Genomic DNA, 41,366 nt, shown 5'->3' on the forward strand with positions numbered 1-41,366 from the left:
GCACCTTTCTCGCCGGCATCACCCGCGCCCGCGTCATCGACCTGTTGCGCAAGGCCGGCTTCGACGTCGTCGAAGCAACGCTCTCCGTCGAGGATTTCCTGCAAGCCGACGAGATCTTCACGTCAGGCAACTACTCCAAGGTCGTCGGCGTCACCCGCCTCGACGACCGCGATCTCCAGGAGGGCCCCGTCACCCGCAAGGCGCTGGAGCTCTACATGAACTGGGCCCACGGCAAAAGCGAGAGCGAGGAGTGAGGAGCGGTTCGGCGCAGCCGAAGCAATCGATCCAGTGAATCGATTGCAGCTGCGAACGCCCGGAACGCAAGCGCAGGGCAGGGCGGTCCGAGCTAGCAAGATGCAAGTCTGCGCCTCATCCGCCTGCCAACACCTTGGCGTCGAGCCACAGGCATCAACTCGGCCTGCGGGCCGAGCTTCGCAGATCGCGACCGGCCATTCTCGAAAATACCATCTCAGGCCAGATCATCGGCGGCAATGTGCTGGACTTCGATAATGCGCTGCAAAGGAATTTGCGCGATCTGGTTTGCTTCCTCGACACGCTCAGCAGAGGGCGCATCGAAGAGGCAGAAAGATTTCTCTTCCGATGGCACGAAGGTCGAGCGCAGATACCGAACTGGTTTGCCTTGTGCAGTCATTTCAGCAGTGACGACCTTTGCGCGTGCCGCGGCGGCTGAAAGCTGCTGCGGAGTGATGCCGGGCAAGTGTCTTTCGACCATATACTGTGGCATGATGGGTTCCTTCCGGCGTATGGAATGAAGTTCAACCTCGATGCGCTCACTTTGAAAGATGATAGCGCCGATTGGCAGTGAACGAAATGAGTATCTACTTCGCCGCTATTTTCACCGATCTCGTCCGCCACTCCGCGGTATGGAATAATGTCTCACGGGATGCGGCGGCGGGAATCGTCACGGAATATCGCTACCTGTCGCAGTCCCTTGCAAGCCACTACGGCAGGCGGCATGAAAACTTCACTGGGGATGGTCACCTTTTTCTTTTCGAATCCGCGGACGTCGCGGTTCATTTCTCGCTGAAGCTTATTGCGTATTGGAAACAACGCCGCCGTTCTCTGGCCGCATCTCAGTACGGGCATGATCTTCCGATCCGGGTGGGCTGTCACTTCGGCGAATGCTATCGGATCGCAGACGACGACGCATGGATTGGCCGGGCCATCAATATCGCAAAGCGAATAGAAGCGAGTGCCTACCCGGACTCGTTATTTATCTCACAGACCATTCTCGAGCTTATCGACTTGCCCGTCTATAATTTCGAGGCCGTCGGAAATTTCGAACTCAAAGGCGACTTTCTGCCTTGTCGCCAGCTCTACAGGATGGTGTCCGTCGACCAGACCGCACTTGCCGCAAGGCCGGAAGACAAGATGACCGCGGAGGACTGGTTCCTGAGAGGGGCCGGGCTCGGATCGGGAACTGCTGGTGCGGTGGACGACGAACTGTTTTGCTATCGCCGGGCACTCGAACTACGTGCCACGTATCCGGAGGCCCACAACAATCTCGGAATTCTTCTGAAAAGGCTCGGTGACGCCGTCGAAGCCGCCGAGCATTATCGCGAGGCGCTCCGCCTTTGGCCGAATTATCCCGAAGGCCATTATAATTATGCGATCCTCCTGCAGGAAATGGGCGATATCGACTGTGCGGATACGCATTATCGCGACGCCATTCGCCTTCGTCCCGACTTTGTGGATGCTCGTCTGCGATATGCGGGCCTTCTCGAGGGGAATGACGATCCGGTTCAGACCGACCGGCAATACCGCGAGGTCCTTCGGCTCCGACCTGGCTTCGCCGAGGCCAATAACAACTACGGCGTCTTCTTGGAGCGGATGGGAGATACGGCAGGCGCTGAAGCCCATTATCTCCGAGCGCTGGAGCACCAACCCGATTACGCTGAGGCGCATTACAACTATGCCATGTTGCTCGAACAGGGCGACCAGCGCAGGGCGGAGGAAGAGTACCGCGCCGCCATTCGGGCGAGGCCGAACTATGTCGAGGCCCATAACAATCTCGCCGCCCTGCTTCACGAGAACGGGGATTTGCCCGCGGCAGAGCGCCACTACCTCGCCGCCCTACGCTTGAAACCGGACGACCCAGGTGCGAACTACAATCTGGCTCTGCTCGCTCAAGCCAAGGGCGACGCGGAAACGGCCAGTCGCCATTTCCGGCTTGCGGAAGAGTTGCGGGGCGGCGCCGAATGCAGATCGCCCGCAAATGTGCAGCGCCCGCAACCGAACCGCTCGCCGACATGATCCAGCGCGACGAATACAGCAATGTCATCGGAGCCAAGAGCGTTTGCCGCAGGGCCGCGCAGGTAGGCCGAACCTAACTCGCCGTTGACCTGATCGCAGCCTCGTGCTCTAGCTTAGCCTATGAGCAACGCGATCCACATCCTCAAGAGCATGATGCGCCCCTGCTGACGGGGGATGGATGACTTACGCTTTTGCTTGAGGAAACAGCCCCCGCCAACCTGGCGGGTTTTTTGTCTCCGGCGGCCCGCCTGAATTTCCAGGAAAGGACCCTGCGATGACCGATAAGTCTTTCTATCTCACGACGACCATCCCCTACGTCAATGCCAGCCCGCATATCGGCTTTGCCCTTGAACTCGTCCAGGCCGATGCGCTTGCCCGATATCGCAAGGCCGAGGGTTGGACTGTGCGGCTGCAGACCGGGTCGGACGAAAACAGCCTGAAGAATGTTCTCGCCGCCGAAAGGGCCGGATGCGAACCATCCGCGTTCGTTGCCGACAACGCCGGACGATTCCACGAGCTGCAAACGGCATTAAACATCGATGCGGACGACTTTATTCGCACCAGCAGCGACCCTCGCCATCGCCCGGCCGTAGAAAGGCTCTGGCGGGCCTGCGAAGCGTCGGGCGACCTTTACAGGAAGAGTTACACCGGCCTTTACTGTACCGGCTGCGAACAGTTCTACGCCGAGAGCGAGCTCGTCGGCGGCTGCTGCCCGGAGCATCTGACCAAGCCGGAGGAGGTGACCGAAACCAACTGGTTCTTCCGGCTCTCCCGCTATGAGCAACGGCTTCGCATCGCCATCGCGACGGATGAGTTGCGGATCAACCCGCCGTCCCGGCGCAACGAAGTCCTGGCGCTGATCAATTCCGGCTTGAACGATTTCAGCGTTTCGCGCAGCTCCGAGCGGGCGAGAGGGTGGGGCATTCCGGTGCCCGGCGACCCAAAGCAAACCATCTATGTCTGGTACGACGCCCTCGGCAATTATCTGAGCGCGCTCGGATATGGGGAAGAAGCCGAACCCGAAGCGCTGCGTAAATTCTGGCTCGACGCTCACCGACGCGAGCACCTTGTCGGAAAAGGCGTCACCCGATTCCATGCTGTCTATTGGCCTGCCATCCTGCTTTCGGCCGGATTGCCGCTGCCGACGACAATCCATGTCCACGGTTACGTCACGGTCGACGGCCGGAAAATCGGAAAGTCGAACGGCAACGCCGTCGATCCGCTGCCGCTCGCGGCAGACTATGGCGCCGATGCCCTCCGATATTTCCTGCTGAGGCACATACGCGCGCATGAGGACGGCGATTTTACCGTGGAACGTCTGGAAGCGGCTTATCACGGCGAACTGATCGCCCAGCTCGGCAACCTCTTCAACCGGATATTATCGATCGCGGCAAAGCAGAAAATCGTCGTCTGTGTGAGGCTAGACGAAACCGATGAAGGGAAAGTCTCGGCAACGAGGCTTGCGGTGAAAAGGGCGATGGACACGGCTTCGTTCCATGAAGCCCTGGCGGCCGTCTTCGATCTTGTGTCCTACGCCAATAAGCGCGTGGTCGAACTGGAACCATGGGCGCTCGTCAAGGCACTGAACGCGGCTGCCGAGGCGGAGCGGTTTGAACTGGAAACGCGCCTTCTGACCAGTTTCGCCGCACTTGGTGGCCTTCTCCGCGAGATCGTTCTTCTCCTTGCGCCGTTCCTTCCGGAGACGGCTGAGACGCTGACCAGACAAATCGACATACTTGGCGGCGCAGCGCGATCCGACGTCCAGATCGTGCCGGTTTTCCCCAAGCTGAATTAGGCGAAGAGGCAGCCCGCCCCTCATCCGGCTGCCGCCACCTTCTCCCCGCACGCGGGGCGAAGGGACATGCCGCAACGTCTCCGTCCCCTCTCCCCGTCAGAACGGGGAGAGGGTTAGGGTGACGGGCATTTTCTTGCTGCGAGGGAGCATCTTACGCACGGAACACGTACAACACAGTCACCACCTTACCCTTCCCACATCTTTCCGCCATAGTGCCGCGGATCCCAAAACAACCAGGAGAATCCCATGACTGTGCTGTCCGACGAACAAGGCGAGATCATCCGGGAACTCGGCGTTGCCGCCGAGATCAACCCGGAGCATGAGATCGAGCGGCGAACCGCCTTTCTCAAGGATTATCTCGTGGCGTCCGGCATGCGCGGCTACGTGCTCGGCATCAGTGGCGGCGTCGATTCGCTGACGGCGGCGCTGATTGCCCAGAAGGCGGTGCGCGAGCTGCGTGACGGCGGCCATGCGGCCGAATTCATTGCGGTGCGCCTTCCCTATGGGGTCCAGGCGGATGAGGCCGATGCAGCGAAGGCGCTCGCAACGATCGGCGCCGACCGCTCGATGGTGGTCAACATCAAGGAACCGGCGGATGCAATGCTGGCCGCCGCGCAAAACGGCGGTCTCGCCTTCGCCGATGCCGGCCGGCAGGATTTCATCCTCGGCAACATCAAGGCGCGCCAGCGGATGATTGCCCAATTCGCTCTGGCCGGCGCGCTCGGCGGCCTGGTGATCGGCACCGATCATGCCGCAGAAGCGGTCATGGGCTTCTTCACCAAGTTCGGCGACGGCGCCGCCGATATCCTGCCGCTCGCCGGCCTCAACAAGCGCCGCGTCCGGCTGCTGGCAAAGCGGCTCGGCGCCCCGGACGAGCTGGTCTTCAAGGTGCCCACGGCCGATCTCGAGGACCAGCGGCCGCTGCGTCCCGACGAGGAGGCCTACGGTGTCACCTATGACGAGATCGACGATTTTCTCGAAGGCAAGCCGGTCGGCGAGATTGCCCGCCGCCGCATCCTCGCCGCCTATCGGGCGACCGCGCACAAGCGTGCGCTGCCGGTCGCCGTCAACGCGCTCTGAGAGCTGGAGGCGATCGCCCGCTCAGGCGTCGAGCTGATCTGCGGAAGCATGCATGTTTGATGTCTCCGCCTCCCTCGGCCGCACCGCCCAGGCATAGGCCGCACCCCCCACAAGCAGCACCGCGGTGCCGAGGAAAACCGCCCGCATGCCGATATGGCCGCCGACGAAGCCGCCAAGGACAGGACCGGCTACCTGGCCGACATATTGCGACGAGACGGAAAGCCCGAGAATACCGCCGGCCGCACTATCCGGCACGCTGTGGCGGATGACGGCGGCGATGCAGGGCAGCAGCCCGCCGAGTGCTGCGCCCATCAGAAAACGCAGGATGATCAGCTGCCAGGGACTGGTGACGAAGGCCTGCGGGATCAATAGCAGCCCGGCGACCGCGAGCGCGCCTGCTATAACAGGCCAGTGGCCGATCCTGTCGGCGAGCCTGCCGAGCCAAGAGGCGGAAAGAATGCTGCCGAGGGCGGCGGCCGACATCACGAGCCCTGAGATCATGGTCACTTGCGCTTCGGCGGGCACGATCTCGGCGACATAGACGGTGATGATTGGCTCGATCGACATATTGGCGAACATCAGCAGCATGCCGGTAGCGAGCATGGCGATGACCGGCCGCTTGTCGGCCACGGATTTCCAGCCGCCGCTGGCTTTGGCCGCCCGGCTGCGGGCCGGCGACTTCTCCTCCTTGATCAGCAGGATGGTGGCGAGAAAGGCGAGAAAGATCATGCCGCCGGCGGCCAGAAACGTGCCGCGGATGCCGATGAGCGGCGGCAGCGCCCCGCCGATGAGCGGCCCGACGAGATTGCCGGCCATGATGCCGGAAGAGAGCACGCCGAGCGCCCAGGCCGAGCGGTCCTTCGGCGTCTGCGTCGCCACCAGCACCATCGAGCCGGAGGCATAACCGCCGGCAAGCCCGACGAAGACGCGCAGCGCCACCAGCTGCCAGACATTGCCGGCCATGCCCATCAGCGAAATCGCCAGTGTCATGCCGAGACTGGCGCGTACCAGCATCAACTTGCGGCCGTAGATGTCGCCGAGCCTGCCCCAGAGCGGCGCAACGAGGGCCGCGGCAAGAAAGGTTGCGCCATAGGCGATACCCGACCATTGCACGATCGCCGCATGCTCGGTCACGCCGAGCTCCTCGACATAAAGCGGCAGGAAGGGAAGCAGCAGCGTCATCGCCACGATCGTCGTGAAGGAACCGATCAGCGAGACGGCGAGGTTGCGCTTCCAGTAGATCGAGCCCGGCTTGGCGCTGGCCTCCCGTTGCGTGTCTGTCATTCTTGCCTCGGCATCGATCCTGCAGCGCAGTTGCGCCGCAATCTGGATCATCTCGGATAAAAGTGCTAGAACATAACCAATTGCGAGATGCAATCGGTCAATCGGAGGACTTGCCATGAACGCGATCGCTCCATCCCGCGAGCAGACCGTGCGCGAACTCTACGCCGCCTATCTCGCCGACCGCAAGGATATTGCCGGCGCCATGCTGACGGACGATTTCACCTTCTCCAGTCCGCGCGACGACCATATCGACAGGACCGCCTATTTCGAGCACTGCTGGCCGAAGGAGCCGCTCTTCCGCGGGATCCAAATCGAATTCCTGGCGATCAAGGGCGACGAGGCTGTTGTGCGTTACCGCGCCGAAAAACTGGACGGCACGAGTTTCACCAACATGGAAAGCCTTCGTTTTCGCGGCGACAGGATCGCCGCCGTGGATGTCTATTTCGGCCGAAATCTGTAGTTCCGGCGCGGGCTAAAGCCTTTCCGGGTTAGCCCGAAGCATTCTGTTGGCTCAAACGGAGGCGGATGGTCGACCGGCCGGCGCGCGTCGTAGCCCGGTTCTACGGCCAAGCCGGCCGGTCGATCAGCCGGCCCGTTTCAGCCAACCCTCTTGCAGATTTGCCAGGCAAATCTGCAAGACCATGGAATCGCCGGACGCACTTTTCGCTTCGCCACGGCGAAGCGGTGCTGCCGGAGGGCCGGGCATGTTTCCGCCAGGATCAAGGGCGATCGGCTCGGACGTACCTTGGGGTATGCCCTTCGCCAATCGCCCTTGCCCTGACGAAAACCTGCTCCGGCAGAATGCTTCAATCTAACCCGGAAAGGCTCTTAGAAGAGCCGCATCGCTGACGTTGTGATGATGACCATCGAGACCGCCACCATCAGTGCCCGCACCGGCAGCCGCTTGACGAGGATGGCGCCGAAAGGCGCGGCGACGACGCCGCCGATGATGAGGCCGACCGCCGAATTGAGCTCGGACCAACCGAGCGTCACGACGAAGGTGATCGAAATCGTCAGCGTCACCGCGAATTCGGTGAAATTCGTCGAGCCGATCACCCGTTTCAGGTCATGGCCGCGCCCGACCAGCGTGCTGGTGACGACAGGACCCCATCCGCCGCCGCCGATCGCATCGAGCAGGCCACCGAAAAAGCCAACGGGCGGCACGGCCCAGTCGCGCACCTCGCGCCTGATCTGCGGTCGGAAGGCCTTGTAGAGGATCAGGAGGCCGATTGCGATCAGATAGGCCGATACGAAGGGCTCGATCACCTTGCCGTCGATATTGGAAAGCAGAGTGGCGCCGATCGCGCCACCGATCATGCCGGCCGGAGCGAGACGCGCCACCAGCCGCCAGTCGACATTGCGATGATAGGCATGCGACAGGCCTGACGCCGCCGTCGTGAACATTTCCGTCACATGCGTCATGGCGCTGGCATTGGCCACCGGCACCCCGAAAGCCAGCAGGCTCGTCGTCGACAGCACGCCGAAGGCCATGCCGAGCGCGCCGTCGACGATCTGCGCGCAGAAGCCAATGGCGATGAAAAAGAAGATATCCGATGTCATGCAGTCCCCTCAGGCGAACGGTAGCATCAGAATCGGCGATGCGGAAAAGATTTTTGGTCTCAGGAAGAAAAGCCGCGCTGCTTCAGCCGGACGATCTTGAAAAAGCCGTGCGGAAAGACCGGCAGAATATCGGTCGTTGAAAAATCGCCGCGGCGCTCGGCCCAGGCGACGATGCGGTGGATGCGGAAGGCCGACGACCAGCCGATGTGCCGCACCAGCGGCGCCACCGCCGCCTCGATCGCGCCCTGCAGACCGGCGCCGTCGCCGAGCTTGCTTGCCAGGATGATCTCGCCGCCCGGCCGCAGCACCCGGGCGCACTCGTCCAGCGCCCGCTCCGGCTCGGGAATGAGTGTGATGACGAAGGGCAGGCAAACCACGTCGAAGGACTTGTCGGCAAAGCTCAGCGCATGCGCATCCATCACCTCGAGCGCCTGCACATGCTGCAGGTTTTCCCGCTGCACCTTTTCGCGCGCCCGTGCGATCATATGTTCGGAAATGTCGATGCCGGTTACCCGGCAACGGTTCGGATAGTGGGCGAGCGTCAGGCCAGTGCCGACCCCGATTTCCAGAATCTCGGTGCCGGCGGCAGCGGCGAGCGCGGCAAGCTTGCGGTGGCCGTCGCGCAGAATGCCGCGATAGACGCGATCATAGACCGGCGCCCAGCGCTGATAGATTTTCTGCTGATCTTCCGCCCGGTTGCGACGCTCCGACATGTCTGAACCCTCCCTGCGCATAGCCCGAGATCCGAATCGATTTTCGGAAAGGATCAGGCGTTTATCGCAAACATAGAGCGCCCAAGCGCCTCTCATAGACGCGGGGCGCTCTAAAAACCCAGAATTCAACTCCCAAGGGAGGGCCTGGGTTCCGCTCGGAATGGGACTGAAGGCCCAAACCGTACCGCGGCCGGCCACAGGCTGCTACTTTGTCGGCGTCAGCCCAAGCTCTTTAGCGTCCATAGCGCTGCCGATCTCGACCGACTTCTCCTGCTTGTCATAGACGCAGATCTGGACGACGAGCCCCTTGGCCCCCTTCGGCTTTCCAGTTACCAGGGCCAGCCCGTAATGCGAGCTGCCGAAGGGATCGACGGCGGCCTTCGGTTTCTCGATTGCAACCGCGGCCTTCCTGCACTTGGCTTCCACGTCAGCGGCCAGCTGCTTCCAGGCCTCCTCCGAAGATGCGTGCGCCGCAGTGACAAGAAACGGAAGCACGGCAATGGCGAGATGCGGGATTATATTCCTGTTCATATCGGATCTCCATTGATGTCTGTCGCTGGCGAAAACGGTTATCGCGGCGGTACGACGGGCGATTTGCACGGCCGAATCCCGCCCTGAAACTGAGGCAAATTTTCCTCCGTCCGGTCGTTTTTTGATATTTCGCCGGTTGCCTCTCCTCCTTTCCCCTCCTATGTTCCGCCTCACCTGCCGATGACGCAATCTATTGCCAAGAGGAGATCTGACATGGCTTTCGAATTGCCTGAACTTCCCTATGATTACGAAGCGCTTGCCCCCTTCATGTCGAAGGAAACGCTGCAGTTTCACCACGACAAGCACCACAAGGCCTATGTCGACAACGGCAACAAGCTCGCCGCCGAAGCCGGCCTTTCGGATCTCTCGCTCGAAGAGGTCGTGAAGAAGTCCTTCGGCACCAATGCCGGCCTCTTCAACAACGCCGCCCAGCATTACAACCACATCCATTTCTGGAAGTGGATGAAGAAGGGCGGCGGCGGCAACAAGCTGCCGGGCAAGCTCGAAGCGGCCTTCGCCTCCGATCTCGGCGGCTATGACAAGTTCAAGGCCGATTTCGCCAATGCCGGCGCTACCCAGTTCGGTTCCGGCTGGGCCTGGGTTTCCGTCAAGAACGGCAAGCTCGAAATCTCCAAGACCCCGAACGGCGAAAACCCGCTCGTCCACGGCGCCACCCCGATCCTCGGCGTCGACGTCTGGGAACACTCCTATTACATCGACTATCGGAACGCACGCCCGAAGTACCTCGAAGCCTTCGTCGATAGCCTGATCAACTGGGATTACGTCCTGGAGCGCTACGAAGAAGCCACGAAGTAAGCGGCTTCCGCCGAAAACTTCAACACCCGGTGCCTCGATGCGCCGGGTGTTTGCTTTTCATCTGAAGCCGTCACAGCCCCGTCATCGGCCGCTCCTAATTACGCCCCATGTCGTCCTCTGCTGTTCCCTTGTTCCGCTTCGGCATCATAGCCGACCCGCAATATGCGGCGGTTGCCCCGCACGCGGCGATGGATCGCTATTACGCCAACAGCCTCACCAAAGTCGCCGAGGCGATTGAGGTCTTCAATGGCGAGGAGTTGAGCTTCGTCATGACGCTCGGCGATATCATCGACCGCAGTTTCTCCAGCTTCGATGACATCCTGCCGGTCTACGGCAAGCTGAGGCACGAGGCGCTCTTCCTGCTCGGCAATCACGATTTCTCCGTTTCCGCCGGGCACCTTTCCGAAGTCGCCACCCGTCTTGGCATGCCCGCGCCCTATTACAGTTTTTCCCGTCATGGCTGGCGCTTCATCGTGCTGGACGGCAACGAGGTTAGCACCTTCGCGCCGCCGGAGAACCATCCTCATCGCGCCCTTGCCGCACGGATGCTGGCGGAGCTGCAGGCCAAAGAGGCTGCGAATGCCCATCGCTGGAACGGTGCGCTGAGCGACGCGCAATTCGCCTGGCTCGGCGATGAAGTCGCCAATGCGGCTGCCGCCGGCGAGAAGGTCATCGTCATGAACCATTATCCCGTGTATCCGCCCGGCGCGCACGGCATGTGGGACAGCGAACGCGTCGTCGCGCTGCTCGCCTCGCAAGCCCATGTCGTCGCCTATCTCAACGGCCACGACCATGTCGGCAATTACGGTAAGGCCGGTGCCTGCCACTTCGTCAACTTCAAGGGCGTCGTCGACACCGAGAAAGAAAATGCCTTCGCCCTCGTCGAGGTGCATGCAGACTGCATCGAAATCCGCGGCTTCGGCCGCGAGGAGAGCCGCAGGCTGGATTACTAGGCGGCGACCGGGGCCGGCACGTCTTTTCATCCTGCTCAGGCTTGTGCCACATTGCCGTCAGATCCGTGCCGATGGCTGCCCCTCACCCTAACCCTCTCCCCGTAAGCGGGGCGAGGGGACGTGCCATACGAGAAGTTGGCGAGGAACGGAGAGGCCGCGGCATATCCCCTTCGCCCCGTTTACGGGGAGAAGGTGCCGGCAGGCGGATGAGGGGCACCTCGACGGGCATCTGAGCGCGTTGATGATAGGCTAACGCCCACACTACGCCGGCACAGCCTTCTCGGTCCACCCGCTCGTCCACAATTCCCGCAGCCGGTCGCCGTGACCCTTGAAGAAATCGTCGCTCGCCACGCAGTCCTCCACCCGGTCGCTGCGGAAATTGCGGATCGCCTGGCGCAGCTCGCACCAGGCGACGATATTGGCGGTCTGCGAATAATAGATCAGCGCGATCGGCTGGATCGTCCGTTCGCTGGCGCGGCCGAGTTCGTCGCGGTAGGCGAGCATTAGCTTGCGTTCGTCGCGGATCGCCCGGCGCACGATCGCAAGGTCGATTGCAGCCGGCTGCGCGGTCGAGCCCCAGGCATAAAGCGCCTTGTTGTCCAGCGCCTGGCGCAACGGTGCCGGCACGGCGCCTGATATCTTCCGGTTGACCCGTCGGGCGGCCTGTTTCAGTTCCTCGTCGGCGGTGCGTTCGAGCAGCGCCAGCGACAGCACGATCGCCTCCATCTCCTCGATCGAGAACATCAAGGGCGGCAGGTCGAAGCCCGGCCGCATGATGTAACCGATGCCGCGCCCGCCCTCGATCGGCACCCGCATCGCCTGAAGTGCCGCGATATCGCGATAGATCGAGCGCACGGTCACTTCGAGCGTCTCGGCCATAACGGCCGCCGTCATCGGTTTTCTGGCGAGCCTCAGGATCTGAATGATTTCGAAAAGCCGCGAGGCCTTGCGCATTTTGCCCCTCCCATCCCCAACGCTCCTGACAATACACTGTCAGTTGGGTTTGCGTATAGAGCCGCCTATCGGATTGAAATCAATTGCGGTCTTTCGAAAATGGCCCGCGGAACTGAAGGCGGTAACTGACATGAACTACCATGAAAACCTCTGGCTCTTCTTCACCCTTCTCTTCGGCATCATCATCGTCCCTGGCATGGACATGCTCTTCGTGCTCGCCAATTCGCTGACCGGCGGTATCAGGCGCGGGCTGGCGGCAACAGGCGGCATCATGGCGGGCGGGGCGGTGCATTCGGCCTATGGCGCGGCCGGCGTCGGCGTGCTCGTCACCATGCTGCCGCAGCTCTTCAACCTGCTGCTCTTTGCCGGCGTCGGCTATATGATCTGGATCGGCGTTTCGCTGATGCGCAGTTCGATCACCGTCGAGGCGGTCGGACCGGCGACAGCGCGCTCCGGCTGGCGCGCCTTCCGCCAGGGTGCCGTCACCTGTCTCGTCAATCCCAAGGCCTACATTTTCATGTTCGCCGTCTACCCGCAGTTTCTCAGGCCGGAATACGGACCTGTCTGGATGCAGGGGCTGATCATGGGCACCATGACGATTGCAACCCAGTTCGCCATCTATGGCACGCTGGCGATGACGGCCGGCCGCAGCCGCGATTTGCTGGTCTCAAACCCGAACGCCACGGCCCTTGTCGGCCGCTGCGCCGGACTGCTGCTGGTTGCGGTCTCCGCGCTCAGCCTCTGGCAGGGCTGGAAAAGCGCCTGAGCCTCTGCTTATCACATTGTTTTTATGATGATCCGGCAAAACGTGACTGCCCGGACGCGTGGATTTTGTCATGCTCCCGGTGCAGATTGGCCTCCGGCTACCCCTGGCCGAGGAGAAATGGAGAGGAAATTATGAATTGGAAAGCAGTAGCTGCGGCCCTGGCGATGGCCGGCATGGCCGCCGGTTCGGTGACCGCCGCCGACGGCACCCATGATTCGCGCGTTGCGCTGATGAAGCAGATCGGCGGGTCGGCTGGTGCGCTGGCAGCCATCGCCAAGGGGACCAAGCCCTATGATGCCGAAGCGGTGAAGGCGGCGCTGACGACGATCGCCGCAACGGCCAAGGTTTTCCCCGACCAGTTCAAGCCCGGCACGGAGACGGGCGACGAAGCGGCGAGCCCGAAGATCTGGGAAAACATGGACGACTTCAAGCTGCGCGCCGCCAAGCTCTCCACCGACGCCGAAACTGCGCTGGCCCAGCTGCCGGCCGATCCTGCGGCCGTCGGCGCCACGGTGAATACGCTCGGCGCCAACTGCGGCGGCTGTCACAAGGCCTATCGCCTCAGCAAGTGAGCGATAGGCCGGAAAGCAACGCAAATGCTCTGATACTGCATCCGCGCCGGCCTTGTCGCCGGCGCGGGTCGCCTTATTCTCCGCCTGCGCGGATCGATCGGGGGATCGATTTGCCTGGACATCTCGCAAAAGGGGAGGCGGCGCATGGTCCGCGGGTTCATCCGGTTACTGCTCTGTCTGATCGGCCTTGCCGTGCTCGGTGGTGGCGCCTTCTATCTCGTCACCGCGCCCGATCCGCTGCCGGAAAGCCATTGGGCGGGCCTCGGCGCGCCGGACCCGGCGAACGGCGAGATGGTTTTCTGGACGGGTGGCTGCGTCAGCTGCCATGCCGCGCCCGGTTCCGAGGGCGATGCCAGGCTGACGCTTTCAGGCGGTCTGGCGCTGAAGAGCCCCTTCGGCACTTTCCACGTGCCGAACATTTCGCCGGATGAAAAGGCCGGCATCGGCGCCTGGACGCTCGCCGAGTTCGGAAATGCGATGAAGCGCGGCGTCGGCCCCGACGGCCAGCATCTTTACCCGTCTTTTCCCTATGGCTCCTATTCCCGCATGAGCGATAAGGACGTCAACGATCTCTTCGCCTTTCTGAAGACGTTGCCGAAGAGCGCCAATGTCGTTCCGCCCCATGAACTGCGCTTTCCCTATAATATCAGGCTCGCGCTCGGCGGCTGGAAATTCCTCTATCTCAACGATCAGCCGCGCGTCGCGCTCACGAAGAGCGACGACAAGATCAAGCGCGGGCAATATCTCGTCGAAGGCCCCGGCCATTGCGGCGAATGCCATACGCCGCGCGATCGGCTCGGCGGCTTCCAGGCCGGTCTATGGCTCGCCGGCGCCCCCAATCCGGAAGGCAGGGGCCGCATACCCGATATCACCCCGGCCTCCGAGAGCATCGGCAGCTGGAGCGAGGCGGATATCGTAAACTTCCTGGAAACCGGCTTCACGCCCGATTTCGATTCCGTCGGCGGCTCGATGGTCGATGTGCAGCAGAACATTGCCCGCCTGCCGGCCACCGACCGAGAGGCGATCGCCGCCTATCTGAAGGCGGTGCCGGGGCGTTAGCAACTTTGCAAAACCGACGCCTCTTCACAGGGCGGTGGGACCCGGCATGAGATCATAGGGGTGGCGCCAGCCGGGCATGTTGCTGATCCGGTCTTTCCAGGCTGCGATAGCCGGAAAAGCACTGTGATCAATCCCGGTTTCCTCCGGCATGAAGACGTAGCCTGCCAGGGAGAGGTCCGCAATCGTCAGCCGGTCGCTGACCATGAAGGCGCGGCGTTCAAGGTGTTCGTCAACAATCGCATAGGCAGCTTTGGCCCTCAGTCTCAAAAACTCGACGACCGTTGTCTCGCCGCTCTTCTGCAGGCCGTACATGAATCTCAACGTCGCGTAATAGCTCGTGAATTTGTGGTTGTCGAAAAGAATCCAGCGCATGATGTCGCGCCGTTCTTCGGCTGTCTGCGCCCCAAACTGCCCTGTCACCTCCGACAGATAGTCCAGGATGACTCCCGATTGGCTGATCTTCGTTTGCCCATGTTCGAGCACGGGCGCCTCACCTTGTTCGTTTATGGTCTTTCGCCATTCTTCGGTGCGCGTTTCACCGCCCAGATAATCCACGAAAATGCTTTCCCACTCGATGCCGGCAAGCGCAAAGAAGAGCGCGACCTTGTAAGAATTCCCCGAGAGGGCGAAGCAATGGAGTTTGAAATCAGGCATGAAAGCTCCTTATCAAAACAAAGATTTAAGCGTTGACCCAGCGAACCTGAGAGACGTGAAGCGCTTTAAACAATCGACTGCATGTAACGCATACCGGTAACGGGACGCGGGGTGAAATCCAGCTGTTCGTAGAAGCGATGGGCCAGCACGTTGCCGGTCGCGGCGCTGACGGAGAGGTAGCCGCAGCCGGCATTGCGTGCGGTCTCGCGGGCGCGATCGACGAGCAGCTGGCCGGTGCCGTGGCCGCGATGGCCATCGCGCACGAAGAGATGATGCAGGTCCATGCCGCGCTTGCCTTCCTGCGCCCTGTAAAGCGGCACGAGAATGGCGTAGCCGATCAGCCCTTCGCCGGTTTCGGCCACAAGCGCGGTGATCCAGGGCAGCGGGCCGAACAGGTCGCGCTCCAGTTGCTCGGGCGTCGTGCCTGATGGGTCGCCGTGATGGGCGGCAAGCAGGGCGATCATCTCGTTGAGCTCGGGCAGGTCGCGCGGTTTGGCGCCGCGGATCGTCACCACCGATGGGCGCATCAGTGAAATTTCGCTGTCTTCGATCTCGGTCATGGTCTTCGCGTCCTTTGATAATCTGCCGTCAGGACGCTGCCGATACAACAAAGCCGCCTGACGGCGGCTTGTTGACAATATGATCTGTCCGGCCGCCCTTTACAGGTACAGCCAAAAATACGAGCGGCTCTGGTGCGCGTTTTTGATCATGGAGCATCCATCGTCGCAAACGCCAAGTTTGTCAATGGCAGATTGCGTCGCGCATCCGTCCCCGAAATGCCGCGCGAGCAGCAACCACGCCGAAACCCGGTCGATTGCATCGCACGGCAGTGGCATGATAGGGTACCCCCCTATACTAAATGAGAGTCGGCCATGTCGCACACGACCCTGCAGAAGAAGAAGCTCATCGCCCGCATCAGCCGCTTGAAGGGGCAGATGGAGGCGGTAGAACGGGCACTGGAGGCCGAGCGCCCCTGCGGCGAAATCCTGCAGCTGCTCGCTTCTGTCCGCGGCGCATTGACCGGGTTGACCGGCGAGGTGCTGGACGATCACCTGCGCGAACATGTGCTGAATGCCGGGGACGATAGGGCCAGAGCTGAGGCGGTCGAAGAAATCTCGGAAGTGTTGAGAACTTATATCCGCTAGCCAGAAAGTGTGAGGCGGCTTCCCTGGGAAAATTTGGGAAAACAGAAATTTGGGGCGGCTGAAAGCTGAACCGCTCGAGCGTGACGAAGGAGCCTGTAATGAGTGCCGGAATCGACAAAGCTGCGATGAACCACCTGGAGCACGACCATGTGTTCCTCGGCGCCGACCACGCGCGCAACGAGCGGCGCATCTGGCTGGTGATCGCGCTGACGGCGGTGATGATGGTCGCCGAAATCGCCGCCGGCACCATCTACGGCTCCATGGCGCTCGTCGCCGACGGCTGGCACATGTCGACCCATGCCAGCGCTCTCTTGATCTCGGCGCTTGCTTATCTCTTCGCCCGCAGGCAGGCGCGCAATCCGCGCTTCACCTTCGGTACCGGCAAACTCGGCGATCTCGCGGGCTTCGCGAGCGCCATTGTCCTTGCCTTGATTGCCCTGCTGATGGCCTGGGAAAGCCTGCTGCGTCTCGCCAATCCGGTGCCGATCGGTTTTGCCCAGGCGATCGCCGTCGCCGTCATCGGCCTTGCTGTCAATCTCGCCAGCGCCTGGCTGCTGGCAGGCGACAGTCATGCCGCGCACGGCCATCACGCGCATGCCCATCATGCGCATCACAGCCATGGCAGTCATGGCGATCATGCCCACCATCATGCAGGAGCCGGCGACAACAACATCCGCGCCGCCTATCTGCATGTGATGGCCGATGCGCTCACATCCGTGCTCGCCATCGCGGCGCTGACCCTCGGCAGCCTCTATGGCTGGCTCTGGCTCGATCCCATCATGGGCATCGTCGGGGGGCTCGTCATCGCCAACTGGTCCTGGAGCCTGATGAAATCGTCCGGCGGCGTCCTTCTCGACGTTGTGCCGGAAGGTGAGACGCTGCCGGGCGAAATCCGCGAGGCGATCGAGACCGAGGAGGATCGGATCACCGATCTGCATGTCTGGCAGGTCGGCCCCGGGCATCATGCGGCGATCGTCGCCGTCGTCACCTCGCAGCCGCGCGATCCGGCCTTCTACAAGGGCAGGCTTTCGGCGCTGGAAGAATTGTCGCATGTGACGGTCGAGGTCACGCGCGCCGCCTGACCGGCTGCGGGCGGAGGGCGAAATCGCCGCTGCCGCTGACGCAAGGTTGCTGGGCGGCAACATCGTTGCCGCGGGGATAACAAGGCTGCCCGGCTGCAACAAGGCTGCCCGGCTGCAACAAGGTTGCTCGGCTGCAACAAGGTTGCAGTGGGGACGAGATGCCGCCGCAATCGGTGCTTAGCTCTGTTCTCCGAATCGCCGGAGGATTTCATGGATATCAGTCTTACTCGCCGCACGCTGATCGGCTCGGCACTCTCAATGTCTGCCTTGGGCCTATCCGCACTGACGCTTCCCGCCGATGCGCAGGAGAGTGCCGGGGAGGGCGACGACAATATCGAGCGGCGGCTTGCCGCTCTGGAAAAACGCACCGGCGGCCGTCTCGGCGTCTCGGTGCTCGACACGCAGACGAGCATTTCCTTCGGCTATCGCGGTGGCGAGGCCTTTCCGATGTGCAGCACCTTCAAGGCGCTGGCCGCCGGCTTTGTGCTCGCCCGCGTCGACAAAGGCGACGAAAAGCTCGACCGGCGGGTGACGTACGGCAGGGACAAGCTGGTCGACTATTCGCCGCTGAGTGAAAAACACGCCGGCGCCGACGGCATGACGATCGCCGAACTCTGCGAGGCGGCAGTGACCGTCAGCGACAATACGGCCGGCAACCTGCTGCTCGAAAGCTTCGGCGGCCCGCCGGCACTGACCGAGTGGCTGCGCTCGATCGGCGACGGCACGACGCGACTCGACCGAACCGAACCGACCCTGAACGAGGGCAGAAAGGGTGATCCGCGCGACACGACGACGCCGGATGCGATGCTCGACACGCTCGGCAACCTGACGCTCGGCTCGGTGCTTGCCGAGGCCTCCTGCGACAAGCTGATCGCCTGGCTGGTGGCAAGCACAACTGGCGGCGAGCGGCTCAGAGCCAGCCTGCCGGCCGATTGGAAGGTCGGCGACAAGACCGGCACCGGCCCGAACGGCTCACTCGGCGACATCGCCGTCATCTGGCCGCCGGATCGCGGCCCGATCGTTGCGGCCGTTTATATCGCCGAGGCGACCGTACCGGCCAAGGAGCTCAACCCGATCTTTGCCGAGATTGGCAAGATGATTGTCGAGATGGTTTGAAGCTGAGGCGACCGACAGCCGTCGGTTCGCCAAAGCTCCCTCTCACCCTAACCCTCTCCCCGTGAAAACGGGGCGAGGGGACGCGCCATGCGCGAAGTGACGGAACGTGAGGGACCACGAGCAATTCCGCGAGCTTGCACGAGCTTCCTCGGCCTCGGAAGAAGCCTCCCATCATGGCAGCGTATAGGCGATGACATAATCGCCGGGTTTGGTGCCGACCGAGCCGTGGCCGCCGGCGACCATGACGACATATTGCTTGTTGTCGTCGGTCGTATAGGTCATCGGCGTCGCCTGGCCACCGGCCGGAAGCCGCGCCCGCCAGAGTTCCCGTCCGTTCGTCACGTCGTAGGCGCGCAGATAATCGTCGACCGCAGCGCCGAGGAAGGCAACGCCGCCCTTGGTCAGCATCGGGCCGCCGATGCCGGGCACGCCCACCTTGAAGGGCAGCGGCAGCGGCGTCATGTCGCGGACGGTGCCGTTCTTGTGCATATAGGCGATCTTGCCGGTGCGCAGGTCGACGCCGGTGACATAGCCCCATGGCGGCGCCTGGCAGGGGATCTGCAGCGGCCCGAGGAAGGGACCCATGAAGACGCCGTAGGGGGCGCCGTCATTGCGGTTGAGCCCCTGTTCGCTGCCCTTCTCGTCCTGACCTCTCGGCGGAATATCGGCGGCCGGCACCAGGCGCGAGGTGAAGGCGAGATAGGTCGGCATGCCGAACATGATCTGCCGCTCCGGATCGACCGCAACCGAGCCCCAGTTGAAGGTGCCGAAATTTCCGGGATAGACGATTGTCCCTTCGAGCGACGGCGGCGTATAGCGGCCCTCGTAGCGGTAGCGGTAGAAATCAATGCGGCAGACGAGCTGGTCGAACAGCGACACGCCCCACATGTCCTTTTCCTTGAGCGGCTCGGGCGAGAAGGTGAGGTCGGAGATCGGCTGCGTCGGCGCGGTCCGGTCGCCCTCCACCGCTCCGCCGGGTGCCGGGATTTCCTTGACCGGGATGATCGGCTCGCCGCTGCGCCGGTCGAGCACATAGAGATCGCCCTGCTTCGTCGGGCCGACGAGGGCGGGAACCACGCTGCCATCCGGCTTGGTCAGATCGATGAGTGCCGGTTGGGCCGGAACGTCCATGTCCCAGAGATCGTGATGCACCGTCTGGCGCACCCAGCGCAGCTGGCCGGTGGCGATGTCGAGCGCGACGATCGAGGAGGAGAATTTCTCGACATTGTCGCTGCGGCTGATGCCGATCTGGTCGGGCACCTGGTTGCCGAGCGGGATATAGACCATGCCGAGCGCCTCGTCGACGCTGAAGACCGACCAGCTGTTCGGCGAGTTGGTCGTGTAGGTCTGGCCCTCGGCGATCGGCGTCGTCACATCCGGGTTGCCGGAATCCCAGTTCCAGATCAGCGCGCCGGTCTTGATGTCGAAGGCCCGGATGACGCCGGATTGTTCCTCGGTGGAATAATTGTCGTTTACCGCTCCGCCGACGATGATCTTGCCCGCCACCGCGACCGGCGGCGAGGTGGAATAATAATAGCCGGCCGGGTTGAAGCGCATGCCGGTTTCCAGATGCAGCACGCCCTGATCGGCAAAGCTGGTGCAGACCTTCCCGTCGGCGGCATCGAGCGCAATCAGCCGGGCATCCGAGGTCGGCAGGTAGACACGCTCGGCGCAGGGCTGGCCGGCGGCGGCATCGGGATCGGCATAATAGGTGACGCCGCGGCAGGTCTGATGCTGACGGTTGGGATTCATGCCCGAGTTCGAGTCGTATTTCCATTTCTCCTTGCCGGTCTTGGCGTCGAGCGCGATCGCCCAGTTATGCGGCGTGCAGAGATAGAGCGTGTCCTTCACTTTGAGCGGCGTCACCTGATAGGTCGTCTCGCTGATATCCTCCGGCCGCTTGACGTCGCCGGTCTGATATCTCCAGGCTTCCTTCAGCGTCGAGACGTTCTCGGCGGTGATCTGGTCGAGCGGCGAATAGCGCTGGCCAAACGGCGTGCGGCCGTACTGGTGCCATTCTCCATCAGGCACGCTGCCGCCGACGACGGGGCTGGCGGCGACCTGATCCTTCGGCAGATCGCCGGCGAGATCATGCGGGTCTGTCGTCATCGAATAGACGGCGACGAGGATGGCGAGAACGACAGGCACGGCGAGCGGCCAGGGATTGGCGCCGTAGGTGATGCCCGTCGGGCTGCGAAAGCCGAGCGGCCGGCGAATCCAGGGCGTCAGCAGCCAGAGGCCGAGAAGAATGATGACCCCGCCGCGCGGGCCCAGCTGCCACCAGTCGAAGCCCACCTCCCAGATCGCCCAGGCGAGTGCGGCGACGACCAGCACCGCATAGACCCAGAGCGCCACCGCCTTGCGCATCAGCAGCAGCCCGGCGGTGATGAGAAACATCAGGCCGGCGAACAGATAGAAGATGCTGCCGCCGAGCGTGACGAGCCAGAGCCCGCCGCCGCCGAGTGCAAGCCCGATGATGATGAAGAGAATCGAGGTGACGACGATCGCCATAAGGCTGTCTCCCGCTTGATTTAGCCGGGTAAAGGATCGGCGGAAGAGTGCCGCCGGTCAGGCAGATAGAGCGAGGGAGATGCCTTTCAACGGCAGCATTTGCCGCAGGCCTTTGTCACGGTAGGGTTGTATTGAACCCGCTCACGTCCCGCAGAAGGTCTGCAGCACCCGTTCTTCCGGCTTCGGCGGCTCCATATAGGCCGCGAATTCTGGCTGGTCCTCATAAGGCTTCGAAAGGACAGTCAACAGCGCCTCGAACAGCGAAAAATCGCCGTTCTCGACCGCTGCTTCGATCGCCTGTTCGACCCGGTGATTGCGGGGAATGAAGGCCGGGTTGACGCTGCGCATGGCGATGGCGCGCTCGCCAGCCGTCTGCGGATCGCGTGACAGTCTCTCGCGCCACTGCGCGAGCCAGGGGCGACAGGTCTCCGGCTCCCGGAAGCTTCCGGCAAAAGCGGGTTCCGCGTCGTCGTTGCCGGCAAGATCGGACAGCCGCCGGAACACCAGGGTAAAATCGGCACCCTGCGCCTGCATCAGCGACAGCAGCGCCTGGACCAGGTCGAGATCGCCGTCCTCTTCACCGGCAAGGCCGATCTTGTCTCGCATGCCGGCCAGCCACGCAGCCTGGAACCGCTCGCCATAAGCCCGGATCACTGCATTCGCCTTGTCGACCGCCTTGTCCGGCTCGGCGTCGATCAGCGGCAACAGCGTTTCGCCGAGCCGCGCGAGGTTCCACTGGCCGATGGCTGGCTGGTTGGCATAGGCATAACGCCCATGCTGGTCGATCGAGGAGAAGACGGTGGCGGGATTATAAGCATCCATGAAGGCGCAGGGGCCGAAATCGATCGTCTCGCCGGAGACGGTCATATTGTCCGTGTTCATCACGCCATGGATGAAGCCGATATGCAGCCAGCGGGCGATCAGCGCCGCCTGGCGCTCCGAGATCGCCGAAAACAGCGCGAGATAGGGCTCCTCCGCCTCCTTCAGCGCGGGATAGTGCCGGTCGATCACGTAATCGGCGAGCGCCCGCACGCCGTCGGTGTCGCCCCTTGCGGCGAAATACTGGAAGGTGCCGACCCGGATATGGCTTGCCGCGACGCGGGTGAAGACCGCGCCCGGCAGCACTTCTTCGCGGTAGACCGGTTCGCCCGTCGTCACGGCCGCCAGCGCCCGCGTGGCGGGAATGCCGAGCGCGAACATCGCCTCGCTGATGATATATTCTCTGAGCACCGGTCCGATTGCCGCCCGCCCGTCGCCGCGCCGCGAAAAAGGCGTCGGTCCGGCGCCTTTCAGCTGGATATCGAAGCGCTTGCCGTTGCGGTCGACTACTTCGCCGAGCAGGATCGCCCGACCGTCGCCGAGCTGCGGCGAGAAGCCGCCGAACTGATGCCCGGCATAGGCCATCGCCAGCGGCTCGGCCCCTTCGGGAACGAGATTGCCGGAAAAGATGGCGGCGCCATCGCGGCGCAACGCCTCGACGTCAAGCCCGAGCTCGGCGGCAAGCGGTTCGTTGAGCTTGATCAGCCAGGGTTCGGTCACCGGCGTCGGCGCCTGCGGCGCAAAGAAGCGCTCGGGCAGGCCGACATAGCTGTTGTCGAACGGAAAGGCCACGCCGGACCTGATTTTCTGCGAGCTTGAGGTCATCATTCATAGGTAGGGCTGGGGTGACCGCAGCGCAAGCCGATCCTGTCAAGGCAGAACTCACGCTTCGGGAACGAGACCATCAGGAGCTTTACAACATCGGTAGCTGTTGAGCGATCGCAGCGGGTCGCCGAAACCTGAAGAGGATGGCTGCTCGCAAGCCTTTCGTGAACCTCCTCCACTTACGAGACAGCCCCCGCTCATCGTTCACTATAGGCGGCAAGCTCTTCAGGCGTTCCCTGCGGAAAGACCGCTTTCAGATAGTCCAGAAATGCCGATACACGGGCGCTGAGTAACCGCCGTGTCGGATAGAGTGCCCAAAGGGTGGTCTCAAATTCTTCCACTTCGCCCCAGTTGACTAACATACCGGTGGCCAGATCGGAGCTTGCGAGGGACAGAGGAAGACGCGCCGCGCCCACACCGGCGCGAACGGCATCGCGGACCATGATAAACGAGGCGAGGCTCAGGACCGGCTTTGCCGTCAGGCGCGACTTTCCCGTGGGCGTCGTGACCTCCCACAATTCGGGCCGGAACATCGATCCCCGCACAATGGCAGGAATGGGCTCCCCACCACGTGGACGCGGCAGCTTGGGGCTTGCAACCACGACCAACCTGTCACGCAGGAAAATACGCCCGACGAGACTTTCGTCCGGCTGCGGATTCACGCGAATGACCAAGTCATAGGCCTCTTCGATCATGTCGACGGCCCTGTCTTCCGTCGTGATCTCGAGCTGAACTTCGGGATATCTCAGGACGAATCCCGCCGCGAGCTTTCCCAGGACCGTCTGGGAAAACAGCAGCGGTGCACTGATCCGTAATCGGCCCCTGGGGCTATGCCCGCCCGAGGCGATCGCCTTCGCCGTTTCGTCAAGCTCGGTCAGCAGCGCGCCCGTTCGTTCGAACAGAGCGCGTCCCTCCTCGGTGAGCTTCAGCGTGCTCGCACCTCGCTCGAACAGGCGCAAATCGAGATTTGCCTCCAGCTCGGCCACGCGTCGGGAAAGCGTCGCCTTCGGACGGCCCGCCGCCCGCGCGGCCTTACCGAATCCACCATGGCGGGCGACGAGATTGAAATCGGCAAGCGCGAGGAGATCCATGTGTTTCACCAGCGAGACAGAATGTCCAGATTCTGCGTCTATCGGTATCAATCTGGATCACTAACTTGCTTGGTGTCAACTGTACCCAACCGGAGTAACCCCGATGACCATTCTCGTTACTGGCGCCACCGGCCGCGTCGGCCGCCACCTCGTCGATCAACTCGTCCAGCGCGGCGCAAAGGTCCGGGTGCTCACCCGCGACGCTTCAAAAGTCGAAGTCCCTGACGGCGTCGAAGTCGCTGAAGGCGAAATGCTCGACATAGATGCGCTGCGTAGCGCCTTCGAGGGCGTCAGCACTCTGTTTCTACTCAATGCCGTCACCGGCGATGAATTTACGCAGTCGATCATCACGCTCAATGTCGCTCGCGAGGCGGGGATCGAGCGGGTGGTGTATCTGTCGGTGTTTGGAGCCGACCGCGCTGTGAACGTGCCCCATTTTGCCGTGAAGTTCGGCGCCGAGCGTATGCTCGCGCAGATGGGCTTCAGCGCCACTATCCTGCGTCCGACCTACTTCATAGACAACGAACTGATGATCAAGGACGTGATCCTGGGTCACGGCGTCTATCCCATGCCGATCGGCGGCAAGGGCTTGGCCATGGTCGATGCACGCGACATCGCAGAGGTCGCCGCAATCGAACTCATTCGTCGCGACCGCGCCACCGCCGCGCTCCCGATCGAAACCATCAATCTGGTCGGCCCCGAGACGCTCACTGGTATTGACGTGGCGAAGATCTGGTCGGACCTGCTGGGTCGCCCGATCGTCTATGGCGGCGATGATCCCAGCGCCTTCGAGCAGAGCATGGCCAGCTTCATGCCTAAGTGGACGGCCTATGAGATGCGGCTGATGGCCGAGCGCTACGTTACCGACGGTATGATCCCAGACGCGAGCGACGTCGAGCGGCTGACCAATATCCTAGGACGCCCGCTGCGCTCTTACCACGATTTCGCGGCCGCGATCGCGACTGCCGCCTGAGCGAGCGGCGATCCGACGACAAGGAGACGCATGAAACCTCCGGCGAAATCGCACTAAGCTTACGAGCAGGTTTGAAAGGATTGGAACAAAAGACGCGCAACCCGCGCCTTTTGCTCCATCTGCCGTCTGCACCCGATCCGATGCGGCGAGGAGAGCGCAACCGTTTCAAGGGCAGGCCACGTCGCCGGCCGGGATCTGCGTGAGATCGTCACTCTCCCGCAGCGTCCAGCTGACGCATTGCTCCGCCCTGCCGCCGTCGACTACAGGGCGTCTCGTGACCTTGCGGAAACTGATTGCCAAGCGCCCAATGTCGTCTGGCGGACATGAAGGGTGCCGTCACGAAGATCGCGCCCAAGCAATCGTGATCCGCCTTTACCCATCGTCAAAGCTGCTTTGCCATAAAGGACATAGCGCCGCGATGATCAGGGGCGTATAGCAGATCGTCTCCCCTTGGCCATGCGCCATGTCATCCCTGCGGCCTTGCTGCTTTCTCTGCTCCGCCGCGCCACCGCGAGTGATCCCGGACGATGTCGGATCAGATTTACCAGGCGCCGATGGTTCGGCGCGCCGCGCCCAATTTCCGGGTGATCGCGATGATCGTCGCGAGTGCGATGCTGATGGAAAACATCGACGCCACCGTACTGGCGACGGCACTGCCCACCATGGCGCGCGATTTCGCCGTCAGCGCCCCGGCCATGTCGATCGCCTTGACTTCCTATCTCCTGAGCCTGGCGATCTTTATTCCGGCAAGCGGCCGGATGGCCGACAGTTTCGGTTCGCGCACCGTCTTCCGCGCCGCTATCGCGGTGTTCGTGGTCGGCTCCATTCTCTCTGCGCTCGCACCGACGCTGCCCTTCCTGGTGCTGGCGCGACTGCTGCAGGGCATGGGCGGGGCGATGATGATGCCGGTCGGCCGTCTGGTGCTGATGCGCAGCGTCGATCGCAAGGATATGGTCAGCGCCATGTCCTGGCTGCTGGTGCCGGCGCTGATCGGCCCGATCGTCGGCCCGCCGCTCGGCGGCTTCATCGTCACCTATCTCGACTGGCGCTGGATCTTCTACATCAACGTGCCGATCGGCATCGTCGGCATGATCTTCGTCTCGATTTACATCGACGAGGTGAAGGGCAAGGCGGTAGGCCCCTTCGATACGTTCGGCTTCATCCTCTCCGGCATCTCGCTCGGCTCGCTGCTCTTCGGCTTCGAAATGTCGAGCCATGAAGGCGAGGGCGCTTTCTCGATCTTCCTGATCGCCGTTGGCCTGATCTTCGGCATCGGTTATTTGGGGCATGCCCGCAGGCATCCGTCGCCGATCCTGGATTTCTCGCTGATGAAGGTGCCGAGCTTCGGCACCTCGGTCATTGCCGGTTCGCTGACGCGCATCACCCAGGGCGCGCAGCCTTTCCTGCTGCCGCTGCTGTTCCAGGTGGGCTTCGGCCTGTCGGCGGCGGCGGCCGGCCAGATCGTCATATCGACCGCGCTTGGCGCTCTCGCGATGAAGCCGATGGCGCGGTTTGTCTTCAGCCGGCTCGGCTTCCGCAGAAGCCTCATCGTCAACGGCATCCTCGGCACGGCCGGCTACGCCCTCTGCGCCGCCTTCCGGCCGGACTGGCCGATGCCGCTGATCTTCGTCGTGCTGGTGCTCAGCGCCTTCTTCCTGTCGTTCCAGTTCACGGCCTACAATACCATCGCCTATGACGAGATCGAAAAGGAGCGGATGAGCTCGGCCACCAGCTTCTACACCACTTTCCAGCAGCTGATGCTGTCGCTCGGCATCTGCATCGGCGCCTTGGCGCTGCACGGCTCCATGGCCTTCAATGGTGCCGAAACGCCGGCGCTTGGCGATTTTTCCGCCGCCTTCATCGTAGTCACCCTCATCTCGATCACATCAACCGTCTGGAACCTGCGCTTCTCGCCGACATCAGGCGAGGAGATCAGCGGCCATAAGGCCCGCCGCACGAAAGGCGCCGCCGGAGCCTGACGCCGCTTTTCTTTCCTCAGAAGTCGCGCAATTCCCGCCGCTTGCTTCGCGAGGGCCGGCCCTCGCGCCGGTCCGCCACGATCCCGTAGCCCGTCGGGCTGTCGAGGCCGCCGAAGGCTGCAAGATCGATGTCTCGCAGCGCTACGTCTACGACCGCTTCGGCCTCGGTCGATCTGCGCCGTCCGGTGACCGCAAGCCACAGATCATGCCAGACTCGCTCGCGCGTCACCGCCCCCGCCATCCTCATCGTCCAGCCCTCCCTGCCGGCCTCATGCCGCCTGCGGCAGGCATGCCTCGCAGATTGCCGCGACATGGCGATGGTCGGTGCCGCAGCAACCGCCGAGCACGCGCAGCTCAGGCATGTGATCGAGAAGCCTGCGGTACCGCCGTCCGAGATCTTCTGGATCGCCGGCATCCAGCATCTCGCTGTTATCGAGTTGCTCATGGCTCATGGTCGAGGCATTGGCGCGGATGCCGGAAATGCGCTTCACCCACGCGCTTCCATGATCGAGAGCGCCTTCGAAATGCGTCGGGTGGGCACAGTTGATCATGTAGTAGACCGGCCCCCCGCCAGTGGCCGCATCCGTGGTCTCGATGGCATTCTGGATGCTGCGACCCGTCACCAGCCTGCCGTCCGTCTCCAGCGTGAAGGAGATGGCGCAGGGCATCGCGAACGACTTTGCCGCCCGCGTTATGCCGATCGCCTCGTCGATATTCGTCAGGGTGAAGGCGCTCACCATATCCGCCTCGGTGCCGGCGAAGGCCTCGATCTGGAAGGCGTGGTAGTCCTCTGCCTCGTGCGCGCTCATCAAGCCGGCCTTGTAGCCATCGCCCCGCGGGCCGATCGCCCCGCTGATGACGATCGGCTGCTCCTGCCGCTCATAGGCGTTGCGCAAGCCCACGAGCAGCTCGACGGCTTCCTCGTTCGCTGCCTTCAACGCTTCGCTCGTGTAGCCGAGCTTTCGTCCCCAGTCGGGATTGGCGCGCCACGTGGAGGTGTCGAGCACGAAGCCGGTCCCGTGCCGCCGCGCGATATCGAGGTAACGGCGATAGTAATTCCGCGTGCGCTGCCGGCCGTCTTCGGAAGCCAGCAGGACGAAAGCGGCGAAATGCGGAAGCGCGATGCCCTCGTGGAATATCATCGTTGTTTCCAAGCCGCCATCGGAAAGGAAGGTGCCGCCTTTCAGCTGCGGCAAGTCATGTCTGTACTTTGCCATTGTTGAAGTTTCTCCCGTCGCGGTGCCTGAATTGGCCGTCGTCGATGAGGAATGTTCTGCCGCTTAATCGGCTGCCAAACTAGCCGACTTGAGGTATACTGGCGGCTGTTCCGTTTTTAGCGGATCAAAATCAACTGCTTGGCGAGGTCGATGCCGTCGGGTACGGATGAAGGTCTGACCTCGCGGCGTTCGAAACTGTACCGCCGGTACAGGAGGGGACATGCGAAAGGGTGAGGAAACGCGGACCCGCATCCTCGATGTGGCCGAAGCGGCAGTCTTGCAGAAGGGGTTTGGCGGCACCTCCATCGAGGAGCTGATCGCCGAAACCGGGATCACCAAGAGCGGCTTCTTCTATCACTTCAAAGACAAGAACGAGCTCGCCAAGGCTTTGCTCAACCGCTACATCGAAAACGACGAGCGCATCTACGACGAGATATTCGGCCGCGCCCGCGATCTCATGGACGATCCGCTGCAATCCTTCCTGCTCGGCCTGAAGCTGCTTTCCGAGCTGCTTTCGGATCTGCCGAACGGCCACCCCGGCTGCCTGGTGGCGACCGTCTGTTATTATGAACGGCTGTTCGACCGGGAGATCCAGGAGACGAACCGCAATGCGGTTCTTGCCTGGCGGCGGCGCTTCGGCCGTATGCTGCGCGAAATCATGGAAGTCTATCCGCCGCGCGAGCCCGTCGATGTCGACCGGCTCGCCGATATGGTTTCCTCGGTCCTCGAAGGCGGCATCGTTCTGTCGAAGACGCTGAAGGAACCGAATACGCTGGCCGAGCAGGTGCTGATGCTGCGGACCTTCGTGCGAATGCTCTTCCTGCCGGTTGCCGACCCGCCCGTCGCTGCGGTCAGGCAAGGCCAAGCCTTTGGCGCGGCCGGCAACGGCCAGCTTTAGCCGTCCATCTCGACGGCCATTTCGGCGAGCCTGCGCACTGTGTTGAGATTGCGAGACGTTCCGAGCTTCAGCGCCGGCAGCTTCAGCTTCGAGCGGCCGGAGCCATTGGGATAGTGCACATAGATCTCCCTCTCCGCGAGCTTCGCTTGCTCGCCGTCAGGCGCAACCATCTTTTCCAGCGCATCGCCGGGTGCTTTTTCTGGCAGAAAGTAGACGAGCAGGAAATTCGGCTTGGCATCCGGAAAGGGCGCGTGGGCGGCGATTGCCTCAAGTTCCTTCCGGCCGCGCACCATCACGCCCGGAGGTTTGCCCATCTTCTTGCCGAGCGCCTTGTCGAGCTTTTCCTCAATCGCTTTCTCCGTCTCATCCGAGCGGAAAAGCACGTTGCCGCTCTGGATGTAGGTCTTGACGTCGTTAAAGCCGAGACCTTCGCAGATCGCCTTGAGTTCGGTCATTGGCAGCGAGCCGGTGCCGCCGACGTTTATGGCGCGGAGGAGGGCGATATAGACGGGCATTTCTCTCTCCCGTGACCTTGTGCCGTTTGGCACGCCCCAACCCTCACATCTTTCCCGCCACCTTGATCGCGAACGCATACTCGAACGCGATCTCTTCCAGCCGCTGGAAGCGGCCGGACGCGCCGCCATGGCCGGCGTCCATATTCGTTTTGAGCAGGATTGGAGAATTGCCCGTCGTCTTGTCGCGCAGCTTCGCCACCCATTTGGCCGGTTCCCAATAGGTGACGCGCGGGTCCGTCAGGCCGCCGAGCGCCAGGATTGGCGGATAGGATCTTGCCTCGACATTGTCATAGGGCGAATAGGCTGCGATCTGCTCATATTCTTCCCTGCTTTCGATCGGATTGCCCCATTCAGGCCATTCCGGCGGGGTGAGCGGCAGGGTGTCGTCCAGCATGGTGTTGAGCACGTCGACGAAGGGTACGGCGGCGATGAGGCCGGCGAATTTTTCCGGCGCCATATTGGCGACGGCGCCCATCAGCATGCCGCCGGCCGATCCGCCCTCGGCGATGATGTTAGCGTAGGACGTGAACTTCTGTTGAGTCAGATAATCCGCCGCGGCGACGAAGTCCTTGAAAGTGTTGGTCTTCTTGTCCATCTTGCCGTCTTCGTACCAGGCGAACCCCTTGTCCTTGCCGCCGCGGATATGGGCGATGGCATAAACGAAGCCGCGATCGGCGAGCGACAGGCAATTGGTGTTGAAGCCGGCTGGAATGGTGATGCCATAGGCGCCGTAGCCATAAAGCAGGCAGGGGGCGCTGCCATCGAGTGGCGTATCCTTGCGATAGAGCAGGGTGACCGGCACCGTCTCGCCGTCCCATGCCGGCGCGAAGACGCGGCGGGTGACGTAGTCGCCGGGATTATGGCCGGACGGCACCTCCTGCGTCTTCAAGAGCGTGCGCTCCCGCGTCACCATATTGTAGTCGTAGAGCTGCGACGGCGTCGTCATCGAGGAATAGGAGAAGCGGATGACATCCGTGTCATATTCCGCCGCGCCCGAAAGCCCCAGCGAATAGGCTTCCTCGGCAAAGGCGATCGCATGTTCCTCGCCGGTTGCCCGGTCCCGGATCATGATCTGCGGCAGCCCGTCCTTACGCTCCAGCCACAGGAGGTGGCGGGCGTAGGCCATGTGGCTGATAATAAGTGTGCCCGGCTTGTGGGCGACCACCTCGCGCCAATTTTCCTTGCCCGGGCTGTCAACCGGCGCTTCCATGATCTTGAAATCCTTGGCGCCGCTGTCATTGGTCAGGATGTAGAAGACGTCGCCGCCCTCGGTCAGCGAATATTCGATGCCTTCCTCGCGCGCCGCCACCAGCTTCGGCTCGGCCATGAGGTCCTTGGTCGACAGCAGCCGGTATTCGCTGGTTTCGTGGTCGTGAATGTCGATATAGATGAAGTCGTCGAGCAGCGAGCCGCCGACGCCCATGAAGAAGCCGGCATCGGCTTCCTCGTAGACCAGGCGGTCTTCCGATTGCGGCCGGCCGACAATGTGGTGGAACACCTTCGAGGGCCGGTGGTTCTCGTCGAGCGCCGAATAGAAGAAGCTCTTGCCATCGGGCGCCCAGACGCCGCCGCCGCCGGTATTTTCGATCCGGTCCTCGAGGTCTTCCCCGGTCGCGAGGTCGCGCACCTTCAGCGTGAAGAACTCCGAACCCTTGTCGTCATAGCCCCAGATGCCGCGGCTGTGGTCGCTTGAATGATCGAGGCCGGCGAGGCGGAAATAGGCCTTGCCTGATGCCTCCTTGTCGCCGTCGATGAGCACGGTGCGGATCGCCTCGTCGTCGACGTCGCCGTCGCGGGGAATGCGGAAATAGCGCGGCTGTTCGCCGCCGGTGACATAGGACGTGCCATAGGCAAAGGCGCCGTCTTTCACCGGCACCGAGCTGTCGTCTTCCTTGATGCGCCCGCGCATCTCCGCAAACAGCAGCTTCTGCAGCGGCTTGGTATCCTCCATCGCCGCATTCATATAGTCATTCTCGGCTTCCAGATGCCGGCGGATCTCGGGGTCGAGGATCGAGGGATCCTTGAACATTGCCTGCCAGTTGTCGGCGCGCAGCCAAGCATAGTCGTCCGTGCGGGTAATGCCGTGGCGCGTATCGGAGATGGGCTTCTTCGGTGCGGCGGGCGGTTTCGGCAGGCTCTTGAAAACGGACAAGGAAATGGCTCCGGTGGGAATGTCGGGTTGGCAAGAGATAGAGGCGCGCCGCCGCCGGATCAAGCGGCAAGGCCGCGCCAAGATGTGAGGAGTACCGTCCACGGACGAGGGGAGAGCTCCGTCCTCCCTGCCTTGATGTCACCACAATATTTAAGGAGGTCCGCTATCACAGAGCGAATTTTGCACGTGCCTAGCCCCCGGCAGCCCGCAGGCGGCTGGATCAAGACTGTACAACAGTAAGGAATTTCCTTCGCAATGCTGAAACGTCTGCTCCTGTTCGTATCCCTGGCCAGTTTCGCCGTTCCCGCCTTTGCCGTCGACCCCGCAATCAAGAAGCAGCTGGAAAAACTCGACCCCGCGACCCGCCTGGAACAGAGCTGCGACACTGAGGCGATGAGCCGCATCAACAAGGACAGCACCGGCTTCAAACCCGACAAGGTGATCGCCTATACGTTCAAGGACCCGATCGCGGGCGACAATTCGCTGCAGGCGCCCGGCGCGGTCTTCCGCAGCAAGGGCGATTGGTACCATCTCTCCTACAATTGCATCACCGGCCCGCAGCATATCGATGTGCGCCAGCTCGACTACCAGATCGGTGAGAAGGTGCCGCGTGAGAAGTGGGACAAATATTACCTCTACGATTGATACTGTTGCCTGTGTTCGGGCGACTGCGGTGACATCCGGCCACATGGCGCATGTAAAAGCAGCCGCTAAAATCGACGCACCCGAATCGTAGAAACCCTGAAATGAACCGCATCCTTTTCGCTTCCGCGTTCCTTCTGTCCGCGTTGCCAGCCGCATCGGCGGACGAATTGCCGTTGGCGCTGCCGGCCGCGGCCACTCTGGCACCGGCTGCACCGGCCTCGAAGCCGCCCGCGGTAAAGCTGCTCGAGCCGCATCTGCATATCGCCCGTACCAACATGCCGGGCCATGCCCGCATCGCGCTGACCTTCGACGCCTGCATGGGACGGGCGGATGACCGCATCCTTTCGACGCTGGTGCGCGAGCGCATTCCGGCAACGATCTTCGTCACCGCCCGCTGGCTGAAGCGCAACCCGCAAGCCCTTGCCGTCTTCCTGCAGAATCCCGATCTCTTCGAGCTTGAAAACCACGGTGAGAACCATATTCCGGCCGTCGACACGCCGACGCTCGTCTATGGCATCGCCTCGGCCGGGTCGCCGCAGGCGGTGCGGCAGGAAGTCGAAGGCGGCGCCGCCGCCATGGTCGCGGCCGGCATCCCCGCACCGCACTGGTTCCGCGGCTCCACGGCCAAATACGATCTTTCCGCCATCGGCGAGATCCGTACCATGGGCTACCGCATCGCCGGCTACTCGGTGAACGGCGACGGCGGCTCGCTGCTCGGCGCAGCGATCACCGAAAAACGCATCGCCTCCGCCAAGGACGGCGACGTCGTCATCTCCCACATCAACCAGCCGATTCATGCGGCGGGCGAGGGTGTGGCGAAGGCGCTGGTCGATCTCAAGGCCAAAGGCGTGCAGTTCGTCCGCCTCGACGACGTCGAGGATACCGGCGACGACAAGACTACGGAGTAGATCTACGGCTGAAGCTGTGCCGGGGGTATCATGACACAGCAGCCAATGCGAAACCTCTATCTCAACTCATCCCCGATGCCTAACCTATCCTCGGCAAACCGCCGTATCCCCGGCCCCTCCCGGTCGAGCGCGAAATCTTCGAACCACTCGCGGTGGATCCCTGCAATCATCGCCCCGATCATCTGGGCGGCGAGGTAGGAGAAGGTGATGCCGTTGCCGCCGTAGCCGTGGGCGGCGAAGACATGCGCCATTCCAGGCAACGGGCCGATCAGCGGTAGGCCGTCGGCCGTTTCGCCGAAGCTTCCGCCCCAGGCGTGGGCGACGCGGGTATCCGCTCTCGGCCACAGCCGCTTCAGCTTCTCCTGGATTGCGCTGATCTTCGCCGGCAGCTTTCGGTCCCGCGCCGCGTCGTCAGTCGTAGCGTCGTCCTCGCCGCCGACGACGATGCGGTTGTCGGCGGTCGTGCGCATGTAGAGGTAGGGGTGGTTGTTCTCCCAGATCAACGCCCTGTCGCGCCAGAAGGTGACGGGATCCTGCGGCACGGTGGCGAATGCCCAGCTCGAACTTGTGCGGTGCAGCTTCGGCATGTCGAAGCCCGGCATTGAATAGCCCGTCGCCAGCACGACATGCCGCGCCTCGATGACATCGGCGCCATCCGTTTCCGCCGTGACGCGACCGCCTTCGCTGTGCAGCGCGGTCACCGAAGCGCTGACCAGCTGCGCCCCGCGCCGCAAGGCCATCTCGATCAGCGCCCAGGTGAGCAGCAGCGGATCGGCTTCCGCTGAACCCGGCGAATAGATCGCCCCATCCCGATCGAGCTCGAATTGCGTGAACAGATCGGGATGTTCGAGATAGACGCCGGGCAGGCCCGCCCGCCGGCGAAGCTGGCGCTCTTCCCTGAGGTCGCGGGCGCCTTCCTGATTGACGGCGAGATAAAGCGTATTGCGTGACCGGAAGCCGCAGGCGATGCCGTTCGCTGCAATCAGCTTCGAAAGCCCGGCGACGGCGGCGGCGCTGCGGCGGTAGATTCCGGCCGCACGTTCGAAGCCGTAATAGGCCTCGAGTTCCATGAGCGTGCTGTCGATTTCCCATTGCAGCATCGCCGTGCTGGCGGCGGTGCTGCCGAAGCCCGGCTCCTCCCGGTCGACAATAACGATGGAAAAGCCGCGCGCCGCCAGATGGTCTGCGATCAGCGCGCCGGTGATGCCGCCGCCGATTACCAAGACATCCGTGGAAAGGCTCTGCGCCATCGGCCGCCATTGCGGACGGATGGCGTTCTTCCCCCAGAGCGAACGGCCGCTGACCATCTGGTCATGATCGGATTCGTCGAGATCGAGATCGGACGCCACTATGTCTCCTCGCTTGATCACTTCGGCAATTGCGGCTGCGGCCTTTCTTCGATCAGCAATTCCTCGATGATGGTCATGGCGATCAGCGACAGCGGCAGCGCCAGCATGGCGCCGACGGCGCCCCACATCCAGGTCCAGAACAGGATGGCGAGGAAAACGACAAAGGGGTTGATTTCCAGCCGCCGTCCCATCACCGCCGGAAAGATCAGGTTCTCCATGACGAGATGCACGGTGAAAAAGGCCGCGGCCGGCACCAGGCCGACGATGAAGGCATCATAGGTGATGATGCCGGCGATGGCGACGGATAACGTCATCAGTGTGATGCCGAGATAGGGAATGAAGCTCGATACGAAGGCGAAGAAGCCCCAGAGCACCGGCGCCGACAACCCGCTTGCATAGGCGATGACCGTCATCACCACGCCAAGCCCGATATAGATCAGCGAGGCGGTGGCGAAGTAGAAGCCGAGCACCTGCTCCACGGCATTGATGATGCGGATCGCGGCTAGCCTCTGCGGGCGGGTGCGGAAGGTCATGATGATCGTCTTGCGCAGATTGACCCGGCTGGCGAGGAAGAGGAGCAGCGCGGCGAAGAAGATCAGCCCTTGTATCAGCGCGGGTGTCAGGCTTGTTGTCACCAGATGCAGTACGCTGCCGGTGTTTTCGAGCAGGGCGCCGATCGACATCGGCCCGCTTTCGAACGTCGCCGGCGTGATGTGCAGCCATTCGATGCGCTCGAGGTAAGGCATGATGCGGCTTATCGTCCGCTCCACGAAAGCCGGGGCTTCGTTGGCAAGCGTCGTCAGCGGATCGGCAAGCGAAGTGACCAGCAGGACGATGACCAACGCGACGGTGCTTGACAGAAGGAAGGCGTTGGCGAGCCTTGGCACGCCCATTTTGCTGAGATTTTCCGCGGCGAGGCCGAGGATCATGCCGACGACGACGGCAAGGGTGATCGGAATGAGGATCAGCGACATCATATAGACGCCGGCAAGGCCGAGGATGGCGAAAATGCCGATGATCGCCCAGGCCATGCTGATATCGAGCCCGTCCTTTTCCAGCCGATGCACCGGCGGCGACGGTAGTTCCTCCGCTGTCTCCTGCAACGACTTTGCCCAGGCGCTGGTTTGGCGTTCGCCGATGGCGATCTTCTTTGCGTGTTTGCGGATGCCGTTGGCGATGCCCATTCCGTGAGGTCCTCGAAGCCCCATTGCTTCGCCACAAGAACGCGCTGATCAGGTTCCGGTTCCGCCGGCGATGGCGCTGTCGGGGAGACATCGATCAGCCTGCCGCGAAAGGCGTTGATGGCTGCGGCGTCGGCGCAGATTCATTGGCAACCAGGCCGATTTGAGCCCGCCGCCGGAACAACCTCGCAGTCGCTGGCGTTCGACGTCAGAAGGAGATAGCCCATGATTGCAGATCCCGATCAGAGGAAAACCACGGAGACCTATTCGACCGATCCTCCCTATGCGGACGAGACGAGGCTCAAGGCAGCCGATCAGCGGCGGTGGTGGGTCTGGACCGTCCTGGTGGCGGGCGCGGCCGTTCTCGTCATCGCCGGCGTGAGCGTTGCGATCTGGCCCGATCCCAGCAACAATGATCCGACGGCGACGGCCTCGACCAAGCCGGATCCGATCAATACGCAGCCGTCCGGTCCCGGCGTCTTCAACGATGATCCGGTTTCCGGCCCTGCACGGCCGCCCGAAGCGACGGACCGTTCGCCCACGCCGCCCGGAAGCGGCGGCTGACCGACGCAGCCGGGACAGAGAAGGTCAATAGCCTCTCAAGGCTCAGGCCGAAAGCGTCAGGCCGATGCCCCAGGGGTCCCGGAGAAAGACGCCGCCATCGCGCTTCTCGCTCTTGATCTCCAGCGCGTCGAGCTTGGTGACCGCCGCGTCAAGAGCTGCCTTGTCGTTGAAGCGGACCGTGTAGTCCGAAAGACCTGTCATATTGTCGGCGCGCGCTGTGGCGCCGCGGCTATTCCAGATATTGGCGGCGAGATGGTGGTGATAGCCGCCAGTCGCAAAAAAGCTGGCGCCAGGGCGGCTCGCCATCAGCTTGAGGCCGAGTAAGTCGCGGTAGAAGGCGTCGGCCTGGGGAATATCCCCGACCTGCAGGTGCAGGTGACCGATCGCCGTCCCCTCAGCCATGCCGTCCCAGCGATCGTCGGGCGCGCTGTCGTAGAGCGCCTGCAGGTCGAGGCGCAGCGTCGACATCTCCACCATCCCGTCCTCGTGGAATTTCCATTGTTCGTGCGGCCGATCGGCATAGACTTCGATGCCGTTGCCCTCGGGATCGGAAAGATAGATTGCCTCGCTGACGAGATGATCGGAGGCGCCGTCGAGCACGACGTTGTTGTGGGCGGCGTGGCGCAGCCAGCGCGCCAGTTCGGTGCGGCCGGGCATCAGGAAAGCCGTGTGGAAAAGACCGGCGGCATTGCGCGGCGCGATCGCGGCATTCCGAGCGGTCGTCAGCGTCAGCAGCGGCAGAGCGCCGACGCCGAGGACCTCGCCGCTCGCCGTCTTCTCGATGACCTTCAGGCCGAGCATCGACTGATAGAAGGCGGAAACGAGACCGAGGTCGGTGACGACGAGATGCGACTGGTCGATATAGGCAGGTCGCGTCAGCGCATAGGATGTTTCTTTCGTCATCGATTGCTCTCCTGCCTCTGAAGTTGAAGGCGTACCGGCGGTGGCGGCAACCATGCCGCCCGTAGCAAATCCGAGAAAGTGTCGCCGGTTCATTCGCTTGATTTCCCTCGGTTGCCGTACTTGATCCCTATATGGCCTATCCCGATTGTTCACAGAAGGCTCGTTTTTGAGGATGAAGCGTTGAGCAGGTGTTGACGATGACGTGCACCGGCTTGATCGGGATCAATGCGCCCATATCTTCATTAGAGCAAGCTTGTGCATCTCAGTCAGGAGGGAAGCCATGTACAGGAAGATCATCGTGGCGATCGCGCTCAGCGGCCTCAACAGGGGAGAGAACATTCTCCGCAAGGCCGCGTCGCTGCTCGACGCGGGCGGCGAGATCGTCGCGCTCAACGTCGTCGAGGATGTGCCGACCTATGTTGCGATCGAATTGCCGGCCAATATGCTCGACGACGCGATTAGGGACGGCCGCGACAAGCTGGAAGCGCTGGTTGCCGCAACCGGGGTCGCGGCAACGATCGACATCCGCAACGGACCGCCGGCCAAGGCCATCATCGCGGCCGCCGAAAGCCACGCCGCCGACCTCATCATCCTCGCCTCGCATATTCCGGACTTTTCCAACTACTTTATCGGCGCCACGGCCGATCGCGTCGTGCGTCACGCCAAGTGCTCCGTGCTCGTCGAGCGGCAGAAGATCTGAAACTGCGTCGCTCCGTTTCTGAGTGCTTTGCCGCACCATTGCGGCGAGGCACGGCCGTGCGGTCTGTCACGAAGATTTACCGCCGGCGCGATCTGCCGCAGTTGCGCCCCCGTGCGTTCGGTGCGACGATCGCGACCGGGTACGAAACGGGTTCGCGTGCATGGCCGAGTTCAACGGTATTCGCTGGGCTTACGACAGGTATGAGCTGATCGCCGACGGCATCGTCCACGGCGTCGGTCTTGTGCTGGCTCTGATCGGCGCCACAGTTCTGATCTTCTACGCCACGGTCTGGAGCTCCCACGGCGCGCTCGTCGCCGCCTGGATCTATGGCGTCGGGCTGGTGCTGACGCTTGCCATTTCCTTTTCCTACAATGTCTGGCCGGTCTCGCGCACCAAATGGTTCCTGCGCCGCTTCGATCATTCGGCGATTTTCATCCTGATCGCCGCCACCTATACGCCCTTCCTCGAACGCGGCGCCGATGATCCGCTGCTCTTCTTCATGCTGGTGGCGATTTGGCTGTTCGCTGCCATTGGCATCGTCCTGAAATGCGTCTTTCCGGGGCGTTACGATCGCCTCGCCATCCTGCTTTATCTCGCAATGGGCTGGAGCGGCGTGCTGGTGGCGGGGTCTGTGGCCGCGCGCATTCCCTCCGCTTCGATGCTGCTGATCGTCATCGGCGGCGTCATCTATTCGCTTGGCGTCATCTTCCATGTCTGGGAGAAGCTGCGCTTCCAGAACGCCATCTGGCACGGTTTCGTCGTCATTGCTGCGGCCGTGCATTATTCGGCGGTCTTCACCTGTTTCAGCGTGCCGACGCCTGGCTTCTGACGCCGCCTTGACGATGTCGCCGCTCTTCTGCATCCGCCGTTTACAATAGTTGGGGCGGGGCGTATGCCGCGGTTGCAGACAAATACGAGCCGAGCCGACCATGACAGACGCCATCCTTATCCGTGACGCCGCCGAAGCCGATCTTGCCGCCATCCGCGATATCTACAATCACGCGGTCGAGCATACGACGGCGATCTGGAACGAGACGCAGGTCGATCTTGAAAATCGGCAGGAATGGATGAGGGCCCGCCGAGCGCGGGGCTTTCCCGTTATCATCGCCGAGATTTCAGGCAAGGTGGCGGGCTACGCCTCCTATGGCGATTGGCGGCCCTTCGACGGCTACCGCCACACAGTCGAGCATTCCGTCTACGTCGAAAAGGATTGCCGCGGCGCCGGCATCGGCGAGGCCCTGATGCGCGAGCTGATCGCGCGTGCTGCCGCTGCCGGAATGCATGTGATGATCGCCGGCATCGAGGCCGACAATACCGCCTCGATCCGGCTGCACGAGAAGCTCGGTTTCCGCATCGCCGGCAGATTTTCGGAGGTCGGCACAAAGTTCGGCCGCTGGCTTGATCTCACCTGCATGGAGCTTCGCCTGCCCGACGAGGCGGATCGATCGGCAAATTAATCGCAAGGGCGTTCGCCATCTTTTTATTGTAGTCTGAGCTGTGTAAAAATGAGGGCCGCCTGCTTCGCCGGGCGAGCCTTGAAAGCGTAATGGAGGTGAACAGTTCAATGGCAACGCATAGATCGCCGCTCGGCCTCCTTGCCTTGACGCTTCTCGCCTTTGCCCCGTTCTCCGCTGGCGCCGCCGACTGCGGCAGCACCGCCTCGCCGAAGCTCGACTGGCAGGATTGCACCAAGAAGAACCTGATGCTGCAGGGCAGCGATCTTGAAGGCGCCAACCTCTTCGGCACCGATTTTTCGCTGACCGATCTTAGCGGCGCCAACGTCAAGTCGGCCAATCTGGAGAAGGCGACTTTGGTACGCGCCTCGCTCGAGGGCGCGCATGCCGAGGGCGCCAACTTCGCCAAGATCGAGGCCTATCGCTCCAGCTTTGCCAATATCGTCGCCGACGGCGCTTCCTTTGCCGGCGCCGAATTGCAGCGGGCCAATTTTGCCGCCGCCCGGCTTGCCGGCGCCAGCTTCGAAAAGGCCGAGCTCGGCCGCGCCGATTTCGACAAGGCGGTGCTGACGGGGGTAAAATTCTCTTTCGCCAATCTTTCCCGCGCCGATCTCTCCAACGCCACCTTCGAGGGCCCGGCGATGTTTGAGCGCGCCTTCATGTTCCTGACCCGCATCGAAGGACTTGACCTCTCGGCCGCGACCGGGCTCGAACAGGCCCAGATCGAACTCGCCTGCGGCAATGCCGAGACCAAGCTGCCGACAGGCCTCTCGGCACCTTCAACTTGGCCATGTCCTGCCGAACACGAGTGATTGCTCGGGCCTTCGGCGGCGACATCATTCGGATTGATAGCCCAGCCAAGCAATGCCTGGCTGTCGTGGAAATGGCGGGTTGACCTAATGCAATCTCAACTCGCCGATGACGCGGCGCCATTCATTCGGTCCGATCAGCCGCTGATGGCTATAGCGGACGGAATGCAACGGCCCGTCGAGATTGCACTGCCAGAAATCCAGGAACTTGTGCATCTCCGGAAAGTCCGGAGCGAGATCGTAATCCTGCCAGACGTAGGTCTGCAGAACGGATTCGAAATCCGGGAGGCGGTACAGGATATGCGCGGTGGTAAGGCCGTAACCCTTGAGCTGGCGCTCTAGATCCGAATGAAATTGCATGCTTCATCTCCGTTTCACGACAACGAGGAGGCGGCGCAAATTTTCGCGTCCATCCACGAATTTTCGCAACGCAGACGCCGTATTTATTGTTCCTTCTCAGCGTGTTAGCAGCCGCGGCGGATGAGTGCTAATTTTTTCTTTGCGGCCCCTTGAAATGCAAATATCGCGAGACCAGATCATTGCGCGCAAACGCTCGACAGAGGTTTGCACCCGCCCGGACTGGTCATCCGGTCCGGCCAGGGGAACAACATCGTTATTGTTTGTCCATTGGAGGAAAACATGTCGTTCCGACCGCTTCATGATCGCATTCTCGTCCGCCGCGTCGATTCCGACGAAAAGACCAAGGGCGGCATCATCATTCCTGACACCGCCAAGGAAAAGCCGCAGGAAGGCGAGGTCATCGCCGTCGGCCCCGGCGCACGCAACGATGCCGGCCAGATCCAGGCGCTCGACGTCAAGGTCGGCGATCGCATCCTGTTCGGCAAGTGGTCCGGCACGGAGATCAAGATCAAAGGCGAAGACCTGCTGATCATGAAGGAAAGTGATGTCATGGGGATTATCGAAGCCCAGGCCGCTGAGAAGATCGCCGCCTGAGGCGATTTCCGCGCATTAGTGAAAACGCTGCCTATTGAAGGAGTGACAGAATGGCTGCGAAAGAAGTCAAGTTCCATAGCGATGCCCGTGAACGCATGCTGCGTGGGGTCGATGTGCTGGCCAATGCGGTGAAGGTGACCCTCGGCCCGAAAGGCCGCAATGTCGTGATCGACAAGTCCTTCGGCGCGCCACGCATCACAAAGGACGGCGTTTCCGTCGCCAAGGAAATTGAGCTCGAAGACAAGTTCGAAAACATGGGCGCCCAGATGGTTCGCGAGGTCGCTTCGAAGACCAGCGACATCGCCGGCGACGGCACCACGACTGCGACGGTGCTCGCCCAGGCGATCGTCAAGGAGGGCGCCAAGGCCGTGACCTCAGGCATGAACCCGATGGACCTGAAGCGCGGCATCGATCTCGCCGTCAGCGCCATCGTCGAAGAACTGAAGACCAACGCCCGCAAGATCTCCAACAATTCCGAAATCGCCCAGGTCGGCACCATTTCCGCCAATGGTGATCCCGAAATCGGTCGCTTCCTGGCGGAAGCCATGGAAAAGGTCGGCAATGA

The 41,366-nt window shown here is 62.4% G+C and carries 44 protein-coding genes (1 of these 44 running past the window's edge); 25 read left to right on the forward strand and 19 right to left on the reverse strand.

Features of this window, described 5'->3' with window-relative positions; genetic code table 11:
• On the forward strand, window positions 1-254 hold the end of the coding sequence (locus GA0061105_RS24065) for a branched-chain amino acid aminotransferase (RefSeq protein ID WP_092753360.1). The gene continues 634 nt to the left of window position 1, outside the view; only the last 254 of its 888 coding nucleotides appear in the window; the start codon falls outside the window, past its left edge; the stop codon is at window positions 252-254.
• A gap of 215 nt (window positions 255-469) precedes the next feature.
• Here GA0061105_RS24065 and GA0061105_RS24070 read toward each other — a convergent pair whose 3' ends face one another.
• Window positions 470-745, reverse strand: a complete 276-nt coding sequence (locus tag GA0061105_RS24070) for a DUF4242 domain-containing protein (RefSeq protein ID WP_064692247.1) — start codon at window positions 743-745, stop codon at window positions 470-472.
• An 86-nt stretch (window positions 746-831) separates the two neighbouring features.
• On the opposite strand from GA0061105_RS24070, the gene GA0061105_RS24075 reads away from it, so the two are divergent.
• From GA0061105_RS24075 to nadE, 3 genes are all read left to right on the forward strand, one after another.
• On the forward strand, window positions 832-2,274 hold the full coding sequence (locus GA0061105_RS24075; RefSeq protein ID WP_092753362.1) for a tetratricopeptide repeat protein: 1,443 nt from the start codon (window positions 832-834) through the stop codon (window positions 2,272-2,274).
• A gap of 274 nt (window positions 2,275-2,548) precedes the next feature.
• Window positions 2,549-4,069, forward strand: coding sequence for a methionine--tRNA ligase (metG, locus tag GA0061105_RS24080; RefSeq protein WP_092753364.1), 1,521 nt, complete (start codon window positions 2,549-2,551; stop codon window positions 4,067-4,069).
• Window positions 4,070-4,315: 246 nt separating this feature from the next.
• The gene (gene nadE, locus GA0061105_RS24085; protein ID WP_064692249.1) at window positions 4,316-5,149 is read left to right on the forward strand and encodes an ammonia-dependent NAD(+) synthetase; all 834 of its coding nucleotides are present in this window, start codon (window positions 4,316-4,318) and stop codon (window positions 5,147-5,149) included.
• A gap of 21 nt (window positions 5,150-5,170) precedes the next feature.
• On the opposite strand, the gene GA0061105_RS24090 is transcribed toward nadE, so the two are convergent.
• Window positions 5,171-6,433, reverse strand: coding sequence for a multidrug efflux MFS transporter (locus GA0061105_RS24090; RefSeq protein WP_092753426.1), 1,263 nt, complete (start codon window positions 6,431-6,433; stop codon window positions 5,171-5,173).
• Window positions 6,434-6,548: 115 nt separating this feature from the next.
• Here GA0061105_RS24090 and GA0061105_RS24095 point away from each other — a divergent pair, with 115 nt between their 5' ends.
• Complete coding sequence (locus GA0061105_RS24095) at window positions 6,549-6,893, forward strand: nuclear transport factor 2 family protein (protein ID WP_064692250.1); 345 nt, start codon at window positions 6,549-6,551, stop codon at window positions 6,891-6,893.
• Between the two features lie 368 nt (window positions 6,894-7,261).
• Here GA0061105_RS24095 and GA0061105_RS24110 read toward each other — a convergent pair whose 3' ends face one another.
• The 3 genes from GA0061105_RS24110 to GA0061105_RS24120 form a co-directional block, all read right to left on the reverse strand.
• Window positions 7,262-7,993: a sulfite exporter TauE/SafE family protein gene (locus GA0061105_RS24110; protein ID WP_064692251.1), complete on the reverse strand. Its 732-nt coding sequence runs from the start codon at window positions 7,991-7,993 to the stop codon at window positions 7,262-7,264.
• Between the two features lie 59 nt (window positions 7,994-8,052).
• Window positions 8,053-8,706: a class I SAM-dependent methyltransferase gene (locus GA0061105_RS24115; protein ID WP_064692252.1), complete on the reverse strand. Its 654-nt coding sequence runs from the start codon at window positions 8,704-8,706 to the stop codon at window positions 8,053-8,055.
• A 204-nt stretch (window positions 8,707-8,910) separates the two neighbouring features.
• Window positions 8,911-9,237 carry a hypothetical protein gene (locus GA0061105_RS24120; RefSeq protein ID WP_064692253.1) on the reverse strand — a complete coding sequence of 109 codons (327 nt, stop codon included), beginning with the start codon at window positions 9,235-9,237 and terminating at the stop codon, window positions 8,911-8,913.
• Between the two features lie 213 nt (window positions 9,238-9,450).
• Between GA0061105_RS24120 and GA0061105_RS24125 the strand changes: the two genes are divergently transcribed.
• Complete coding sequence (locus GA0061105_RS24125; protein ID WP_092753366.1) at window positions 9,451-10,053, forward strand: superoxide dismutase; 603 nt, start codon at window positions 9,451-9,453, stop codon at window positions 10,051-10,053.
• Between the two features lie 107 nt (window positions 10,054-10,160).
• Complete coding sequence (locus tag GA0061105_RS24130) at window positions 10,161-11,006, forward strand: metallophosphoesterase (RefSeq protein WP_092753368.1); 846 nt, start codon at window positions 10,161-10,163, stop codon at window positions 11,004-11,006.
• A 261-nt stretch (window positions 11,007-11,267) separates the two neighbouring features.
• On the opposite strand, the gene GA0061105_RS24135 is transcribed toward GA0061105_RS24130, so the two are convergent.
• Entirely contained in the window at window positions 11,268-11,960 is a 693-nt protein-coding gene (locus GA0061105_RS24135; RefSeq protein WP_092753370.1) for a helix-turn-helix transcriptional regulator, read from the reverse strand.
• A gap of 130 nt (window positions 11,961-12,090) precedes the next feature.
• Between GA0061105_RS24135 and GA0061105_RS24140 the strand changes: the two genes are divergently transcribed.
• From GA0061105_RS24140 to GA0061105_RS24150, 3 genes are all read left to right on the forward strand, one after another.
• Window positions 12,091-12,726 (forward strand): LysE family translocator, encoded by a 636-nt coding sequence (locus tag GA0061105_RS24140; RefSeq protein ID WP_064692256.1) that lies wholly within the window; start codon window positions 12,091-12,093, stop codon window positions 12,724-12,726.
• A gap of 131 nt (window positions 12,727-12,857) precedes the next feature.
• Window positions 12,858-13,298, forward strand: a complete 441-nt coding sequence (locus GA0061105_RS24145) for a c-type cytochrome (RefSeq protein WP_092753372.1) — start codon at window positions 12,858-12,860, stop codon at window positions 13,296-13,298.
• Between the two features lie 144 nt (window positions 13,299-13,442).
• Complete coding sequence (locus tag GA0061105_RS24150) at window positions 13,443-14,357, forward strand: cytochrome c (protein WP_092753374.1); 915 nt, start codon at window positions 13,443-13,445, stop codon at window positions 14,355-14,357.
• 24 nt (window positions 14,358-14,381) lie between these two features.
• Here the strand turns inward: GA0061105_RS24150 and GA0061105_RS24155 are convergent, their stop codons facing one another.
• Together GA0061105_RS24155 and GA0061105_RS24160 are read right to left on the reverse strand one after the other, a co-directional pair.
• Window positions 14,382-15,011 carry a glutathione S-transferase family protein gene (locus tag GA0061105_RS24155; RefSeq protein ID WP_092753376.1) on the reverse strand — a complete coding sequence of 210 codons (630 nt, stop codon included), beginning with the start codon at window positions 15,009-15,011 and terminating at the stop codon, window positions 14,382-14,384.
• A 65-nt stretch (window positions 15,012-15,076) separates the two neighbouring features.
• Window positions 15,077-15,571: a GNAT family N-acetyltransferase gene (locus GA0061105_RS24160; RefSeq protein ID WP_092753378.1), complete on the reverse strand. Its 495-nt coding sequence runs from the start codon at window positions 15,569-15,571 to the stop codon at window positions 15,077-15,079.
• 312 nt (window positions 15,572-15,883) lie between these two features.
• Between GA0061105_RS24160 and dmeR the strand changes: the two genes are divergently transcribed.
• From dmeR to bla, 3 genes are all read left to right on the forward strand, one after another.
• The gene (gene dmeR / locus GA0061105_RS24165; protein WP_092753380.1) at window positions 15,884-16,156 is read left to right on the forward strand and encodes a Ni(II)/Co(II)-sensing transcriptional repressor DmeR; all 273 of its coding nucleotides are present in this window, start codon (window positions 15,884-15,886) and stop codon (window positions 16,154-16,156) included.
• A 98-nt stretch (window positions 16,157-16,254) separates the two neighbouring features.
• Window positions 16,255-17,238: a CDF family Co(II)/Ni(II) efflux transporter DmeF gene (gene dmeF, locus GA0061105_RS24170; protein WP_092753382.1), complete on the forward strand. Its 984-nt coding sequence runs from the start codon at window positions 16,255-16,257 to the stop codon at window positions 17,236-17,238.
• 210 nt (window positions 17,239-17,448) lie between these two features.
• The gene (gene bla / locus GA0061105_RS24175; RefSeq protein WP_092753384.1) at window positions 17,449-18,354 is read left to right on the forward strand and encodes a class A beta-lactamase; all 906 of its coding nucleotides are present in this window, start codon (window positions 17,449-17,451) and stop codon (window positions 18,352-18,354) included.
• A 171-nt stretch (window positions 18,355-18,525) separates the two neighbouring features.
• Here bla and GA0061105_RS24180 read toward each other — a convergent pair whose 3' ends face one another.
• The 3 genes from GA0061105_RS24180 to GA0061105_RS24190 all read right to left on the reverse strand — a co-directional run bounded on the left by GA0061105_RS24180 (window position 18,526) and on the right by GA0061105_RS24190 (window position 23,600).
• Window positions 18,526-20,865, reverse strand: coding sequence for a glucose/quinate/shikimate family membrane-bound PQQ-dependent dehydrogenase (locus tag GA0061105_RS24180; RefSeq protein WP_092753386.1), 2,340 nt, complete (start codon window positions 20,863-20,865; stop codon window positions 18,526-18,528).
• Window positions 20,866-21,006: 141 nt separating this feature from the next.
• Window positions 21,007-22,509, reverse strand: a complete 1,503-nt coding sequence (locus tag GA0061105_RS24185; protein WP_092753432.1) for a protein adenylyltransferase SelO — start codon at window positions 22,507-22,509, stop codon at window positions 21,007-21,009.
• Window positions 22,510-22,706: 197 nt separating this feature from the next.
• Window positions 22,707-23,600, reverse strand: coding sequence for a LysR family transcriptional regulator (locus GA0061105_RS24190; protein WP_092753388.1), 894 nt, complete (start codon window positions 23,598-23,600; stop codon window positions 22,707-22,709).
• Between the two features lie 103 nt (window positions 23,601-23,703).
• Between GA0061105_RS24190 and GA0061105_RS24195 the strand changes: the two genes are divergently transcribed.
• Both GA0061105_RS24195 and GA0061105_RS24200 read left to right on the forward strand, forming a co-directional pair.
• The gene (locus GA0061105_RS24195; RefSeq protein ID WP_092753390.1) at window positions 23,704-24,573 is read left to right on the forward strand and encodes an SDR family oxidoreductase; all 870 of its coding nucleotides are present in this window, start codon (window positions 23,704-23,706) and stop codon (window positions 24,571-24,573) included.
• A 527-nt stretch (window positions 24,574-25,100) separates the two neighbouring features.
• Complete coding sequence (locus tag GA0061105_RS24200) at window positions 25,101-26,552, forward strand: MFS transporter (protein WP_064692268.1); 1,452 nt, start codon at window positions 25,101-25,103, stop codon at window positions 26,550-26,552.
• 16 nt (window positions 26,553-26,568) lie between these two features.
• Here the strand turns inward: GA0061105_RS24200 and GA0061105_RS24205 are convergent, their stop codons facing one another.
• Together GA0061105_RS24205 and GA0061105_RS24210 are read right to left on the reverse strand one after the other, a co-directional pair.
• Window positions 26,569-26,799, reverse strand: coding sequence for a hypothetical protein (locus GA0061105_RS24205; protein WP_092753392.1), 231 nt, complete (start codon window positions 26,797-26,799; stop codon window positions 26,569-26,571).
• A gap of 22 nt (window positions 26,800-26,821) precedes the next feature.
• Complete coding sequence (locus GA0061105_RS24210) at window positions 26,822-27,769, reverse strand: homocysteine S-methyltransferase family protein (RefSeq protein ID WP_092753394.1); 948 nt, start codon at window positions 27,767-27,769, stop codon at window positions 26,822-26,824.
• A gap of 220 nt (window positions 27,770-27,989) precedes the next feature.
• Between GA0061105_RS24210 and GA0061105_RS24215 the strand changes: the two genes are divergently transcribed.
• Window positions 27,990-28,667 (forward strand): TetR/AcrR family transcriptional regulator, encoded by a 678-nt coding sequence (locus GA0061105_RS24215; RefSeq protein ID WP_064692270.1) that lies wholly within the window; start codon window positions 27,990-27,992, stop codon window positions 28,665-28,667.
• On the opposite strand, the gene GA0061105_RS24220 is transcribed toward GA0061105_RS24215, so the two are convergent.
• Both GA0061105_RS24220 and GA0061105_RS24225 read right to left on the reverse strand, forming a co-directional pair.
• Window positions 28,664-29,182, reverse strand: coding sequence for a DUF1697 domain-containing protein (locus GA0061105_RS24220; protein WP_064692271.1), 519 nt, complete (start codon window positions 29,180-29,182; stop codon window positions 28,664-28,666). The genes GA0061105_RS24215 and GA0061105_RS24220 overlap by 4 nt on opposite strands.
• A 43-nt stretch (window positions 29,183-29,225) precedes the next feature.
• Entirely contained in the window at window positions 29,226-31,334 is a 2,109-nt protein-coding gene (locus GA0061105_RS24225; RefSeq protein WP_092753396.1) for a S9 family peptidase, read from the reverse strand.
• A gap of 255 nt (window positions 31,335-31,589) precedes the next feature.
• On the opposite strand from GA0061105_RS24225, the gene GA0061105_RS24230 reads away from it, so the two are divergent.
• Window positions 31,590-31,979, forward strand: a complete 390-nt coding sequence (locus GA0061105_RS24230) for a DUF930 domain-containing protein (protein ID WP_064692273.1) — start codon at window positions 31,590-31,592, stop codon at window positions 31,977-31,979.
• A gap of 101 nt (window positions 31,980-32,080) precedes the next feature.
• Window positions 32,081-32,887 carry a polysaccharide deacetylase family protein gene (locus GA0061105_RS24235; RefSeq protein WP_092753398.1) on the forward strand — a complete coding sequence of 269 codons (807 nt, stop codon included), beginning with the start codon at window positions 32,081-32,083 and terminating at the stop codon, window positions 32,885-32,887.
• Between the two features lie 56 nt (window positions 32,888-32,943).
• Here the strand turns inward: GA0061105_RS24235 and GA0061105_RS24240 are convergent, their stop codons facing one another.
• Together GA0061105_RS24240 and GA0061105_RS24245 are read right to left on the reverse strand one after the other, a co-directional pair.
• Window positions 32,944-34,236, reverse strand: a complete 1,293-nt coding sequence (locus GA0061105_RS24240) for an NAD(P)/FAD-dependent oxidoreductase (RefSeq protein ID WP_092753400.1) — start codon at window positions 34,234-34,236, stop codon at window positions 32,944-32,946.
• Between the two features lie 17 nt (window positions 34,237-34,253).
• Window positions 34,254-35,420, reverse strand: coding sequence for an AI-2E family transporter (locus GA0061105_RS24245; RefSeq protein WP_064692276.1), 1,167 nt, complete (start codon window positions 35,418-35,420; stop codon window positions 34,254-34,256).
• Window positions 35,421-35,642: 222 nt separating this feature from the next.
• Between GA0061105_RS24245 and GA0061105_RS24250 the strand changes: the two genes are divergently transcribed.
• Window positions 35,643-35,981, forward strand: coding sequence for a hypothetical protein (locus GA0061105_RS24250; RefSeq protein WP_092753402.1), 339 nt, complete (start codon window positions 35,643-35,645; stop codon window positions 35,979-35,981).
• 42 nt (window positions 35,982-36,023) lie between these two features.
• On the opposite strand, the gene GA0061105_RS24255 is transcribed toward GA0061105_RS24250, so the two are convergent.
• Entirely contained in the window at window positions 36,024-36,977 is a 954-nt protein-coding gene (locus GA0061105_RS24255) for a VOC family protein (protein ID WP_208601697.1), read from the reverse strand.
• A gap of 187 nt (window positions 36,978-37,164) precedes the next feature.
• On the opposite strand from GA0061105_RS24255, the gene GA0061105_RS24260 reads away from it, so the two are divergent.
• The 4 genes from GA0061105_RS24260 (at window position 37,165) to GA0061105_RS24275 (ending at window position 39,850) form a co-directional block, all read left to right on the forward strand.
• On the forward strand, window positions 37,165-37,584 hold the full coding sequence (locus GA0061105_RS24260; RefSeq protein WP_092753406.1) for a universal stress protein: 420 nt from the start codon (window positions 37,165-37,167) through the stop codon (window positions 37,582-37,584).
• Between the two features lie 160 nt (window positions 37,585-37,744).
• Window positions 37,745-38,413 (forward strand): PAQR family membrane homeostasis protein TrhA, encoded by a 669-nt coding sequence (trhA, locus tag GA0061105_RS24265; protein ID WP_092753408.1) that lies wholly within the window; start codon window positions 37,745-37,747, stop codon window positions 38,411-38,413.
• A gap of 100 nt (window positions 38,414-38,513) precedes the next feature.
• Window positions 38,514-39,041, forward strand: a complete 528-nt coding sequence (locus tag GA0061105_RS24270) for a GNAT family N-acetyltransferase (RefSeq protein ID WP_092753410.1) — start codon at window positions 38,514-38,516, stop codon at window positions 39,039-39,041.
• A gap of 107 nt (window positions 39,042-39,148) precedes the next feature.
• Window positions 39,149-39,850 carry a pentapeptide repeat-containing protein gene (locus tag GA0061105_RS24275; protein WP_064692668.1) on the forward strand — a complete coding sequence of 234 codons (702 nt, stop codon included), beginning with the start codon at window positions 39,149-39,151 and terminating at the stop codon, window positions 39,848-39,850.
• A gap of 84 nt (window positions 39,851-39,934) precedes the next feature.
• Here the strand turns inward: GA0061105_RS24275 and GA0061105_RS24280 are convergent, their stop codons facing one another.
• Complete coding sequence (locus tag GA0061105_RS24280; protein WP_092753412.1) at window positions 39,935-40,207, reverse strand: usg protein; 273 nt, start codon at window positions 40,205-40,207, stop codon at window positions 39,935-39,937.
• 279 nt (window positions 40,208-40,486) lie between these two features.
• Between GA0061105_RS24280 and GA0061105_RS24285 the strand changes: the two genes are divergently transcribed.
• Together GA0061105_RS24285 and GA0061105_RS24290 are read left to right on the forward strand one after the other, a co-directional pair.
• Window positions 40,487-40,801, forward strand: coding sequence for a co-chaperone GroES (locus tag GA0061105_RS24285; RefSeq protein ID WP_064692283.1), 315 nt, complete (start codon window positions 40,487-40,489; stop codon window positions 40,799-40,801).
• A gap of 50 nt (window positions 40,802-40,851) precedes the next feature.
• Window positions 40,852-41,366 (forward strand): TCP-1/cpn60 chaperonin family protein (locus GA0061105_RS24290; protein WP_280949951.1); only part of this gene is annotated, 515 nt, incomplete at its 3' end.

The sequence above is a fragment of the Rhizobium aethiopicum genome (assembly GCF_900094625.1).
GTDB classification, from domain to species: domain Bacteria; phylum Pseudomonadota; class Alphaproteobacteria; order Rhizobiales; family Rhizobiaceae; genus Rhizobium; species Rhizobium aethiopicum.

What these genes read in the sequence shown, in the direction of transcription:
- GA0061105_RS24070 (WP_064692247.1), bottom strand. Translation starts at nt 745, where the DNA reads ATGCCACAGTATATGGTCGAAAGACACTTGCCCGGCATCACTCCGCAG.
- GA0061105_RS24075 (WP_092753362.1), top strand. Translation starts at nt 832, where the DNA reads ATGAGTATCTACTTCGCCGCTATTTTCACCGATCTCGTCCGCCACTCC.
- metG (WP_092753364.1), top strand. Translation starts at nt 2,549, where the DNA reads ATGACCGATAAGTCTTTCTATCTCACGACGACCATCCCCTACGTCAAT.
- nadE (WP_064692249.1), top strand. Translation starts at nt 4,316, where the DNA reads ATGACTGTGCTGTCCGACGAACAAGGCGAGATCATCCGGGAACTCGGC.
- GA0061105_RS24090 (WP_092753426.1), bottom strand. Translation starts at nt 6,433, where the DNA reads ATGACAGACACGCAACGGGAGGCCAGCGCCAAGCCGGGCTCGATCTAC.
- GA0061105_RS24095 (WP_064692250.1), top strand. Translation starts at nt 6,549, where the DNA reads ATGAACGCGATCGCTCCATCCCGCGAGCAGACCGTGCGCGAACTCTAC.
- GA0061105_RS24110 (WP_064692251.1), bottom strand. Translation starts at nt 7,993, where the DNA reads ATGACATCGGATATCTTCTTTTTCATCGCCATTGGCTTCTGCGCGCAG.
- GA0061105_RS24115 (WP_064692252.1), bottom strand. Translation starts at nt 8,706, where the DNA reads ATGTCGGAGCGTCGCAACCGGGCGGAAGATCAGCAGAAAATCTATCAG.
- GA0061105_RS24120 (WP_064692253.1), bottom strand. Translation starts at nt 9,237, where the DNA reads ATGAACAGGAATATAATCCCGCATCTCGCCATTGCCGTGCTTCCGTTT.
- GA0061105_RS24125 (WP_092753366.1), top strand. Translation starts at nt 9,451, where the DNA reads ATGGCTTTCGAATTGCCTGAACTTCCCTATGATTACGAAGCGCTTGCC.
- GA0061105_RS24130 (WP_092753368.1), top strand. Translation starts at nt 10,161, where the DNA reads ATGTCGTCCTCTGCTGTTCCCTTGTTCCGCTTCGGCATCATAGCCGAC.
- GA0061105_RS24135 (WP_092753370.1), bottom strand. Translation starts at nt 11,960, where the DNA reads ATGCGCAAGGCCTCGCGGCTTTTCGAAATCATTCAGATCCTGAGGCTC.
- GA0061105_RS24140 (WP_064692256.1), top strand. Translation starts at nt 12,091, where the DNA reads ATGAACTACCATGAAAACCTCTGGCTCTTCTTCACCCTTCTCTTCGGC.
- GA0061105_RS24145 (WP_092753372.1), top strand. Translation starts at nt 12,858, where the DNA reads ATGAATTGGAAAGCAGTAGCTGCGGCCCTGGCGATGGCCGGCATGGCC.
- GA0061105_RS24150 (WP_092753374.1), top strand. Translation starts at nt 13,443, where the DNA reads ATGGTCCGCGGGTTCATCCGGTTACTGCTCTGTCTGATCGGCCTTGCC.
- GA0061105_RS24155 (WP_092753376.1), bottom strand. Translation starts at nt 15,011, where the DNA reads ATGCCTGATTTCAAACTCCATTGCTTCGCCCTCTCGGGGAATTCTTAC.
- GA0061105_RS24160 (WP_092753378.1), bottom strand. Translation starts at nt 15,571, where the DNA reads ATGACCGAGATCGAAGACAGCGAAATTTCACTGATGCGCCCATCGGTG.
- dmeR (WP_092753380.1), top strand. Translation starts at nt 15,884, where the DNA reads ATGTCGCACACGACCCTGCAGAAGAAGAAGCTCATCGCCCGCATCAGC.
- dmeF (WP_092753382.1), top strand. Translation starts at nt 16,255, where the DNA reads ATGAGTGCCGGAATCGACAAAGCTGCGATGAACCACCTGGAGCACGAC.
- bla (WP_092753384.1), top strand. Translation starts at nt 17,449, where the DNA reads ATGGATATCAGTCTTACTCGCCGCACGCTGATCGGCTCGGCACTCTCA.
- GA0061105_RS24180 (WP_092753386.1), bottom strand. Translation starts at nt 20,865, where the DNA reads ATGGCGATCGTCGTCACCTCGATTCTCTTCATCATCATCGGGCTTGCA.
- GA0061105_RS24185 (WP_092753432.1), bottom strand. Translation starts at nt 22,509, where the DNA reads ATGACCTCAAGCTCGCAGAAAATCAGGTCCGGCGTGGCCTTTCCGTTC.
- GA0061105_RS24190 (WP_092753388.1), bottom strand. Translation starts at nt 23,600, where the DNA reads ATGGATCTCCTCGCGCTTGCCGATTTCAATCTCGTCGCCCGCCATGGT.
- GA0061105_RS24195 (WP_092753390.1), top strand. Translation starts at nt 23,704, where the DNA reads ATGACCATTCTCGTTACTGGCGCCACCGGCCGCGTCGGCCGCCACCTC.
- GA0061105_RS24200 (WP_064692268.1), top strand. Translation starts at nt 25,101, where the DNA reads ATGTCGGATCAGATTTACCAGGCGCCGATGGTTCGGCGCGCCGCGCCC.
- GA0061105_RS24205 (WP_092753392.1), bottom strand. Translation starts at nt 26,799, where the DNA reads ATGAGGATGGCGGGGGCGGTGACGCGCGAGCGAGTCTGGCATGATCTG.
- GA0061105_RS24210 (WP_092753394.1), bottom strand. Translation starts at nt 27,769, where the DNA reads ATGGCAAAGTACAGACATGACTTGCCGCAGCTGAAAGGCGGCACCTTC.
- GA0061105_RS24215 (WP_064692270.1), top strand. Translation starts at nt 27,990, where the DNA reads ATGCGAAAGGGTGAGGAAACGCGGACCCGCATCCTCGATGTGGCCGAA.
- GA0061105_RS24220 (WP_064692271.1), bottom strand. Translation starts at nt 29,182, where the DNA reads ATGCCCGTCTATATCGCCCTCCTCCGCGCCATAAACGTCGGCGGCACC.
- GA0061105_RS24230 (WP_064692273.1), top strand. Translation starts at nt 31,590, where the DNA reads ATGCTGAAACGTCTGCTCCTGTTCGTATCCCTGGCCAGTTTCGCCGTT.
- GA0061105_RS24235 (WP_092753398.1), top strand. Translation starts at nt 32,081, where the DNA reads ATGAACCGCATCCTTTTCGCTTCCGCGTTCCTTCTGTCCGCGTTGCCA.
- GA0061105_RS24245 (WP_064692276.1), bottom strand. Translation starts at nt 35,420, where the DNA reads ATGGGCATCGCCAACGGCATCCGCAAACACGCAAAGAAGATCGCCATC.
- GA0061105_RS24250 (WP_092753402.1), top strand. Translation starts at nt 35,643, where the DNA reads ATGATTGCAGATCCCGATCAGAGGAAAACCACGGAGACCTATTCGACC.
- GA0061105_RS24255 (WP_208601697.1), bottom strand. Translation starts at nt 36,977, where the DNA reads ATGAACCGGCGACACTTTCTCGGATTTGCTACGGGCGGCATGGTTGCC.
- GA0061105_RS24260 (WP_092753406.1), top strand. Translation starts at nt 37,165, where the DNA reads ATGTACAGGAAGATCATCGTGGCGATCGCGCTCAGCGGCCTCAACAGG.
- trhA (WP_092753408.1), top strand. Translation starts at nt 37,745, where the DNA reads ATGGCCGAGTTCAACGGTATTCGCTGGGCTTACGACAGGTATGAGCTG.
- GA0061105_RS24270 (WP_092753410.1), top strand. Translation starts at nt 38,514, where the DNA reads ATGACAGACGCCATCCTTATCCGTGACGCCGCCGAAGCCGATCTTGCC.
- GA0061105_RS24275 (WP_064692668.1), top strand. Translation starts at nt 39,149, where the DNA reads ATGGCAACGCATAGATCGCCGCTCGGCCTCCTTGCCTTGACGCTTCTC.
- GA0061105_RS24280 (WP_092753412.1), bottom strand. Translation starts at nt 40,207, where the DNA reads ATGCAATTTCATTCGGATCTAGAGCGCCAGCTCAAGGGTTACGGCCTT.
- GA0061105_RS24285 (WP_064692283.1), top strand. Translation starts at nt 40,487, where the DNA reads ATGTCGTTCCGACCGCTTCATGATCGCATTCTCGTCCGCCGCGTCGAT.